We start from the raw sequence: 57,671 nt of genomic DNA, 5'->3' as shown, positions 1-57,671 counted from the left end.
CCATTATCTTTTTAGCAGCTTGAGATTCTTTCATATAACGGTAGTGAAAACCAATGCTTAAAACTTTATTTGCTGCCTTTGCAGCATCTACCATTGCTTGACATTCCGCTGCCGTCATTGCCATCGGCTTTTCACATAAAACATGAACTCCTGCTTCCAGTGCACGTACCGTTATTTCAGAATGAAATTTGTTAGGGGTACAAACAACAACAGCATCTACCTCAGACAACATGTCACGATAATCTGCAAAAGTATGTGGAATATCAAATTCTTTTGCCACGCTTTTAGCACGCTCCACATTCACATCACTTACCGCAACAATCGTTACTTCTTCCTCCAATTTACGAAATGCAGGGATATGACGGCCCACTGCAATACCGCCTACACCAATAACTCCTAGCCGCAATTTACTCATACATGCACCTCATTTCAAAAAAGGGGCTAACATGTAATTCCCCTTATATTCTTTATATACTAGATTCTACACCTATCTTTATTTAACCTTTGTTATTTTTCCAGTTTCACTAGATTCTAGTGCAGCAAGAATAACATTTAACGATTTCATTCCTTCATATCCGTTAATAGGTACATCGGTATCATTTACGAGACTAGAAATAAATGAATCTATTACATGGGAAGTATTTTGCCCACCATCCTCATTGGACTGAATTTTCCCCATATCCATTTTTTCGACTTCCCCATTCTTATGTTGAAGGATGAATGAATAATCCGGATCTTCCTCTAATCGTAAAATTCCGTTTTCACCATAGATCACTGTTGAATTATCCTCTTTTGCAACATAAGACCAGCTTGCAGCAAGTGTACCGACTATTCCGCTTTCTGTTTTTAAAATACAAACGGCATTATCATCTACGGTTGAGTTATCTTTTGCCGACGTTTCAACAAAGGCGGCAACTTCTACGATTTCTTCATTTAATATATACCGAAGCAAATCGGTCTTATGAACTCCAAGGTCACCCATTGCTCCAATAAATGCCTTTTCTTTTTTGAAGAACCAGCTACCAGCGCCGTCTACGCTCCATCCTTCGGGACCGCCATGACCGAATGCAGTTCGAAAGCTGTATACTTTTCCTAACTTGCCCGATTCAATGATTTCCCGCGCTTTTACGTGAGAACTTACAAATCGTTGATTATGGGCAATCATTAATTTTTTGCCATTTTTCTCCGCAGCTTCGATCATTGCCTTTGCTTCTTCGTCTGAGGTAGCCATTGGTTTCTCACAAAGTACATGCTTACCAGCGTTCAGTGCCGCAATGGAGATTGGCGCATGAAGATAGTTCGGTGTACAAACACTGACAGCATCTAATTCTTCGTTTGCTAATAGCTCCTCATACTTGGTATAGAATTTTGCACTATAATTCTTTGCTTTTTCCTTCGCTCTTTCTTCGACAATATCGCATACCGCTACAATCTCTACATTCTTATTAGATGCATATTCCGGAAGGTGACGGTGTGTTGCAATACTTCCGCAGCCGATAACACCAACTTTTATTTTTGCCATTGGGCATTCCTCCTTTATTGCTATGTAAAACATTTACTATATGGGAAAGCGGCTTTGATTTCCCGCTTCTATAAAATAGTTTTTCTATTAAAATTATATGTGGCTATTTTTTTGAGATTTCTTCTAAAGGCTTGGCATTTCCATATATAGGTCTTGCGTAATCCACGGGTGCCGCCCACTTAACTGCGTTCGTAATAACTTTTTGAATCTCTTCATTATGATAGGTTGGGTATGTTTCATGCCCAGGTCGGAAGTAAAAAATCTTACCGTTTCCACGTTTATACGTACATCCGCTACGGAACACCTCTCCGCCTTCAAACCAGCTCAAGAAAATAAGCTCATCTGGTGCAGGCACATCAAAATGCTCCCCGTACATTTCTTCTTTTTCAAGCTCGATGTATTGGTTTATACCAGCTACAATCGGATGACTTGGTTCTACTACCCAAAGTCGCTCGCGATCATCTGCTTCACGCCATTTTAAATCACAAGACGTTCCCATTAATTTCTTGAATACCTTGGAAAAATGACCCGAGTGCAGTACAATTAACCCCATTCCTCCCAAAACCTTTTCAACCACTTTATTTACTATTTCTTCTGAAACTTCATGATGCGCCATGTGCCCCCACCAAACAAGGACATCTGTATTCTCTAATACGTCATCGGTTAATCCATGTTCAGGTTCATCTAATGTAGCAGTTTTGACATCCAACCCTTCCTTTTCCAAAAAGGCAGAAATGGCTCCGTGAATTCCATTTGGATATATTTCAGCAACAACCTGATTTTTCTTCTCATGGCGATTTTCATTCCAAACTGTAACTTTTAACATAATGAAACACTCCTTCAATACTATTTAGAGGTAAAACCCTTTTTTCTGTGTTGTATAGCGGATGAAGGGTCCGGTCCCTTTTCCCTCCCAATAAATGTATGTGGGACGAGGAACCTGTCCCTTATTCCCATTTTTAATCTATGCAAGGAATAGGGGCGGTAATTATTAATTTTGTTTATCATTTTAAAAAAATGGAAAGAGTTCATTCTTTCCATTCCATTATCCTTATTTTTTCTTATAAGGAGCGCTTGACATTCTGTTGATTATTTTATGAGGAATAATAATTCGTTCTGGTGGTTTATTTTCATTTTCAATAGAATCTAACAAACAATCAGCAGCTTTATATCCTAATTGAAAAATATTAATATCAACGCTTGTTAATGGTGGAGTTGACAACTCGGCAAGCATTACATTATTAAAACTTACAACAGATACATCATCTGGCACAGACACTCCTTTTTCAGAAAGCGTTCCAAGAACTCCAAGAGCCATTAAATCATCCATGACCACAAATGCGGTAGGAGGTTCCTCTAATGCCATTAATGCTTCCACCGCACCGCTGCCGCCTTCTTTTAAGAACTCCTCGTGAAAAATATAATCCTCTCGAAACGGAATTTCGGCATTACGCAAAGCCTTTTCATAACCGAGTAATCTATCTGTCGTCATCACAAGGTTCAAACTACCACCAATAAATGCAATACGTTCATGTCCCAAATCAATTAAATGTTTGGTTAATTCTCCAGCAGCACGGTAATTATCATTATCCACATGGGAAATTTTATCTTCATACTTATATGGTTTTCCTACTACGGTAAACGGAAAATGAGATACATAAAGATATTCTACGATTTTGTCATCCATACTTGTTGATAGTAGAATAATCCCATCTACCCGTCTTCCCTGAACCATCTCTACTACTCCATCAAAAATCTCCTCTTCATTCATTCCAGTCGAGATATAAAGGGCAAAACCTTTTTCATGAGCCTTTGTACTAATCCCTCTAATGACCTCCGGGAAGAACGGATTTTGAAATGCTTTATTAGCGGAGCTCGGCATAACAAGACCTAAAGCCTGTGTAGAGCGGGCAGCTAGACTGCGGGCATTTATATTAGGATGATAACCTAAATAGTCCATGGCCTGCCTGACCTTTTTCTTTGTTGAGTCACTAATTCGCGGGTTATTTGCTATGACCCTTGATACTGTTGATGGAGCAACACCAGCTAATTTTGCTACATCCCTTATAGTAACTGTCATGCTACCCTCCCCTTTTCATCGTTAGTATTAGTATTCTATATAGATACTTGAAATGACGCAGTTCCCTTTTGCTCATCCAAATCCATTTCTACTGTCTCTCCATTAAATTTTAATTCCATTTTCTCTGTGAGGCCATGGAGGTGAAATACAAGCCTTCTCCAGCTTGATAGATAGCCGCTGTGTAAATCTTCCATATTAATTGTAATCATTTTATTTTGAAAATGACAGCGAAACTCCTTCAGTAAATAAGCACCATTTTCATATTCAAATGTTCTCCCATCATCCTCATATAACTGAAATAAACTGGTACCTTCATCTGATTTATAGAGATGGATTTCCATTTCCTCTAGTGTTTCGGAAGTATTTTTTATATCCTTTCCTAGTGAAAGGATGGTGCCTTCTTTTATAAATATCGGCAACGTGTCAAGGGATGCCTCTACCATCATATAGGTATTTCCTTCATAACACTTGTTTGTCCAGTAATCATACCAATTTCCTGCTGGCAAATAGACAACGCGATGGTAAGTGGTTGGCTTTAGAATTGGCGCTATCATCACATTCTCCCCAATTAAAAATTGGTCTGATAGATTGAATGTATTTTCATCATTTGGATATTCCATCAATAAAGGTCTCATAACAGGTATTCCTGTTTTGCTCGCTTTATAGAATAAGGTATACAAATACGGCAACCATTTGTACCTTAATTGAATGTACTTCTTCACCACATTGCCAATTTCCTCTCCAAATGCCCATGGTTCTTGGCGTACAGTATCCAATCCGCTATGATTACGAAAATATGGTGTAAAAGCACCGAGCTGTGTCCAACGGGCAAGCAATTCTCCCGTTGCATCATGAGCAAATCCACCTACATCTGGTCCCGTAAAAGCAACACCTGATATTCCAAGGTTCATACACATTGGCACCGCCATCGCCAAATGCTCCCAAAAACTGCGATTATCCCCGGTCCAAACTGCTCCATAACGCTGAACACCAGCATAACCTGCTCTAGTTAGCAGAAAAGGGCGATTCCCATTATTTTGCTTCTTCAATGCATGATAAGTTGCTTCTCCCATTAAAAGTCCATATACATTGTGCAGCTCTTTATGGGTTTTGGGATTCCCGTTATTTCCGTGCATTACTTTAACATCCATCGTTTTCGTTTCATTAAATACCGCAGGCTCATTCATATCATTCCATATGCCCTCTATCCCTAATTCTGTATAAAAACGATGTAGTTCTCCCCACCACTCTCTAGTATCAGCATTCGTGAAATCAGGGAAAGCGCTGTTTCCTGGCCATACATCTCCATAATAAATTGTGCCATCCATGTATTTACAGAAGTGATTCTCATAGATACCTTGCTGATAGGCATGATATTCCGGATCCTCTTTCACTCCCGGATCAACGATGGGGACAACTTGGATTCCAGCATTTTTCAAATCCGCTATGAGTTGCTTTGGATTTGGAAATCTTTCTTTATCAAAAGAAAACACACGATATCCATCCATATAGTGGATATCCAGATAGATTGCATCAACGGGAATTCCTTTTTCTATAAAGTTTCTCGCCAATTCACGAACCTCTTGCTCCGTTTCGTAGCTATAACGTGATTGATGATAACCAAGAGACCATTTTGGAGGTAATGGCATTCTTCCAGTTAAAGACGTATATTGTTCCAGTACATCCTTTGGTGAAGGGCCAGCCAAGACAAAATAATCGATTTGCCCCCCTTCTGCCCAAAAGGAATAGGTATCCTGTTCACTTTTCATATCAAAAACGGTTTTATACGTATTATCAAAGAAAATCCCATGCGCTTTCCCATTTCGAAGCGTCATGAAATATGGAATAGATTCGTATAAAGCATCAATTTCTGGGTTATGCGGGGCATATACGTCACTATTCCACATTGTCATTTTTTCTCCGCGTTTATCTAAAAAACTTGTTTTTTCACCAAATCCATAGAAATGGTCTTTTTCATGCATATCCTTGTAACAAATTACTTCCTTTTTTTCATTGAATCCCAATCCACGTTCACTTTCTCCAACTAAAACACGACCATCAGCTGAATGAACATTTATACGGAGTGGAAATTTTTGAATTACGAGTTCCAGTTCACTGTTTGAAATAATGAGTTGATCGTGAGTCTCCTTTAATGTATATGAGACTTCTCTTGGTTCTGTAATGACAGCAAAGCTGCTTTCCATAATCGGACTTTGAAAAGGATTCATCACAATTCGCACAATTGAATCTTGATAAAAAATAATATTGACATATCCTTGTTCACATTGAATCTGTATTAAACTTCCATTTTGCTTAAATCCTCTAAAATCGCCTATATCCTGATATGGTGTATCTTTTAATTGTTTCTTATTACCTGGATGAATCGCAAAACTGGTATCTTGCATGTTGTGTACCTCCTACTTGTAATAAAACCATTTTCAAAGAGGTGACCTATTGAAAATTCCTATCTATCATTAGCCTTTTGTTCCTCCAGCTGTTAGACCAGATATGAGATATTTTTGCAGTGATAAAAATAATATTGATATAGGAACTGCGATAAGGACAGCACCCGCTGCAAAGGTTGTGAATTCATTTCCAAATTGTTTTGCCACCAACTGATACAGTCCAACAGCAAGTGTGTATTTATCTTCTGTACGTAATAATACACCTGCAATAATAAAATCCGTAAATGGAGAAATGAAGCTAAATAAAGCTATAACCGCTAAGATTGGTTTTGCCAGTGGTAAAATAATCTGCCAAAAAATCCGAAAGTGTCCGGCACCATCCATTCTCGCTGATTCATCCAATTCTTTTGGAATCGTATCAAAATATCCTTTGGCCAACCATGTATTCATAGGAAGCAGTCCTCCAACATAAAACAGGATTAGACCAATATGTTTATCGATTAAATGTGTTTGTAACGCTAATACATAAATCGCAATTAGAGCAGCAAAGTTTGGAATCATTTGCAGAATTAAGAAGGTCATTAAACTGTACTTTCTTCCTTTAAAACGATATCTGGAAAAAGAGTATCCCATCAGGGCAATCATTAATACTGCTAACACCATCGTAAAGAAGCAAATCTTCAACGTATTCCAATACCATAAAAAATATTTGCTTTTATCTAAATCAAACAACTCTCTGTAGTGTGCAAATGTAGCATGCTTTGGAATAATGGATGATCCCGATAAACTGTCTCCTGGATTTAAAGAAGATCCAATAATCCACAATACCGGGTAGATAATGATAACAGCAACTATCGCCAAAATAATATAGGTTATTGTTAAACGAATGAACTTTTGTCTTTTCATACTCATTTACATCATATCCTCTTCTTGGAATGATTTCGTTCTCCTAAACTGCCAAATTGCAACACTTATAACAATGAAGGATAGAATTAGTGTAATGGCAGCTGCTTTCGCATATTGCTTTGTTTCCAGTGTTAAATTATAAATCCATGAAATTAAAATATCTGTGCCCCCAGCCGTCTGTCCAGGAACCGCTGGTCCACCGCCGTTAAATAGATAGATAATATTAAAGTTATTAAAATTAAAAGTGTATTGAGTAATCAGAATCGGAGCGATGGAAAACAAAATCATCGGCAGTGTAATTTTTTTGAATTGTTGCCAAACGGTTGCCCCATCAACGGTTGCAGCTTCATACAATTCACCTGGAATCGACTGCAGAACCCCTGTCACCATTGCAAAGATAAATGGAAACCCGAGCCAGGATTGAATCATAATTAAGGCTACTTTCGTCCAAAATGGGTTGGTTAGCCATGGAATTGGATCAATACCGAAAAATGCTAAAATATCATTGTTAATAGTTCCGAATGTATCATTAAACATTCCGGCAAATACTAGAATCGACACAAATGCAGGAACTGCCCATGGCAAAATTAAGATGGTTCTGAAAAGTTTCTTGAATTTTAAGTCCTTTTGATTCACAAGAACGGCAAGAAATATTCCAATCGCTATTTGACAAGTAGTAGCAACAAATGTCCAAATAACCGTCCAGGAAAAGACATCAATGAAGGTGGATCTCCAAATATCTAGCTTTACAATATCCACGAAATTTTTAAAGCCAACCCAATCGACTAGCTTTGCCGGCGGAGAATGATATAAATCATAATTAGTAAAAGCTAATAAAACAACAAACAAAATCGGAAAAATAACCACAAATATTAGTAGAAACATTCCTGGAGATAAAATTAAATATGGAAATCCTTTATCCACTACATTTCTATACTGCTGACGTAAGGTGGTTAATTCAATCCCCTGGTCCCTCTTTCTTCCGTTATAAAAAGCATCATAAAAATTGAAAGCATATAAACCTAATCCAAATACCACGACAATGACAGCAAGAATTCCTTCAATTAATAAGAAGATGGAATTATCTCTTGGTACCTCTACACCTAAGGTCACGATTCCCCATAATCCCATATTTAAAAGGTCCTTAAAAACGATAGTGAAGGAAAAAGCAAGAATGAATAAAATAATTCCTTTTATATATTGTCGATTATAAATCTGACCAAATCCCGGGATTATAGACAATGCTGCCGCAGATTTCTGATGTTTTGATTGACTTCCTTCCATATACAGACCCGCTCCCCTTTCTAATTAATATGTAAGTAATTCATCTCGAGGTTAATGCCAACCCCAAAATGAGCTTTCCATGCAAACCTCTTTTTGGGGTTAGCATTATAAAGGCTATTTCTTACTTCTTGCCACTTTATTCAAAGGTGGTAGATAAAAAACAACCTCTACTTGTGATAAACATTTAAACCCTTACACGTTTTTATTTATTGGAGCATAATTAAAAATTGGAAGCAGCACCTCTTTAACAGAGGCACCGCTTAAAAATCTAAAAGTAAGCTTATTTAGTGGATGCAATTTTTTCATTGATGGTTTTTACAGCATCATCCAGTGATTTTTTTGCATCCTGTTTGTTTGTCGCAATTAACTGCAAGGATTTAGCCATTGGATCCCACACCTGACCCATTTCAGGAATATTCGGCATTGGAACTCCACGTTCTGATTGAACTGCTACAGCGTTTGCACCTTCATTATCTTTAATAATTGGATCTTCCATTAAAGATTTAACTGGAGGTATTTCACCTGTTTTTTCATAACGAATTTTTGCATTTTCAGGATTTGCCAACCATTCTACTAATTTTGTAGCCCATTCTTTGTTTTTAGAAAAGGCAGAAACCTGCCAGCCTTTTACACCAACAAATGTTTTTGGATATTCACCGTTCGGCAATTTAGGCAGAGGAGCAACACCATAATCAATTTTTGCATTTTGCAAACCTTGGAATGCCCATGGACCATCCATTTCTGCTGCTACTTTTCCATCGTTCATAAGACCATCTTTTGCAGAACCGCCGCTATTTCCAACGATACCTTTAGGGAATAAACCTTCTTTATACCATTTGCCAATATACTCAGCACCTGTTAAGGCACCTTCATTATTTAATCCAATATCATTCGGATCTAATTTACCGTCATTATTTTTGAACACATACCCACCATTGCCTGCCATGATTGCATTAGCAAAATAGAAGTTATCCCACAGAGCTAAGAAGCCATACTTGCCGCCTTTTGTAAAATCCTTTGCAAAGGTATATAGTTCGTCAAAAGATTCAGGAGCTTTTTTCATGTATTTTTTGTTATAAATAAAAACAGGCGTTTCTGTTGCTTTTGGTAATCCGTATAATTTACCGTTATATGTTTCCGCTTGTATAGAAGAATCAGTATAAAGATCAAGAACAGATTGATCCACTTTAAGCGGTTCAAGGAGACCTTGTGTCGCTAATGCCCCAAGTTGATCGTGCGGAAGTGTTAAGACGTCCGGACCTGTTCCAGCTGGACCATCAAGTGGAAGCTGCTTTTGCATTTCATCAGCCATACCAAGTTCCTTGTATTCTACTTTAATACCATATTTTTCTTCGAAACTCTTAATAGCAGGCTCTAAAGCGACGCCTCTCTTTTTATCTTCCCAAACCAGTAACTTTTCAGGTTTCTTTGCATCCTCAGCCTTTTTGCCACCGTCTGAAGTGCTAGTGCTCGAATCCTTTGGCCCGCAACCCGCAAGCATCCCTGCGATCAACACAGGAGTCATGAATAAAGATAAAGCTTTCTTCAACTTGATTTCCCCCTTGTTTTTAAAAATCGAAAATCTATGAAACCGTTTGCACCACTATTATATATCCAGTGATTTAAAAAAAGCAACCGTTTGCACAAAAAATTTTTTTGTGATATTTTTACCTAAAATATAATTTGAATTTTCTAGATTGGGAGGTTTTCAGATGCAACTGGAAGCTATTTACCACCGTCCTAAAGGACATTTTGCTTACGCTTACGATGAAAAGACACTTCATATCCAATTGCGGGTAAAGAAAAATGACGTGGAAAAAGTTAGGATTCTATATGGTGATCCTTATCATTGGAATAAGGATGGCTGGATCTTCTCTTATAAAGAAATGAAATATAGCGGGAATGATGGCCTATTTGATTATTGGTTTGTGGAAGTCTCCCCCGAGTTCAGACGAATGCGATATGGCTTTGAATTGACAAATGAAAACGAAACAATAGTTTACACTGAAAAAGGCTTTTACCCAGAGGCCCCATATGATGATGTAGCATATTATTTCTGCTTTCCATTCTTACATCGAGGGGACATTTTTCGTGCACCAGAGTGGGTAAAAAATACTGTTTGGTATCAAATCTTTCCGGAAAGATTCGCGAATGGCAATCCGGCTATTAATCCTAAAGATACGCTGCCTTGGGGAAGTGCAGAGCCTTTAAGTAATAATTTCTTTGGTGGAGATTTCGAAGGGATTATTCAAAATATAAATTATTTAGTGGATCTTGGGATTACAGGTATATACTTTACTCCTATTTTTAAAGCCTATTCTAATCATAAATACGATACGATTGATTACATGGAGATTGATCCGCAGTTTGGAGATAAGGCAACCTTCAAGCGTTTGGTCGACGTTTGCCATCAACATGGCATAAAAGTTATGTTAGATGCTGTCTTTAATCATAGCGGTTTTTATTTTGCTCCATTTCAAGATGTATTGAAACACCAAGAAAAGTCGAGGTACAAAGATTGGTTTCATTTGAGGGAATTCCCCGTGAAAACGTCTCCTGTTCCAAACTATGATACCTTTGCCTTTACGGAACAGATGCCTAAGTTAAATACTGAAAATGAGGAAGTAAAAAAATACTTATTGGATGTTGCAAAATATTGGATAGAAGAATTTGATATTGACGGCTGGCGGCTTGACGTTGCAAATGAAGTAGACCATGCATTCTGGCGTGAATTTAGAAAAACGGTAAAAACAGTGAAACCTGATGCCTATATTCTCGGAGAAATTTGGCACGATTCGATGCCATGGCTTCAAGGTGACCAATTTGATGCAGTAATGAACTATCCTTTCACCCAAGGAGCCCTGGACTTCTTTGCGAGGGGAAAAATAAACGCCGAACAATTTAAAAATGTAATATCTACTGTCCTTTATTCCTATCCTAAGAATGTAAATGAAGTTGCATTTAATCTTCTTGGCAGTCACGATACACCAAGAATATTAACGATTGCAGATGGAAACAAGGATCGAATCAAACTACTATTCTTATTTCAGTTATCTTTCATTGGAACACCATGCATATACTATGGCGATGAAATTGGCATAACTGGCGGCCAAGATCCTGGATGCCGAAAATGTATGGTTTGGGAGGATGCAAAGCAAGACAAAGAGCTTTTACAATTTGTAAAAAAACTAATTGCTCTCCGAAAGCGATATCCTGCTTTTCAAAATGACGCGGAATTTCAGTTCGCAGAGGCCAATAAAATCCATAATTACCTTACCTATTATAAACAATCATCAGATGAAACAATTTTGTTTGCGATTAATAATAGCAGTGAAAATGTCAAATTTCCTCTCTCTATTAATATAAATGATGAAACCGTTGTCGATTTATGGAATGATGAAGTGGTTGAATTGGATAAGGAAGTTGAATTACCACCTTTCGGCTTTGCGATTTGGAAAATTAAATGACATTGTTTTTTTGAATGAGTATGCATACAAAGGGGATTCCTTAATGACTAAAGAGTCCTTATTCAAAAGTATTGTAGGAGAAATAATGGGTGAAATCATTTGGAATATCCTAACTTTCATTCCGAGAATGCTATTTCATTTTATTAAGCATATTGTTTAAGTTGAACCGGGTATATTGGTACCCGGTTTTTTTATTGGCACATGAAAAGGTCATCAGTCTTAAGTCTTATATAAAAATAAACCTATGAAAGGATTTAACATGCTATGAACGATGCTATAATCTGTTGGCAGGTGAGGAAATTATTGTTATTTAAGTGAACTAATGACGAAACAAAGAACAGAAATGGGAGGTAATGTACATTTTATGAAGTATTTAACGAAGTGGGCCTTTCGTAATAAGGCTGCCTTAATTGTCATGACCATTTTAACATTGGGCTTAGGAATCGGCAGTTACTTTGCTTTGCCCATGGAATTAATGCCTGAAGCTGATAATCCACAAGTAGCAGTTGCGACTATTGGGCAAGGGTATAATTCACAAACAATGACTCAAGAGGTTACCGAACCAATTGAAAATGCAGTAGCAACCGTCAAAGGCAAGACTGATGTCTTTTCTACAACAGGTGATGGTTATTCGCAAGTAACGGTCTCCTTTGATTCTAAAACAGATATGAAGGAAGCGAAAAAACATGTAGAAGATGCTATTAATAACTTGAAGCTTCCGGATACTGTTTCCAAACCAAATATCATCCAATACGATACCTCGATGATTCCTGTAGCGGAGCTTTCCATTGCATTCGATGAGAGCTCTAAAGAAGCAAATCTTCAAAAACTCGAGAAAGAGATTTTACCTAAGTTCGAGAGTGTAAATGGGGTAGGCAATGTAACCCTCTATGGAAAAGAAAATCCAGTAGTGGAAGTAAGATTGAATTTAAAAAAATTATCCGCTAAACAGCAATCTATCAATTCCATTATGAGTTTACTGCAAGGACAAAATCTTTCTGTATCTTTAGGTGATAAGAACATTGATGGGCAAATGAGTAATCTTAAAGTAGTCGGAAAGATTACAAGTCTTGATGAATTAGGAGACCTTGTTCTTCCTTCAACAATGCCCAATGCCCCGGCAGTTCACTTAAAAGATGTAGCTGATATCCAAAGGGAGAATGGTCAAGAGGGAATTTCCCGTGTTAATGGAAAAGATGCAATGGCTATCTCAATCACAAAAGAAAGCAATGCTAGTGCTGTAACTGTAGGTAAGGATATTAAAAAGGTAGCTGACGAAATAAATAAATCAGATGACGATGTGCATGCAGAAATTTTATTCTCCAGCTCCAATATGGTGATCGACTCCGTTAACAGTATGCTAAGAGAAGTTTTACTTGGGGCATTATTTGCAACAATCGTCATTGTATTATTCCTAAGGAATATTCGTTCTACATTGATTACTGTTGTATCGATTCCACTTTCGCTGGGACTTACCTTGCTATTACTTTGGCGCTCCGGTATCACGTTGAACATGCTTACATTAGGAGGAGTAGCAGTAGCAGTTGGGCGGCTAGTCGATGACAGTATTGTTGTTGTCGAGAATATTTTCCGGAAGACACAGAAGGAAGGCTTTTCAAAAGAGACTGTTATAAAGGCAACAGGTGAAGTAGCTAAGGCCATTACCTCCTCTACTCTAACGACCATAGCGGTATTTTTGCCTATGGGTCTCATTCAAAGCTCTTTAAAGGCATTCTTACTGCCATTTGCACTAACGGTTACTTATTCCCTTTTGGCATCTCTTTTAGTTGCCCTAACAGTAGTTCCGTTAATGTCATTTGGATTATTGAAGAAGTCGAAACTACCAGAACATAAAGCACCAAAGCGTTATATGAATATTCTAAAATGGAATCTTAATCATAAATGGATACCCGTTCTCTTTGCGATGATTATGTTTGTGGGCTCTATCACCCTTTATACCTTACTTCCAAAGGGATCCATTAGCGCAGATGATGCAACAATGGTTTCTGTGACAATGACCTACCCAAGTGACACGCCAATCTCAAAGGTTCAAGACAAAGGACTTGCTTTTGAAGATAAGCTCTTAAAGTTAAAAGGGTATCAATCTATCATCACACAGCAGGGAAATAGTGAGGAGCAAGCAAAATGGGGGCAAGTATCAAATCCTACGGAAACAACATTTACTGTTATCTTGAAGGATAATGCTAATGCCGATCATTTTATTAAAGATGTGAATGCAATGAAGAAGGATTTTCCGAACGCCGATATACAAGCATCTACTGCATCCTTCATGGGGTCAAGTCAAACTGCGATCACCTATGATCTTGAAGGGCCAGATAGGGAAAAACTCTTAGAGGCTTCTGATGAAATGGTAAAGCTAATAGATGGAACAAATGGTGTTAAGAAAGTTTCTTCTAATGCGGAAGAGAAAAAGCCAGTCTATCAATTAATTGTAGACCCGACAAAAGCCAATACGGGGCAAATTGCCATGCAATTAAACGGGCTATTAAACAAAACACCAATTGGCAATATGACAATAGACGGAAAAGAAACTTCTGTTGTAATGGATACAGACTTGAATCCGGCCACGAAAAATGATTTGGATAAAATTCAAATTGCAACTCAAACAGGAATGGTTCCCCTTTCTACTATTGCTAAAATAGAGAAAGTGACACAAAGCAGTACAGTGCTCCATAAGAATGGAAAGGAATATATTCGCATTAGTGCAGAAATTAATCCTAAAAAGCTTTCAGTTATTTCAGCGGATATAGATAAGCAACTGGATAAGCTAAAGTTACCCAAAAATGTGAAGTTGGTTAAAGGTGGTGCAGTTGAACAGCAGGCAAGTGATTTTGCCGACTTAGGGTTAGTTATGGTGATTTCAATCGGGTTAGTTTATTTAATTATGGTACTGACGTTTAGAACATTAAGGACGCCTATTGCTATTCTAATGACATTACCGCTTGCGTCCATCGGTGCAATTCTTGGGTTGGTGATTTCAAGAGTTTCTGTTGATCCTACTGCCCTTCTAGGCGCATTGATGTTAATCGGAATTGTTGTAACCAACGCTATCGTGTTAATAGACAAAATAAAACAAAACGAAGAACATATGTCCATCCGAGAGTCCATTGTAGAAGCGGCGGCAACAAGAACCCGTCCAATCATCATGACTGCGGTAGCAACCATATGTGCCATGCTGCCGTTACTGTTTACACATGCCGAAGCAGGCAGTCTCGTTTCAAAGGGATTAGCAGTTGTCGTTATTGGCGGTCTTGCCGTAGCAACAGTCTTGACCCTCTTTATTGTTCCTGTGTTCTATGAACTGCTCTATTTTAAAAAATCCAAAAAACAACGGAATGCAGCAAAAATAGAATCAACTCATAGTGCATAGTTATTGAAGGTGCTCCTCAAAAAAGTGAGGGGCTTTCTTCATTGATTAACAAATTCGGAGGACTTTTCCAGTAAAGTATATTTTACGGGTGGCTAATACTCACTGTGGACACACTCATTCTATGATAGTATTCTCTGCCCTCACTTTTTCATGATTTCATCCCATGATCGTTACCTTTCTTCACCCTTTTCCTCTACTTCGGGCTCATTCTGCCCATGATCATTACCTTTCTTCACCCTTTTCCTCTACTTCGGGCTCATTCTGCCCATCATCGTTACCTTTCTACGACCTTTTCCTCTACTTCGGGCACATTCATCCCATCATCGTTACCTTTCTACGACTTTTCCCTCCACTTCGGGCACATTCCGCCCATGATTGTTACCTTTCTTCACCCTTTTTCTCTACTTCGGGCACATTCATCCCATTATTGTTACCTTTCTTCACCCCTTTTCTCTACTTCGGGCACATTCTGCCCATCATCGTTACCTTTCTTCACCCTTTTCCTCTACTTCGAGCACATTCATCCCATTATTGTTACCTTTCTTCACCCTTTTTCTCTACTTCGGGCACATTCATCCCATTATTGTTACCTTTCTTCACCCCTTTTCTCTACTTCGGGCACATTCTGCCCATCATCGTTACCTTTCTTCACCCTTTTCCTCTACTTCGAGCACATTCATCCCATTATTGTTACCTTTCTTCACCCTTTTTCTCTACTTTGGGCACATTCTGCCCATCAGCGTTACCTTTCTTCACCCTTTTCCTCTACTTCGAGCACATTCATTCTATAATGGTGACCTTTGAACAATCTTTGGTCGTTTTCAAGAAGGAGCATTTTCAGGGCGATGTTATTTCTCCTGTATCAAACTATTAAAATAAAAAAGCGATTGGTTGCCCCAATCGCTCGATTCCTTACTTTTTCATACCAGTATAAATATGGATCGCATCTCGCAAAAATTCAGCTGCGCCAGGTTCTACTTTATCGTAATATGCAGTAAATCTTTCATCATCCAGGTACATTTGTGCTAAGCTTGCATGTGCTTCTTTGCTGTAGTTGGACCAGGTATAGCTCAACCATTTACGATGTAATTCTGCAGTTTTTTGCGCTAATTCGCTGGCAGGATCGCCTGTTGCCATTGCTCCTTTCAAGCTATCAAGAACTTCCTCACTCAATCTTTCCAAATCAGCATATTGTTCTTCTGTTAAACCCTTGATTTTTTGATTAGATTGATTAACCACCTCATCTCCGTATTTTGCTCTAATTTCCACTCCATATTTCTTTTCATTGTCTTCAATCAATTTTTGCTTAAATCCTTCAAACTTTTCCTTATCTGACATAATCATTCTCCCTTCCGATACAGCTATGGTTTTATTTACATTTTCAATTAATTGATCTAGTTGCGCTCGCTTTGCCAGAAGCTCTTCACGGTGTTCCTTCAATGCATGGGTGCGATCGAATGACGGATCGGTGATAATGCTTTTGATATTCTCCAAGCTGACTCCTAATTCTCTGTAAAATAGAATCTGCTGAAGACGATCCACTTCTGCGGGACCGTAAATCCGATATCCGGATGAATTCATTCTGGCCGGCTTCAGAATTCCAATTTCATCATAATATCGTAAAGTTCTTGTACTAACTCCCGCCATTTTTGCTAGTTTTTGCACTGTGTACTCCACGTGTTATCCCTCCTGACATCATCAATATACACCTTTACGTAACGTTAATGTAAATAGGTATTTTAAAAAAAATATACCTTTTCATTTTAATTAAAAATTCTAAATAGTATAGAATTATATTATCCATAAAAGTAAGTATTAGGAGGAATCATATTGATGCACAATATGAATGAAGTAGAGCTACATCACCAATATAAGGATGAGATTTTTCAAATTTTAAAGAATGAACCATATGCACAGTTTTTGGGGATTGAACTGAAAGATATGGGCGAAGGGATGGCGGTTGCGGAGCTCGATGTAGCGGATCATATGGTAAATACGCACGGAACCGTACATGGAGCAATAATTTTTGCGATTGCAGATTTTGTATTCGCGGTTGCCTGCAACTCTTATGGAAAAACAGCAGTTGGTCTTTCCACTACTGTTAACTTTATGGCACCTGGTAAAAAAGGGGCACGATTAAAAGCTACGGCAACAGAAGAAAGGCGAAACCACAGAACTGCTTGGTATAATATTAAAATTGAAAGTGATGGAGAATTGATTGCTACGATGGAGGCATTAGCATATCGAAAAGATCAATATTTTATACAAGTTAATAAGAACAATATCTAAAGCTGGAGATTGTCTCCGGCTTTTTTATATAACAATTTCCTCCAAAAAAAATGTGTAATGCCAGCAAAATAGTGCATTGGTCCTTAAATAAAATTGACTAATACGAAATAGTAGCTTAATATAATAGTTTGTATGTATGCCATACGTGGTTCGAAACCATCCCACGATAAAAAACTAAGGAGAGAATTTTATATGAAAATAAAAACACTTGTAGGGAACGGAATTGTCGCAGCTTTGTACATTGCTGTTTCGTTCTTCATTCAGCCATTCGGATTTACGAATATCCAATTTCGTGTTTCCGAAATGTTTAATCATTTAGTTGTTTTTAATAAGAAATACGTCTATGGTATTTTATTGGGTGTTTTTCTTACAAATCTATTTTTTTCACCGATGCGTGCGTATGATCTTGTATTCGGCTTTGGCCAATCGATCATTTCCTTACTGATAACCATTCTTGTTAGTCGATTTATAGAAAATATGTGGGCTCGCATGATTGTGAATACGATAGTATTTACAATTACGATGTTCCTAATTGCGCTGGAGCTACACCTCGCGTTCCACTTGCCATTCTTATTTACTTGGCTTACAACAGCTATTGGAGAATTCGTTGTAATGGCAATCGGTGCACCAATTATGTATCTACTAAACCAACGCATACACTTCGAAAAACGAGTTTAAGATATGGTGCCAGGCACCACAAATGGACGATTGTCCTCCATATAAAGACAAAAAAATCGGTAGCTCATGGCTACCGATTTTTTTTACATATTTTGAGTTGCTGGTGAAACGTCCAAGCTTTTCTTTCTTCCAAATAGCAATGTATATACAATCAATAAAGCTACTAAACAAACAATCGAAAATCCATAGATAAAATGATATCCCGTGTAAGATGCTAATAATCCTAGCCCTGTGGATCCAATCGCCATTCCCAAGTCCATAGAGGAGAAGTACATGGCATTTGCCGTTCCTTGCTTATCCTTTGCCACGATGCTGACCGCTATCGCTTGTAAGGTAGGTGTTACGGTTCCATACGCGATCCCATAGAATAGTCCTGCTAATATCAACATCCAAGAATTATGTGTAATGGCTAATAAAAATAATCCGATAATGCCGGATATAGTGGAAGGATAAATAATTAATTTATGTCCAAATGTATCAAACAAGCGTCCCGATATTGGACGAGCAACCACCATTACAATCGCCATTACTAAGAAAAATAATGAAACCGACCCACTAATATTCTCTTCCTTGCCAAGCTCCCTTAAAAAGCTGATAACGCCCCCTAATGTAATGGTAAAAAAGGCGGTTAAAATACACGGTACAAAGGCGGTCTTATCAAATGCGTATTTTTTGAATGATCCTTTTTCCATCTTTTTAGGAGCTGCTGTAGGTTGCGGCTTCTTAATAGTAAAGCTGAGAATCAAAGTAATAACTGCTAATAAAGCAGAGATAATCAATAATAGATTAAAAGAAAAATATTGAAGAACCGCAAGTCCAAGCATTGGTCCCATACTTGTTCCAACACTAGTTGCTAGACCGTAATACCCGATCCCTTCCCCAAGCTTCTTTTTCGGGATAATATTTGTTGCCATGGTAGCAAGAACAGTAGACATTATTCCAAAACCAATACCGTGAAAAATTCGTAAAAGAATTAAAAACGGTATCGATTCTTGTCCGTAACTTAATCCTACGGTAATAGCAACAAATGCAAAGGATAGAACACTCAACAGTTTAATATTAACTTGATGTATTAAATATCCAATTAACGGTCGTGTAAAAATTGCGGCCAACATGAAGACTGTGGTCATAAGACCCCCTTCAGTCGGATTGTTTTTTACTTCCGTAATAAAAGCAGGATATCCCGCTGTAAGTAATTGCAGACTAAGGAAAAATAAAAAAGCCATCATTACAATGGCGACAAACTGTTTTGTCCACAGCCGCGATGATGAATCATTCATTCCAAAATTCCTTCTTTCTAGTTGTTTTCTTTCTCTAGCAGTGCATCGATATTCCTTTCAAGTGATAGAAGTACTTCTTGATAAAGCGCAAGAGATTTTTCATCAATACCTTGAATGATGTCAGAAAAAATATCTTCTAAAAATGGCCCCACTTCCTTCGTAAGTTCCGTTCCTTTTTCCGTAATTGCAATAAGATATGAGCGTCTATCCGCTGGATTTGCAATTCTTTTCACAAAATCGTGCTTTTCCAGTAAATCTAGGATTTTCGTTAATGTTGCTTGATCCTTATCTGCCAACTCTGACAGTTCCTTTTGTGAGATTCGATCTGACTCGCTTAATGTCCTTAATACACTCCATTGTTCAGTTGTAATCTGGAAAGGTTTTAAATAGACATTTAAAATTCGACTAATCTTTTTACTTGTACGAACAGAAGCAGAACCAATCGATTTGTCTTTTGACATCACCATAGAGAAAATCTCCTTTTCGAGCATATAGTTTATTATATACCAACAAATTATCAGTGTAAATATAATTTGTATACAAATTAATTATAACAATACCTCGATAGATTCACCATTTTCCTATCATTCCATCCCTCTTCTCCGTATAGAAATATATCCCTTGAGTCATTATAGGTTTATGAAAAACCAGAAAAAGAAAGGGCTGCTGGAATTGAATCGAAAACATCGCAAGAAAGCAACTTCATCTGGCTTTTCTTCATGGAAGTCTTCCTTAGGTGCTGCATTAAAACAAGCATTTGAAGTTAAAAAGACACCTTTTCCATGGACTAAGGCTGTTAGTGCAGGAATCTGTACAGGATTACCCGCGATGATTGGACTAATGCTCGGAAATTTACATTTCGGACTTATTGCTGGAATTGGCAGTTTTACATATCTTTATATGTTTAATGAACCCTATGCTACAAGAGCAAAGAAACTTGGTTCCGTTATGATTGGAATGTCTCTTTCGGTTGGAATTGGGTCACTTCTTGCCCCATCGCCAATCGCATCCGCTATTATGGTTGGCATCATTGGGTTTATTGCTACCTTTGTCTTTGGGGCATTGAAAATTCCTGGTCCTGCTGCCATTTTCTTTGTTTTAGGCTTTACCATGACTACTGCAATGCCATTGGATCCAACACAAGCTCCACTTAGAGCAGCCCTAGTATTATCTGGCGGAGCAATCGCATGGATCATTGGAATGTTGCCAAGAATCCTGCATCCCCATGGTCCTGAAACAACTGCTGTTATAAAAGTTTATCATGAGCTTGCCAATTTTATCGATGCCGTTGGAACGGATAGCTATGACGTTGCAAGACATAAAATTGTATTGGCCCTAAAGACAGCCGAAGATACCTTAGCAGAAGGATATATTTCATGGAAAGTTTCGAATCAATATAAAAGATTAATACTATTAAATGATCATGCAAATAACATTTTTTTATCCATTTTAGAACATACAGATGAAAATAGCACTAGACTTCCAAAAGAGTTAAGCGATTCCGTAAGACTTCTTACGGCGTATATGGAGCAAAAAAATACCAAAACTATCTCTCAGATTCAGCTGCCTGATTATATAGACGAAACCACGATGTTCTTATTTTCAAAAGTCTATGATGCAGATGCAATATTGAATGAACCAGTAACTAAAATAAATCATGAAGTTAAACGAACTACATTAACATTACAAACTCTTCTGGGAGGAGCTTTTGACAAAAATTCAATGGTCTTTCATTCATCCCTTCGTTATGGAATCGTTCTAGTGGTTGCAGCACTAATAGCCTATTATGCTCCTTTTAACCGGTCTTATTGGATTCCTCTTTCCTGTGCTGCTGTCATGTCTGGATCCACTATCATATCGACCTTTCATCGTGCTATACAAAGGTCTTTCGGAACCATAATTGGCATCTTAATCGCGTCTTTTGTGCTTTCCACTCATCCTCAGGGCATCGTGATCGTCTTCTTAAGCATGATCTTAACCTTTTTAACAGAGTTATTTATCGTTCGCAATTATGCAATAGCAGCATTCTTTATCACACCCAATGCTTTATTAATGGCTGAGAGCTCAACTTCTCTGCATAATGTGTCTTATTTTGCAACAGTAAGAGTAATTGATATCATCATTGGATGTATGATTGGTTTATTGGGAGCGATAATAATTGGAAGGAGACGTGCTTCTATGCTTCTTCCACATATCATGGCGAAAACAATTCGCAGCCAAGAGCAATTTTTTATGATCTTGTTTTCAGAATGGCGTAGCAGTGCTAAGCATTTAATAGTTCACGCACAAAACAAAATGCACACGAATCTTACCAACTTAAAAGTTGTGTATACAACTGCACTAGGTGAACTTCCTAATAATAAAACAACCTTGGAGTATCAATGGCCTTCGATATTTTCAATCGAACAATTAGGATATCTTCTTGATGCCTGCTTTAAGCTCGAAAAGCGTCCTATTCTGGATGATAAGGTGCTCTCGCAATATTTACTTGTATTTGAAATGATGGCTAAATCCACTGAACTTTCAAGACCTCTCCCTAAGAAAGATGTTCCTGATATCCCAGGTCTTGCAAAGGTGCCAAAGGAAATTCGAGATCTTCAAAATGCACTTCAAATCAATGAAAAGGCATCAACTTCGTGAAGGGAAATCATTTTTTCATCCTTAGGACATATCATCGAAATGGAGGATAAAAATGAAATATGTAATTGCCATTATAGGCTTGTTGGTCGTTTTAGGACTGGCCTTACTCGTTAGCAACAACAGAAAAAAGGTGGATTATCGCCCAATTATACTAATGCTTGTCATTCAAATTATTTTAGCTACACTCCTACTGAATACGGAGTTTGGTTTAATTTTCATTAAGTGGATCTCGAATATTTTTGTGAAGCTGCTTGATTATGCTGAGGAAGGTGTTTCCTTTGTATTTGGTGGAATTGCAAATAAAGGAGAATCTCCCTTCTTCTTAAATGTGTTGCTGCCAATTGTCTTTATTTCCGTTTTAATTGGGATATTTCAATACTTGCGGATTCTGCCTCTTATCATGAAAGGGGTTGGATTCGTGCTAAGCAAAATAAATGGAATGGGCAAACTGGAATCTTATAATGCCGTAGCCTCTCTAATGGTGGGGCAATCGGAAGTGTTTATTACAGTAAAGAAACAACTTAATCATTTGCCTGCTCACAGATTGTATACTCTTTGCGCTTCAGCGATGTCAACGGTGTCTATGTCCATCGTAGGAGCTTATATGACGATGATTCAGCCTAAGTATGTTGTGACCGCGCTTATTCTCAATTTATTTGGAGGGTTTATCATTTCGTCTATTATCAATCCTTATAGGGTTGACAGCAAGGAAGATATTTTGGAGATTCAAGAAGAAAAGCAAAGCTTTTTCGAGATGCTTGGCGAATATATTCTAGATGGATTTAAAGTTGCAATAATTGTTGGGGCTATGTTAATTGGTTTTGTTGCACTAATGGCAGCCATTAATAATATATTTGATTTAATATTCGGCATCTCCTTCCAGCAAATCCTGGGTTATATTTTCTCACCATTTGCCTTTTTAATGGGGATTCCTGGATCAGAGATGGTAAAAGCCGGCGGTATAATGGCTACCAAGCTAGTTACGAATGAATTTGTTGCGATGATGAATTTAACTAAAATACAAGCAAGCTTTAGTCCGAGATCCTTGGGGATTATTTCCGTCTTTCTTGTGTCGTTCGCGAACTTCTCTTCCATCGGAATTATTGCAGGAGCAGTGAAAGGGTTAAATGAGAGACAGGGAAATACTGTTGCACGATTTGGTTTAAAATTATTGTACGGTGCTACTTTAGTTAGTGTATTGTCGGCTATTATTGTCAGTTTTGTGTTGTAATCATCAGAAAAACACCTGTCATTCCTCAACAATGACAGGTTTTTTCAAGTTTATACGTCCGTATGAGATGCATTAAATTTTCTTTACGATGAATGGATTATCATCTATCTGTTTTCTTGTAGGGTAATCATTCTCCATTTTTCTATATCCAACGGGTCTGGTCATCAAAACACCCTCACCTTCTGTAAAAGAATAAAGTCCGCTCTTAATTTTCTCTGTTACAGTCCTAGGCTTTTAAGAAAAACATCTAGGAATGGGGTTTCTCAAACATGTAGGGCCAATCATTTACACATTCATATCCTCATTGTGGTTCCACTTTTCGATTGTTAAAATTCCGCACAATCCACTTATTATTTTCATTATATCCACTTGGTGAAATTTAACAAAACCAATTTATAAATTATAAGTGAGAATTACATTCCAAAATTTTGTAACTATTTCCTTGTCCCTTCGTCTATTATGAAAAGAGATTCAATGCAGAAGGAAGGGATATATTTCATGCGAATTTGTAAAACTGTTCTTTTAATAAGCTTGTCCATTTTTTTGCTCGTTGCCTGCAGCAGCAATAATGAATCATCCAAAAGTGGCAGTAAATCATCCTCCTACGATATAGGAAGCAATGGGAAAGAAACAGAACAATCCACCATAAATCCAAGCACCAAGACAAAACAAGACTCCGAAAAAAATCTTAGCGTGCAATCAAGGAAAGTAATTTACAATGCGAGTCTCCAAATGGAAGTGAAACATTTGCCGGATGTTCAGGATAAAATCAGGGATCTTACCGGTCAAATGGGAGGCTATATTGTCGATCAAAAAATGAATGAGGAAACAAAGGAGAGACAAGAAGGCTATTTAACAGTCAGAATTCCGCAAGAGCAGTTTCAAGCGTTTCTACGCAAGGTAAAGCCATTGGGGGCGAAAGTGGAAAATCAATCGATCAGTGGACAGGATGTCACCGAGGAGTATGTAGATCTGCAATCCCGGCTAAAATCGAAGAAAGTAACCGAGAAAAGACTAACGCAATTTATGAATGAAGCAAAAGATACGAAAACACTATTGGAAATTTCAAATGAGCTGTCCAAAGTTCAGGAGGAAATGGAAATGCTCGAAGGTAAAATTAAATATCTCAATAATCAGGTTGACTATTCTACCGTAGCCATCAATCTATACGAAGATAAAGTGGTTGTACCAGAGCTTGAGAAAAATCAATTGAATACCTGGGAAAAAACCAAGAAACAGTTTATGAGTAGCATCAATTTCCTTGCTTCCTTCCTGTCATGGCTGATTATTTTTATCATTGGAAATCTCCCGGTTATTGCTCTTTTAATATTAATTGGATTCATTATCTATTTCATATGGAGACATCGAAACAAGCAATCCAATAATAATACGATAGAAAAATAAAATGATAGTTCATAAAAAGCCTTGGCCGGCTATCGGCAAAGGCTTTTTTCCTTCTAAAAATTATTTCACCATATATACCCGCTCCGGTCTTCCTACCGTACCATAAGCCAAATCTGCTTCAATCTTTTCCTCCGCAATTAGATGCTCTAAATAGCGCCTTGCCGTTGTTCTGCTAACCCCCATCTCCTTTGCTACAAATTCTGCCGTTACACCGTTTTTCACTATTTTTAAAATCCCTAGCACTTTGACCAGTGTCAGGGGATCAATACCTTTTGGTAATAATGACTTATCTGTAGCACGACCATCTATTTCCTTTCGCAATAAGGCATCTACCTGTTCCTGCGTAACGATTAATTGATCCTTTCCCAATTCTGCAAGCCTTGTATAATACTCTTTATACCGAATAAGTGCTTTCTTGAACCTTTCGAAAATAACCGGCTTTATTATATAATCAAATACACCTATACTAATTGCCTCTTGAACTTTATTAATTTCCTTTGCGGCGGTAATCATAATAACATCCATATGTTTTGGTTGCAGCTTTGCTTCTTTTAATAGATCTAAACCATTCATATCAGGAAAATAAACATCTAACAAAATTAAGTCCGGCTGCAATAGTTCCATATAACTTTTTGCCTCAATATAACTGGCTGCAATCCCAACTGTTTGAAACCCCTCCACCTGTTCTATAAAACGTTTCTGTATTTCTGCAATTCGCAAGTCATCTTCTACAATTAGAACTTCAATATCCCTTTTATCACTCAATCCAAATCCCCCTATTTTTTTGGAATCGCCACAGTGAAATGGGTACCCTCTCCCATTTTTGTTGAAAAAGTAATTGTGCCTCCTAGCAGATCAACCGTTTGTTGCACCAATGAAAGCCCAATGCCAGCATTAGTTCCCCCTTTTTTTGTTGAAAATCCTTTCTGAAAAATTCTTTCTGCCACCTGAGGGTCGATTCCAGACCCATTATCTTCCACTTCTATAATGAGTTCTTTACCAAGGTCGGTTAAAAATAATATCACCCGTTTCTCGGCTTTAATGTCCTCTCTTACAGCATCGAAAGCATTATTTACAAGGTTACCAATAATCGTTACTAAAGAGTCCCTGCTTATGTCACTAGGTATATCTTTAAAACTACTATATTCGTCTAATGTAAATTCAATCTTTAATTCACTAGCCAAACTGAATTTTCCCAAGATAAAGCCTGCTAGAATTGGGTCTGGAATTTCTTTCATAAGGAAATGTATAAACCCTTGTGTCACATCTACTTCCTTTGAAATAAAATCAATGGCTTCTTTATAAGAACCAAGCTGTATTAGTCCCAGCAATGTGTAAAGCCGATTGGAATATTCATGGGTTTGTGCCCGTAAGCCTTCTGCATATGCCTTTACATGAGATAGCTCTTGAAGAAGATTTGTAAGATCATTCTTATTTCGGAAGCTTGCCACCGCCCCAGTAACCTTTCCATTCTTATCAATTATAGGTACACGATTGACAAGATATACTTCACCGAGTACCATTAATTCCTGATCATATTCTGCCTTTCCCGCTTTCACTACCTCTTGAAGGCGCGTATTCTCGATTACTTCATCAATCTTTTTTCCACGCAGTATCATATTAAGAGGTATCTTAAGAATACTGTGCGCTGTTTCATTTACAACTGTAATACACCCATCTTTGTCCACCGCAATAATTGCTTCATGAATAGATTCTAAAATAGCATGTTTTTCTTGATACAAGCTGGCAATCTCCTTCGGTTCCAAACCAAGGATGGCTTTTTTAATATGGAAGGAAATAAGCGCTGCAGATAATAAACCACCTAATAGGACGAGAATTGTAATAAAAAGAACTTTTTTCTGAAGGTTTACCACCTCTTCCTCAATATCTGTTTGAAGATAGCCCACAGATACGACTCCAATCACCTTCCCGTTATCAAAGATTGGCGCTTTTCCCCTTAAAGAAGGACCAAGCGTTCCGGTAGATTCAGAGATAATGGCTTTACCACTTAATGGTGCTGCATTGTCGCCGCCAACCATCCTATGCCCAATTCTCTTTGGATTAGGATGGGAATACCGGACTTCATCACGATTTCCAACTACAATGAACTCTGCATCTACTTGCCTGCGAATTTTCTCCACGATTGGCTGAATAATTTTGGATGGCTCTTTAGTGTAAAATGCCTCCTTAATGTCCGGCATATAAGAAATTGCTTCAGCCACTGCCAATGCCTTTGTTCCTTTTTCATGCTTTAAATTAGCTTCAATCATATCTCGAAAGGTGTATTCAAATATTCCAACAATCACAAAGATTAAAATACATATACCTGCCATTAATTTCGTATGTAAGCGCAACCAAATACACCTCTATTGAATGAAGTTGCTTATGTATCGGTGATGCATAGACTTCGAAATATTCACAACAATAATACTATTATTATACAAAAAATCTCCTTTGAAAGGAGATTCATCATCAAAGTCTATTAACCTTCAACATTAATAACAACTTTCCTTCCCTTCGCTTTCAATAAAACCGGTATCACCAGCCACAGAACCGTTACAATTAAAAACGCAAGGGAAATAGGTCGTGTAAAGAATATCGTATAATCACCGTTTGAAATGGTAAGTGCCCTGCGCATATTATTTTCTATCATTGGTCCTAGGACAAGTCCCAAAACAAGGGGGGCAATCGGATAATCGTTTTTACTTAGAAAATAACCCAAAACTCCGCATCCCAATAACAGCAATAAGTCATTTGTAGATACTTGAACTGCATATACACCGAAAATAGAGATTGCTATAATTAATGGAATTAAATATTTTTTCGGTGTCTCAATGATTTTGGCAAATACTTTTACAAGTGGAAGATTTAAGATTAATAGCATAAGGTTACCGATAAACATACTGGCAATCAACCCCCAAGCAACCTGCGGATGATCTTCGAATAATAATGGACCAGGTTGAACATTATACATCATTAACGCTCCCATTAGAATAGCCGTTGTACCGGAACCGGGAATTCCCAATGTTAGTAAAGGTATCATCGCACCGCCTGATGCCGCGTTATTGGCGGTCTCAGGCGCAGCAACCCCGGCGATGGTTCCAGTTCCAAACTTAGATGGGTTTTTTGAAATTCTTTTTTCTAAAAGATAAGAGAAAAAGGAAGCTAGTGTTGCTCCTGCACCAGGTAAAATGCCGACGAAAAATCCTAAGATCGATCCGCGAGCAATTGGTCCGGCTGATTCTTTCATTTCCTCTTTGGAAGGAATCATATTATTAATTTTCGCAATTCCTCCCTCCTCCTCTTCTTTTTCAAGAATTGTTTTAAATACCTCTCCAAGTGCAAATAAACCTACGGCAATAGTTAAAAATTCAATTCCTTGATACAGCCATGGAATATTAAAAGTGAAGCGGGCAATACCAGAAACACTATCAATTCCGATAGTTCCCAGCAATAAACCACAAACCGTCATAATTAGCGCTTTTGTTACGGATTTACCTGCCAGTCCACTTACAGCGGCAAGTCCTAATAGCATAAGGGAAAAGTATTCGGCAGGTCCAAACTTAAGGGCGACATTTGACAAAGGTTCAGCCAATGCAATTAATGCAATCAGTGTTACAATCCCTCCGACAAAAGAACCAATTGCCGCAATAGAGAGCGCACTTCCTGCTCTGCCTTTCTTCGCCATTTGATAGCCATCCAATGTAGTTACTACCGAAGAGGATTCACCGGGTGTATTTAATAAAATGGATGTGGTTGATCCGCCATACATCGCACCATAATACACTCCTGCAAGTAATATAATCGCACTCGTTGCAGCTGTTTCCGGCGGAAGTCCCCCTGTTATGGATGCTGTCACAGGAATAAGCAATGCCACACCGCTCATTGGCCCAATTCCTGGCAAGACGCCAACAGCGGTCCCTATTAGTACCCCAACAAATGCAAATAGAAGGTTATACCAGATGAATGCTGTTCCAAATCCATGTATTAAATATTCAATTGTACTCACGTTGCTTTACTCCTCCTTTCTTATGAAAACCAAACTGGCCACCCCGGCAATGTTCCTTTCAGTATTTCAACAAAAAGAAAATACACAAGACCAGAAAACGCGGCTGAGATGATTAGGGACGAAATCCATTTAGTACGCTCCATCGTTTGAAAGCACACAAATAAAAATAGAAAGGTTGTAATGACATATCCAATGGTTTCAAGCGTTAAAATATACAGGAATGTGGCGACAAAGATAATCAAAAATGGCTTATATTGCAGCTTCTCCTTTTTTGATCCATGACCCTTGACAGAGAAGGTTTCATAAAATAAACGAATACTTAAAACAGCTAGAATAATGCCAAGAAAAAACGGAAAAATATCAGGGCCGACTTTACTTCCGTATGAAGAGCTTGCCAGTTGCTTACTTCCAACTATAAAAAAGATGCCTACCGCTAAAAATAAAACAGCAGCAACACGGTCAAATTTAATGCTCATTTTCAGATACCTCCTTCAAAAAATAATGATGACTGACATTAGGAGGGAGCTCGTCCGCTAAACTCCCTATGTTTAATATGCCAGTCATTTTTCTTACTTTTCCATACCAAGTGCTTCTAATAACTGCTGAATTTGTTGTTCTTGCTCTTCTAAAAACTTCTTGAAGTCGTCGCCATTTTTATATTGCATTTCCCATCCTTGTGTTTCGACTTCATTTTTCCATTCTGGCGTTTCTACCAGCTTGCCGATTGTTTTTTCCCAATAGTCCTTCGCTTCAGCTGACATTTTTTCCGGTCCAAAAATACCGCGCCAAATCGTAAATTCGGCATCAATGCCTTGTTCTTTTGCAGTTGGAATATCTTTAAATTCACCTGACAAACGCTCAGGTGCTGTAACAGCCAGGATACGTACCTTACCTGCTTTTAAAAATTCCTTCACACTAGAAGCATCTGTACCGATTACATCTGAATTGCCGCCAAGGAGTGCCGTAATCGCTTCCCCACCGCCATCATAAGAAACATACTTAATTTTAGTTGGGTCTACCCCGTATTTAAATGCTGGAAGAATCGCAACTAGATGATCCATCGAACCTGGTGCAGAGCCACCGGCAAAAGTTAACTTGGTTGGGTTCTTTTTTACTTCCTCAAGTACCGATTTTAAATCCGTAAATGTTGAATCATTTTTTACAACAATCACTCCATAGTCCTTTGTCAGCTGTGCCAATGGAGTGGTATTTTTCACTCCGTATGGACTGTTGCCTTCTTTTTTCAAATTGTTAATAATAATCGGCGGTGAACTGACAAATAACATATCATTATTTTGTGCCTCTTTTGTTGCATATTCCGCCATGAAAACCGCGCCGCCGCCGCCGGGCTTATTCTCCACCGTCAGCGGTACTTTAACAAGCTTTGTCTCACTTAATACTTTTGTAAAAGAGCGTGCCGTCATATCCCAGCCTCCCCCTGCTCCAGATGGCGCTACAACAGTAATGGCTTTTTTCGGATAGCCTGTATTTTTCGTAGCAGACCCTGATGTATCTTTACTGCTGCATGCACCCAAGCCTAACGCCAAAGCCCCCGCACACAATATTGCTGATAACCTTTTGACTGTAACCATATAAATCCCCCTTTTTGAAAACGTTTACTAAATTTTATAATAAAAAAAGTAATTTCATCGATTAGTCATTTAATGTGTATTAAAAACGATAACGCTATTCTGTTCATAAAGTTCACGGGTTTTGTTAACAAGTAAAAAACCTATTCTTGAGGAAGAATAGGTTCATAATACTTTACTTAAAAATGCCTTTGTTCTCTCGTGTTTCGGATTATCGAACAATTCGGAAGGAGTATTTTCCTCCACAATATAACCGCCGTCCATGAATAATACTCTGTCTCCCACTTCGCGGGCAAAGCCCATTTCATGCGTCACAATGACCATAGTCATTCCCTCTTTAGCAAGCTGCTTCATAACCTCCAGTACCTCCCCAACCATTTCCGGATCGAGTGCAGATGTAGGTTCATCAAACAACATGATTTTCGGTTCCATGGCTAAAGCGCGAGCAATTGCCACCCGTTGTTTCTGTCCTCCAGAAAGAGAATCAGGATATGCATCTGCTTTATCCGCCAAGCCCACTTTTTTCAATAAATCAAGCCCCTTTTGCCGTGCTTTCTCCTTATCCCACTTTCGTACATGAATGGGAGCCATCATGATATTTTCCATCACACTTTTATGTGGGAAGAGATTAAATTGCTGGAACACCATCCCCACTTCCGTCCGAATATCATTAATATTCACTTTTGGGTCCGTTATATCGGTTCCTTCAATGTATACATGCCCATCTGTAATTGTCTCAAGTAAATTAAGACATCTCAAAAAGGTGGACTTTCCTGATCCGGAGGGTCCAATCACGACAACCACTTCCTGCGACCTAACATCAACATTAATTTCTTTTAAAACTTCATTATCTCCAAATGATTTTTTAAGATTCGTTACTTTAATCATTCTGTACTCACCTTTCTTTCAATAAAATTCAAAATATATGTGAGGGTGAGCGTTAGAATGAAGTAGATGAGCGCGACTGTCAAATAAGGTTCCCAGGCACGATAATACTCCCCTTGCATTGCTTTTCCCCAATACATTAGCTCTGGCGCTGCAATAAAAGCTCCTAGTGATGAATCTTTTACTAAGACAACAAATTCATTACCAAGCGGAGGAATCATCCTTTTTACAGCTTGAGGTAGAATAACAAGCTTCATTGCTTGCCCATGGGTCATCCCTAAGGATCTTGCAGCTTCCATCTGTCCGCGGTCAATCGATTGAATTCCAGCCCTGAATATTTCCGATATATAAGCCGCGGCATTGATAGATAACGCTGTTATAATCGCTAAGAAGGCATTTGTCTTGCCTGTTATAGTTGGAATTACAGCAAAATGAACAAGTAATATCTGAACTACAAGAGGGGTTCCACGAAAGAAATTAATATACCAAATAAATGGAGTGCGGATCACTCGGCTTTTTGCCATTTTTCCGATACTGATAAAAAGACCGATAATGGTACCAAAAATAATACTTATAATAGATATCTCGATAGTAACAAGTGTTCCTCGTAAAAAGTAAGGCATATAACTTTTAATTAGTTCAAAGCTAAAATCCATGGTCCATCCCCTTTTCTTTCGGCTTGGTTTTGAAGTAATGAAAATAAAAATTGCGTAACCTCTTCCCCCTGTTACGCAATTCTTGTATGCTTAAAATTGTTTTTTTAGTACATCGATATTTGGCTCTGTGCCGAAATTATCTTTGTAAATTTTGGTATAAGTTCCATCGTCGATTATTTTCTTTATGGCATTATCAATATTAGCTTTTAACTTGCTGCCCTTTGGTAACATAATCCCATAGAATTCAGATGGGAATGAAGTGTCTGTAATCACTTTCAAATTTTTGTTTGGATTGTTTTTGGCGTATTCCTCAACGACGGCATTATCTGCTACCACTGCATCTGCACCGCCTTTTGTCAGTTCCATAATTGCCAGTACATTGCTTTCAAATTTCTTAATATGCTGCGGGTCCTTGCCGAGAATCTTTTCGGCAATTTCTTGTCCGGTTGTACCGTTTTGAACCGCTACTGTTTTTCCTTTTAAATCTGCACCGCTTTGAATTGGACTGTCATTCGGTACAAGAATTTTATTAATAGATTCAAAGTATGGAATGGAAAAATCATATGTCTTTATCCGTTTTTCATTGATGGTAATCGAAGATATCGCTGCATCAGCCGTTTTGCCGGGAATCTCTACAAATATCGGGTCCCATCCAATGTTCACTAATTCGTAGTCATACCCTGCAGCCTTCATCACTGCATCTAGTATATCTACGTCAAATCCAACAATCTTATCCCCATCCAATGATTCCATCGGTGCGTAGTTGGCATCAGTTACAATTCTTAATTTTTTATGACTATTGTCCCCTGATCCAGAAGCAGGCTTTTCGTTAGTGCCTGAAGTTGTTTTCTCACTTGTCCCACATGCCGAAACAAGCAATAATAAGCCAATCGTGAGTGAAGAAAGCAACACTTTTAGTACTTTATTCTTCATAAATTTCCCCCTAGTAATCTTTTCCTATATGTTATCTATATTGAACAAACAAATAGATTAGAAGGAGGAATGTTCCAAATAATTCTTTTAGTTTCTATTAGATATGCTATCATTCGACATGACATGATTAGATGCGCCTCGTCGATAATACTCCTCCATCACATGGTTAGGAACCATACTACCGCCTGTTGCCCACACAATATGGGTTGCTTTTTCCATGTTTTTATGAAGATGCTGATTTACTAAAAACTTTTTCCCTTCTGATTGGAGAATAAGCTGAATTGGACCTAAAAATCCGGCTAGAGCAGAAGGTTCAAGAAAAATATTCTCCTGGTCCGCAAGCTCTCGTAGAAGTGTGTAGAGCTTTTGGTCTTGGACGGTATAACAGCCGCTCAACATATGGCCAATTGTTTTTCCTACGAATCGTGACGGTCTCCCCACTGCCAATCCATCGGCGTCTGTTCGATTATCAAGCCCAAAGTCGAAAACAGATACTTTATCCTGAAGTCCCGTCATTTGTCCTATTAGAAAACATGGAGAGTGGGTTGGCTCCGCGAAAAAACAATGAACATGTTCACCAAATTCCTTTTTTAATCCAAAAGTGATTCCACCCGGTCCCCCGCCAACTCCGCATGGGAGATAGATAAATAACGGATGTTCTTTATCCACGGGAATATTCAAATTCTGGAGCTGTTTTTTCAAACGAGAAGCTATAACGGCATATCCTAAGAATAGGTCCTGTGAATTCTCATCGTCGATAAAATAACAGGTAGGATCTGCCTCCGCTTGTTTCCTCCCCTCTTCCACCGCTTTACTGTAATCAGATGGATACTCAATTACATGTACTCCTTTACTTCGTAAAAGCTCTTTTTTCCATTGTTTCGCGTCAAGTGACATATGAACGGTAACCTGGAAGCCTAATTGGGCGCTCATGATTCCAATACTTAATCCCAGATTGCCGGTTGATCCCACCGCAATTTTATAGGAAGAAAAAAACTGTCGAAATTCTGACGAGGCAAATTTGATATACGAATCAGTAGTTTTCAAAAGTCCATGATTTAGTGCGAGCTCTTCCGCGTGTTTTAAAACTTCGTAAATCCCACCACGAGCTTTGATAGAGCCTGAGATTGGCAAAGCATGGTCGCATTTTAAAAGGAGCGTACCCGGAATATTTAGATGATAGTTCTGTTCCAACGATTCTTTCATTTTATTTATTTCCACAAGTGGTGATTCAATGATTCCTTTTGATGAAGCTGTTTCGGGGAAAACAGTTTCGATATATGGTGCAAAGCGCTGAAGCCGTTGGTTAGCTTTTAAAATATCATGATTGGTGAGAGTAGATTTATCGTTTTTTGCATCATAATCAGGATTTATCCATAAAATTTCTTCCATTTTGATTAGGTCTTGTAGTAATGGATATTCTTCTATCCAATTTTGAATGGTTTTTCCTGCTATTTGTTTAGTTGTCAACGTTGGGACCTCCTTCTGTTTTACATTTATCTTTATTATATTAGAGGAAACCTTCGAGAAAATGATAAAAAAATTGGAACAATGGAACAATCCGAAAAGTTGATTGACGGACCCTTTTACTAACCAAACAAAAAAACAGCTTGCCTCCAGTTTTGGAAACAGCTGTTTAAAGAATTGGTGTTATACATGAAAAATACTATCTAATACAGAAAAAGGTGTTTCGTACAGATATCCAAATTCACTACCAGTATAGTAAAAGTGTGGATTTTCAAGATCCTGTGCAATTGTTTGTTGTTTTTCTATCTCTTTGGACAGTCTTTCGATAGGATCTGCCGACACAAGATGTATCCCCATTTTCGACTTTTTGTATTTTACCGATATAGATGCAATTTGTTCTCTTTCTTTCATAATAAAGATATCATTTTCGTCATTTGCAAATGCAGAAAATTCAAGTGAACTGTAGGCTACTCGAATAGTTCCCTGATTTTTCTTTACTACAAATCCTCTTTCTCTAAAATAATCTTCAAAGGCATCCAAGAATTCCTGAACTTTTCGTTTTAGCTCGGGATTGATTTTTTCTTCCATTATCTTTTGATTCGTTTCTTTTAAATTTGCTAATTCGGTTTGTAGCTCTTCAAGTTTGCTCATTTTGATAGCTCCTTAAGACTTAATCTACTTTGTACAACTACCACTGAAATGAATCCCACTAATTCAAATTGGATATAACTCCTATGGGGTATTTCGGGGGATATGAGGTGTAAAGTCTAAAAATACTATAGCAAACTTGAGTTTCGATCACAACCGAATCCAGTCCCAAAGCGTTTAGATTTATACTAGATTATGAATTAACTAAAATGCTCTTTTATCCACAATTATACGTGATCTATTCATTTTTATTCTGGGTTTGTTCTTCCTTTTGATTCAGCATATATAATGCAAGTGGTTTATCAGAGCCAGTCATTAATTTATAGACATAAGCAGAGGTTATCTTATAGCCGCTTTCTATTTTTTCAGCTAAATAATTGGTCCGTTCAAATAAAATGGACCGTATGTGATTGATTTGTCTTAAGATTTTTTCTGTTATTGCCTCTTGATTATCCAATCGGGTTAATACTTCATTTTGCAACTCTTCATGTTCGGAAAATTGTTCGGAGATTTGCTGTTGCTGTTCCATCTGTTCATTCATCTTTACAGTAAGTTCCTGATTAGTTATTTCATATTGTTGCAGTCTTTTCATCATTTCTTGATTGGACTGATGTAAGCTTTGAATTTGATCCATCATATCTTGTTTTAACTGGCCTTGATTTTCCAAAATGCATTGCAGCTTATTGCTTTCTTCATCTAATTTTATTAACCGATTCATTACATGACTTGCCAATTCTTTTTGCTGCTGATGATTTTCATGTAATTCCTTGAACTGAGTGATTAAATCCTGCCACTGATTCATGTGGTTTGCTTCTTGCTGCAAATGGAAATCCTTTAAATCATAAAAAGAATGACGCAATGATTCGTATGCCTCTTTTTGTCCAGAGATTATTTCCGTTAGGTAATCTGTTTTGGCAAAATGTTGATTATGCTCTTGAAGGCTGCTAGGATTATGAAAAACCTCCGGGTGATCATCCTTATTAATAAACAATCCCACTTAGGTCACACCTCCCTTACCATAGGATTGTTATATGTTATGCGTCTGAAGGAAGATACGGGACAATAATACCAAGAGGCGTATGTTAATTAAAATAAGAAAGGAAACCGAAAAACCGCACACCATTAGTATGGCCGCGGCTCCCTCGATTTTCATTCCATACCCTTTCGACTGTCCTTCTGCGGAGGACAATTTGCCAGTTTGTCCATTTGTGGTGCCAGGCACCAATTGCTTTTTTTGTGTCCATTATGATCCCTTCCCTCAGGTTTTCAGTAACAATTCATAGATCAAAAAAATGATTTGATGGTTGATTAATATGGACGAATCTGTGAATTTCACTCGTTTGTAACCCTTATCCGAAAAATCCTTTGTAACTTTTTATAAACTAAACCGTATGTAATAGAAGAAAGTGGATTTTGAAAAAATGTGGAGGGAAATATGAATCATACCTATCTTCTTATAATAAATGTGTTTGCTAGTCTTTTTATCTTGTATATTATATTCCAATTCATTCGCGTTCGTAGTGCAATGAAGAAATGTGAACCTGTACATAAGAAGATATTTAGGGTAAAAGGGACAGGAAAATGGTGGAAGACTAGAATATTTACTGCAGTATTAATACTTTTTTTTGCCTTAGTTATTATCTCACTTCTAAGTTATAATTTAACCAGCCTGGTTTGGCTGTACACCAGTACCCTGGTCGGATATACGATGTTTCCTTCCATATTTCGATATGGAAAAATAGGGAGAAAAGGAGTTTCAGTAGCGGATTCATTTATTCCATGGGAGAAAGTAGAAAGTTGTGCATATAAACAGCTGCCTACCACCCATTTTTTCTATCCAAATGGTGAATTAACGCTGACAACCAGATTCCAACAGCAATATATCATAATAGTTAATAATAATGAGGAAAAGCCAATTTTTGAATTACTTACAAAATATAAGCTTGCTTCATCGATTACAACTCAAAAATAACAAAGGGAGGTTCCCAACCGGATAACCTCCCTTCCTCCATATTATTGAGCTGTATAGCCCCCATCTACTAACAAGCTTGTACCATTTACAAACGATGAGTCATCACTTGCTAAAAATAGAACTGCTTTTGCAATCTCTTCTGGCTTTCCAAGTCTTCCTTGTGGATGAAGGTTTGCCAGATATTCCTTCGTTCTAGGATCTACTTTAGAAAGTAACGGCGTATCAATATAACCAGGGCATACAGCATTGATACGAATACCTTCTTTGGCATATGCGGTACATAGGTTTTGCGTTAATAGTTTCACACCGCCTTTTGCAGCAGAATATGCAGTAGGGTTCGGGAGTGAAACATGGCTATGAATGGAACCAGCGTTCACAATTACACCGCCATTGCCTTGTTTTAAAAATTGTTCAATCGCATATTTATCCGATAAAAATACACCTGACAAGTTAATATCAATAGTCCGTTTCCACTTGTCATAAGTTAATTCATGTGCTGGTGCATCATCAGCAACTCCCGCATTTGCATATAATATATCAAGCTTTCCATAATGGTTAACTGTTTCCGCTACCATATGTTTCACATCTTCTTCACTTGTAACATCTGTTTTAATAAATAAAGTGTCAAAGCCTTTGTCATTCAATTCTTTGGATAATTGCTTGCCACGTTCAGAAAAATCTGCGATAACCACTTTCGCCCCTTCTTCCGCAAATAGACGAACAGATGCCTCACCTATTCCACTTGCGCCCCCTGTTACAATTGCAACTTTATTTTCTAGTTTCATCATGTATCGCTCCTTTTAGTTCTTATTTTTCCAAAAACACTATTATCTAGCTGTCGCACCGCCATCAATGACAAATTCTGCCCCAGTTGTAAAAGCTGATTCATCCGATGCAAGAAATAAAACGGTATTTGCCACATCATTCACAGTACCAAGTCTTCCAAGTGGGAATAAATCATGACCTAATTTTTCTTTTGAATCCCCAGTTATTTCCGATGCATAATCAGCCATTCCTGTATCAATATATCCAGGATGAATGGAATTAACTCTAACCCCAAAAGATGCATATTCCATTGCTGCATCTTTTGTCATAATACGGACCGCACCTTTACTTGCACCGTATAAAACATGACCTGGAGCTCCTGATAATCCTGCAATAGAGGATGCGTTTATGACAGAGCCGTTATTTTGTTTTACCATTAATGGCATTATGTGCTTCATGCCTAGAAATACTCCCGTTACATTGATGGACATTAGACGATTCCATTCTTCAAGTTCAATCTCCGCAACTGGTTTAATAATATAAATGCCAGCATTATTGAAGAGGATATCGACTTTTCCAAAAGCCTTGATGGTGTCATCTGCAACCTTTTTCCAATCGTCTTCCTTACTGACGTCATGGCGAATAAATAGAGCCTCTCCGCCATTTACTTGAATGTCTTTTACTGTTTGATTACCAGATTCCTGATTTATATCCGTTATGACAACCTTTGCCCCTTCCTTAGCAAATAATAAAGCGGTTTCTTTCCCAATACCTGTGCCCCCACCAGTAATAATGGCAACTTTATTTTCAAGCCTCATTTTTATCACGATTCCTTTCTGTAACTTTTCAGCACCTCAAGTAACCATCGATTTAAAATAGTGCTGCCGTAGATACTAGAGAAACGCAGAATCAATATACTCTCTTTTATCTATATCTTCATTGTACTCCCCCCATTTTTGATTACTATCCTACAAAAAGCTGTATAATAACAGGGAAGATATCCTTCATTTATAGGGTTAATTTGTTCCAAGGAGAAGAATTATTATGAATCGCTTCTACGAAGAAGTAACTTTTGAACAATTTATCATTTTTATTAGGAGTCATCAGAAGCAGATTGAAGAAAATATGAATATTTATTTAAATCTGGAATCTTACTTTTCTGAACAGGATAGAAAAATTACAGGGATTATCATGGAATCCTTTTTTAAGCTATTAGTTAGTCTGGATTTGAAAATGATAAAGGATGAATACAAAAGGTCACTCGCCACATGGATGCACACACAAATTTCAACCATGAACGCAAAACATTTCAATTTGTTCTTAGTAACGTTCGAAAAGGCTTTTATAACTTTAATTGCAAATGTGAAACAAAATAGCTTTTCTATTTTAATGTTTCTATTATCCATCTATTCGCATCTCATTTTCACCTATAATAAAATGGTAGATGAAACCGAGGATTTGAGGACTTCTCCTGATTTAATAGAAGTAGATAGATTGAAACAACTGGATAAATTAAACAAGCTTTTGATTAGTTGTTCAGGAGAGAAAGATCTCCCTTTTATTCTGAAACAATGTGAAGAAATTTTTCATTATAAAAGATGTGTATTTTACGCATACATACCTTGGTCTCAGCAATTTTATGGTGTTATAGGTGCAGAACTTCCTAAAGTACAAAGTATGAAGGGTCATATTGGAGCTAATATGACAGCTGTTTTCCATACAAAAAAGCCGATTTTTTTAAAGGATCCTCATACCTTTGTAAAAGAAGAACATATTAAATTATTTAATCTTTCTTCTGTTATTTTTGTACCGATAGTCCATCACAATCAAGTGTACGGCTGGCTAACTTTTGATCAAATGGGAGTGGAATTCAATTGTTCTAAAGGAGAACTTATGCTACTCGATCAAGTTGGGAAAAGAATCGGTTTATATTTATCCAGAAGTAATGATGACAGTATAAGGGAGCCTAAGGTTCACTTAACAGAAAGGGAAGCTATGATACTTGATTTGCTTGCAGAGGGTTATGACAATAAAAAAATGGGTGAGCTGCTTCACTTAAGTGAACATACAATACGTGATTATGTAGGAAGCTTAATGACAAAGCTGCAAGCGAAGAATCGAACCCAGGTCGTTGCTTCTGCATTTAGACTGGGCTTATTAATATAAGAAAATCATTTGAAAACACAGTGTGAGTTCGTTTGAGAGGTATAAATCATATAAAAAGCTGCAATTTTTGTTTAGTTATATAAAGCTATTGAGTTTTGTTTTAAAATATACGAGCTTTGCTAAATTTTATAGTAGTAAGGCTCCTTAAAGTTGATTTCTATTCATATGTTTACATGCAAAAATGGATAATATGTTTAATCTTATTCAACTAAGGCCCCATTTATTAAAGTGTATTCCTTTCATATTCTAGCATTTTCAAATAATTAATATACCAAAAAAGGCAGTCCTTGTAAGGATTGCCTTTTAGTTTATATTCAATCTTATTAAAAAGTTAGTTTTCCTGAACGGATATCATTAGTCATGCCCTCATAAGGAGCTTGAGATATAACTTTTTCATTAATGACTCCTTCATTTTTGAAAAAAGTGATATCAGCAAATTCAGGGACAACGTATTTAGGATAAGTCTCATATTTTAAACGAGATTCTTCCATTACATTAATAAAGTCATTTTGGTAACAAACTGTAATTTCTGGATGTTCATGAACCCATTTAGGGAAGAAGATAACTCCATGCATACGTTTATCATTTGGCATAAAATTGAGCGAAACATCAGTACCAGTAGGTTCAGTCCATGAAACCTTAAATACTCCATCAGCAATTTTAACAATATCTACCTTTTGATCGCGAACCCAACGTCCGCCTACCATTCCACTATGGATACGATAATCGATTGTATCTTCATTCTTTATATACATTTCATATTCCCAACCATTTTCATACGTATAAATAAAATGACTTCCTAAAAATTCGTTAAGTTCTTTCATAAATCGGTCACTCCTTAAAAATTATTCAACATTAAACATGTAAATATTTACATGTATTAATTTACATGTTTTAGTATAGACTTGTGATATAATTATGTCAAGATGCTATAAACGGAGGTTATATGGTGAGTCGCAGAATATTAAAATACGCAATTTTAGGGTTATTAAGTAAAGAGGACATGAGTGGATATGATATTACGTCCGAATTCAAAAAAGCAATTGGACAGTTCTGGAGTGCAAAGCATAGCCAAATCTATGTTGAGTTAAAAAAATTATTAGATGAAGATTCGATTTCTCAATATATAGAGATGGCAGGAGTAAAACTTGAAAAAAAAATGTACAGCCTTACAACAAAAGGAAAAGAAGAACTTCAGAATTGGTTGCTGGAATTGGACGAAAATGTGGAAACGGAAAAGGATATCTTTGCATTACGGTTATATTTTTTAAAAGATATCCCCGCGGAAGAAATCCCGGCGTTATTTAATAACCAATTAAAACTTAGAACCGAAAAATTAGCCTTTCTAAAAGAACAGTTCTCTTTTTATTTTGGAGTAGAGAAGAATCCCCTAAATTTAGATGCTGAAGAATTAGGTCACTACTTTGTTCTGTCAAAAGCCATTTCACGCGAAGAAAATTACATTTGTTGGTTAAATAAAAGTTTAGAGATTATAAAAAACAAGAATGCCGATAATTCTTTAAGATAAGACTTATCGGCAAATGCAATTTCATAAATACATTTTCTAAATAATATAATTTTTCACCAATAAAGAATGCTGTTCTTTTGTTGCAATTTACATTTTTTAATCTTGAGATAAATAAATCCAATTTTTCTCATCAAATTCTTTAATAATATAATTCGAACCTATATTTTGTAAAATCTTATTGAAAAACTCTATATCATCATTATTATTATCATATAAATCTTCTTGTATATATTCGTTAATAATGAAATTCGTCAAATTTGTATTATTCACGAAATCCGAAAAGTACGATCTCAAATTAATTGAATCTTCTTTTGCTAAAGCTTCATCATTGATTAATGAAATTCTAATAACATTTAATATCTCATTAATGTCTTCTTCATCCATATAACATAAAGGATCTAGCTTCCTATTTTCTTCTGTAAAAGGCTTTCTAGTATCCTCAATTATTGCATAAGCTAAAATATTTCCATTCTTTAATACATGAAAAATTTCTAAATCGCGCAGTTTTAAAATTCTAGCAAGTGATATCATCGTTTCCTCCTATTTTTCTTGAAATTCAATACCTATACGAATAAGAAAATTAAAAGTTACATTTTCCAAATTACACCTGACTTATGGTGAGTTTTAATAAATCGAAAGGATCCCAATAGTCAATTACTTCTTTAACAATACAAAATTTATGCAAAGCAATCCCTCCGTTTTTAGGTAATATTTAAAGTTTATTCACCGTCCGTAACCTGCCCCGTTATTTTAATAAGAAAAATGGGACCGCCGCAGCCATCCTGTTATTGTACAATAGCACCCGGTAGTTTAAGAAGGTTATGTTAAAGTTTTACTCCCTTAAGAATATTATCAAATACAAATCCTTTTGACCAAGTACCAACAAGAAAATAAGTATCATCTTTGCTAAATTCTGCAAAACAGGCGTATTTAAATTCTTCAATTTGGATTGGGGTTAAATCTTCAAATCCTAATATAAAGACCCTATCATTTGAAGTGAGAACAATGTAATTTCCATCATTTGATGAAGCAATATGGACAAAATACTCATCGGTACTTTGAATTCCATTTTCGATTAAATTTGATTTTTTTAAGACGTTTTTTAATTCAGCGTCCATAATTGTTAATTCATAGTCCTTATGAACAAAAATATAAACTTGATGAACGGGTTCAAAATACACCAAATCCCAATTCTGTAATTCCAATAAACTTTCAAATGAATAAGAAGGTTCGGTTAAAGGATTTTTGACCTTAACTAATTTTTGTCTTGAATAATGATTTCCATTAATCTCTTTAAGATAATACAAAGTAAACAGGTAGGTATTATCATTGGTTACAGACTGATTAAATTTAATATGACTGCCTTCAAGTTCAGTTAATACTTGATATATTCCAGTTTCAAAGTTAAGTGTACAAACCTGTTTCTTATCATTAATTTTAAGAACATCAAGAATAGTAAATGGATTATCAAGTAGTGCAAAGTTCCCTTCCTCTATTTGGAAAAACTTTCCAGATTTAATCGTCTTAATGAGTTGAAAATCCTTTGTGTTGTAAACACAAAATGTTCCTACAGTATTTTTTATGTACAGCATATCATCATTTTGTGAAAAGTGAAGATGGCTTGGATTGTTTGGTTTTTTCAATTCAATAACTTTTTCCCAAGTTTTTGTATCAAATATCACGGTTTTTCCTCCCATAAGATGACACAATAATTTCTTGTCATTCGATAACACTATTTCATAAGATGTTTTTAAATTCTTTATTAGGTTCATTTGAAACATAAAATGCCACCTCCAGTTAGTTTCAATTTAAGTTTACTTTAACTGGTGCCCTGATTGAAGGAACCTGCCCCTTTAGCTGAATACAAAAAGCTGCAATTATAGAGGAACTACATTACTTGCTTTCAAACACTTGTGGGGGAAATGAAATCTCCATCCAATTGGTAATCAATACAGAACCCCTTAATTGTGTCATAAGAATCTAATCAATCCATATTTTCTATTTCATCTTCCTCGCTATATGTATAAAAAATTGCAGAAATTCCATCTCTCATTGCTTCATCGAAGCATTCTAGCAATTCATCATCTTCTTCAGCCTCACCTATATACATATCTCGACTAGTTATAAATTGATCCTCAACGTTTATTACTTCCCAACCTTGATTACTGAGGTAGTTTTTAGCTCTATTCAAAGCTAATTTCATATTTATAGATTTAACCCAACAGTTTACAATTGCACCCACACATTTTTCTTTTTCTGGATTATCTATATCAGGAATGAATTGCCTCTAACTGAATTAAATAAATGGTCATAGTGCCCCCCCAAAGTTTGTCATTTGCTTATCCTAAACTCAATTTAATCAAAATTCAATAAAAAATAATTACAATATTTCTTCTTTAACTAAACTGCCTAGTTAGTCAAATAAGAAAAGGCCACCAAATTGGCAGCTGGAGCATTTCTTCACAATTGTCTTTAATTTAAGTCTATGTTTTAGAATAGTGTTGAAAATATATATATTTTTAGGAACCATTTTTTCTACTATTCTTTTTAGACATCTACCCAATCTTTCAAAGCCAAGTAGCGCTCTAATTCCGCCGTTTACAATTCTTCCACAATACTATGTTCAATTCCGTCACCCGGATATTCTGCATTATCGTACTTTAGGGAACTATCCAGATAGATTGCCACGTTAGGCTTGACCAAAGACGGGTAAACATCACCTAATCTTTTTCCATCCTCTTATTAATCACTGAAAATCATTTTGGCTTTTGTTGATATCTAGCTTTATATTTTTTTGTCTACCTTGACATTTTTTTCGGAATAGATACAACTAATGTTCTATCCATTTGTACTAAGCGCCAACAAGCGTTTTAGGTTGTCATTAATAAATTTATTATCGACACTGTTGATTCCGCGACCTGCAAAATGGCCCCAGATCGACTGGATAGGATTAAAAACAGCATTAGGTATAATCTCTGCCTCATATTTGTTGTCGTCTGCAGTACAGAATAAATCCGTACTCCCTGGCATGACGCAAGCAAGCGCTTTAATGCTTTTGAGTGCCTGATCAAAATCTCCGTTATATATGGGGTTGACACTAATATCTGCAAATTGTCCTGTCCATAACATGGCCAGGACATTGTGCGGATCCATCTTCATAAAGCTATCTTCCCAGACGCCAGTCACAAAAGCTTCTAATGAATCATATCCCATATCACGATAAAGTTCTTCTCTGTAATATGCCTGTGATAAGCCCCATCCTGCATAGACACGACCAACAGCGCGCATGTCAACAGAAGTCAATTGATTTAGTTTACTTGAATCGAAGCCAACTGCGGCCATGAGCGCAGCTTTCATCCCGTCTAGGACCACATACGTTTGGGGCCAAGTCTTTGCACCTCCGCAGAAAGGTGCAATTCGTTCCACCATCTCAGGGTAACTTGCCCTCCATTGAAATGATTGAATGCCTCCCATTGACCATCCAACTACAAGTGCAATCTTTTGAATGCCGAATTTTTCGGTCACCAGCCGATATTGTAATTTAACGTTGTCATAGATGGTTATCTGTGGAAAATTAGCACGGTCAAATGGAGGCGGCGTATTACTAGGAGACGAAGATAATCCGTTTCCCAATAGATTTGGAACGATAATGAAATATTTCTGCGGATCAAATGCCATACCGTTTCCAATCAACCATTCATTCTGAACATGCTGGTCGCCAAAAGCAGTTGGATAGACAATCACGTTGTCTTTCTCTTCATTCAATTTCCCATAAGTCTTATAAGCAAGAAAAGCACTCGGTAGCGTCACTCCAGATTGTAAGGTAACGTCACCTAAATCAAAAATTTCATAATCCATTGTATTGTCGCTCCCTTCAAAATAAAACACAAACATTTAGAATGTATTTCTTGTTGTTAGTATAAACCTGTGATAACCTCAAAAAAAGTGAATAAAATTCAAAGTAGTTTTCAATAATATTGAAAGTAAATGGGGGTAGTATGATGGAATTACGCCAACTGAATACTTTCCGCACGGTTGCCTATACACTAAATTTCAGTCGAGCCGCGGAAGTTTTGAATTACGTTCCCTCCAACGTCACGATGCAAATAAAAGCATTGGAGGATGAGCTTGATGTTCGGCTCTTTGACCGATTGGGCAAACAACTTGTGCTCACAACTGCGGGTAAGCGCTTTTTAACTCATGTCCAAAGTGTTCTAGACAAATTGGACGAAGCTCGCAGTTCCGTACATGATAATGAAAATCTAAGTGGCACCCTAACGATAAGCGCTAACGAAGTTCTTTGCGCCTATCGACTTCCAGCTGTCTTCCGTCTATTTCGTTCACGCTATCCAGGAGTTCGTCTCATCTTTCGCTCTGTTCCAAATCAGGAACTCAAGCAAACGCTCTTTGAGGGAACCACGGATGTCGTCTTTATGCTGGACGAAACCATTCTCTCGACGGGACTTACAGTGGAACCATTACTAGAAGAAACTTTCCGCTTTTTCGTCGCTCCAGACCATCCACTCTTGAAACTAACTGCACTTCAGCTGGAAGATTTTCAGGGGGAAGTGTTCCTGGTTAATGAAAAAGGTTGTACCTATCGAACTATGTTTGACCGGTCATTTGAGAAAAAGGGTATTGATGATATTACATATTTAGAGTTTCAAAATGCCGAAGCCATCAAGCAATGTGCAATTACTGGAATCGGTATTGCTTTTCTTCCGGAAATAACCGTGGAAGCCGAAGTTGAACGGGGGGAACTTGTTGCTCTTCCGTGGCAAATTCCGGACTTGCACGTCTATACACATATATCATGGCATAAAGACAAGTGGCTTTCACCAATCATATTATCTTTCATAGAAGTAGCAAGAGAGGTTATAGTTATAGAGGAGGAGAATAAAACCGTCTAGCCTATTCAGCGATATTCTCCTATCTAATTGGTACTTTCTATCAGGAAATTTTAACTTTCATACAGTACTAAGGCAGCTTGGTGTGATAACTAAGGTGCTTTACTTTTACACCTATATAAATAATAAGTTTTTTTGCGTTTTATTATGAGGATTTTAACAACCGTACAACTAGGGTCTCGTGAAGAGTTCACCTAAACTATACTGCCCCTTTGATTGAATCAGAAAAAGCCACCAAATTGGCAGCTGTTTCGTTAACTCTTTTCCCCTTCATTAAATAGGTCTGCTTCGCTTGATATACCTTCATTTGCTGTTTACTTTACGTATCTTATAAATGATTTTTTACACTTTGTTTTAAGTAATCGTACTGTTTCTGATTTGTATCTAAGAATGCTTCCTCTCTATTTGACGGAATATCCATATACTCAATATCTTCATTGAACTGAGAAGCCGTAAAATCACAACGCTTACCGCTGATTTCATTATAAAAATGCCATCCTTCAGATAACATTGTCTTTTTTATCTCACCACCCAGTATGTCGTTAACTACCAATGCAGTCACACCACACTGTCCTCTTGCTGGATTAACTATAGACCATTTTGAACTTGAGTTAATTGACCAAGAGTTTAATAATGCCTTTTCTATGTCTTCTATTAATGATGATTTACTCATTCAAAGATTCTCCTTTATAGAGTTACGAACTTTAACACAAGCAAAAATTGCCTGAAATGACAGCCGGGTATTCCACTTTAATTTTAGTCGTCCCATTATATCATTAGATACCTTTTAAACCTTTAGTTGAGTGAGTTCTATACATTGTATTAGCTAGAATTGTAAATTTTTCACCTAGATTTAGAGAAACTGTATTATTATTTTATATATTAATAGACCGTTCATCTTCTAAAACATAAAACAGTTCATCACAATCTTTGTGCTTATGCCAATGATATTCCCCATTTATTACAGCTATTCGTAGGTCATGGTCATTTACTTTGCTTACAATAAAATTTGTATACTCACTTTTATATCGAGTTATGATAAAGCTACCTACCACTTCACATATTTATCAAAAAGCTCATCGTTAAATTGATCTGCCCCATCTACATTCGAGCTTCTAAATACTGGAGATTGAAAACCTTTTTTTACTAATTGCTGCAGGGTTTCGACAATGAGTGCTTGGGCTAGAAAACATCCAATTGCATCTGATGTTGCTCCAGAATAAATATCAGTACCTGGAATATGGAATCCTGCATCGCCAATAGCAGCACCATTATCGAGTACAACATCCGAAAGTTCATATAATTTTTTTCCACTCTTGTGTCTTGAGGTAACATCTTTGGAATGTTTCATGCTTGTCATGGCAATGATCTTTGTACCATTATTACGAGACTCTATGGCCATCTCTACCGGAACGATATTTCTCCCTGAATTTGAAACAATCATAATTACATCCTTGTCGGTCACTTGGTGCAAATTTAGATATGATTTACCTAGCCCTTCGATTCTCTCTAGGTAAGTACTTTTATTTGGACGTTCATGCAGCATCAGTTCAGGCGGTAAGATCGCTGTTACGAATGCTAGCCCCCCTGCCCGATTGTAGATTTCTTCAGCAATCATATGGGAATGCCCTGAACCAAATACATAAAATCTTCCTCCATTCATAATAGCCGTAGATATAAGGTTTGCCCCATCAATAATCGCTTTTTTTTGCGTATCTTGAACTTCGAACAGTATATTATTAAAAAACCTGCAGTAATCGTTAAATAGTGATGTCATTGTTATTCCCCCTTTAAATAAAGATAGTTAAATTTATTCATAAAAACTTTTAGACTCTTTTTATAGTTTGTTCTCTGACCGTGAAACAATAATTTCGATTTACCAGCCATAACGGTGAGGGCCCCATTTTTTTTCAATAGTGGTTTGTTCGGCATATAGTAAAGTCTTTGAAGGTACATCTTTCTCCACTATAACTCCAGATCCAATGATGCTATTACTGCCTACCTTTATCCCTGGCATATATAGGCTCAAAATACCTGTACGAGTAAAATCACCAAAGTAAACGGCATTTCCATATTCTTCGGGAATTTCTTTACGTTCATTCACAATTTGAGTTTGGAGCTGGTCATCAAAACGGGTAATCCCTACAGTGACTCCAGCTGCTATATCTGTAGATTCACCAATAATTCCGAAAACTTCACCAAAATGAATGAAACTAACGTTATCAAAAGTAACTCCCTTGAATTCTGCACAATGACCAATCCGATTTTTATGTCCAATTACACTGTCTGATCCAATCCGACAAAAATTTTCTATCCGACAATGGGAACCAATTACTACATTTCCTTCAATCACGACACCGTTATCTAGTGTAGTATAGTCACCAATTATGGCATTTCCTTTGATCGTTACATATTTACCTATCTTTACATGCTTTCCTAGCTTTACATATCCCTGAATATCGGCTGTCGAATGGATTTCACTCGTCTCATGAATTTCATTTTTTTCAAGTACTTTTGTCATTTCGGATAAAGCAAGATGATTCGCCTGCAAAAGATGCCATGGTTTATCTATATCAATCGCTCCGTTCGATATCGGATAAGATAAAACTTTGTATCCTTCTTCCACTAACCATTGCAAGCATTGCTCTAACTCAACTTCTTGCTGTGGCATAACTCCAGTAGGCACACTTTTCATGAAGCCTGGATTATGGTTCAGCATTCTTTTTAGCGCATTAGTTTTTAAAGCAAAAGCCCCCATTACTCTTTCCTGTACATAATGTGGACGAGGGTGTCCAAAAATATTTTTAACCCGTTGATTCTCTCCTATAGAGATCCCAAACCAATCCTGTGCGTGCTCGCTTCCAATTGGTTTTGATAAGATAAGAGCATCCAAAGTATCTGATTGCAATTCATAAGCATTAATAAAACTTCTTAATCGTTCCCGGGTAATAAATAGGTCTCCAAAAAAAACAAAAAGGTTGGGATCATGAACATCGTGCACAACCCTTTCTAAAGAGTCTGCGGTCCCTTCTGTAGCTGAAAGTTCAATTAATTCAATCCCTTCTATTTCACAGAGAAGGGATTTGATCCTACGACCCAAGTAACTTGTGGTAACAATAATTCGTTCAAACGATAAACTCTTAAGATGATTTACTAAATGGACAATGTTTCCTTGGTTTGCTATTGGTAAAGCCGCCTTTGGCCAATATTCATTATATGGCCACATTTTTTTACCTTTTCCCGCCGCTAGTATAATGGCTGTTTTCACAGTAATCACTCCAATTTTATTTAATAAATCGTTCATACACTAAAATAACCAATTATAACGACCAATTCATCATATTAATACCACCCTTCATAATTGGTATTTATCAATTTACTTTAAATAGTATGAGTTTTTGGTTATAATGTCAATAGAGTGATTGAAAATGTGGAGGAATGAAATGAGTTCAAAAAAAATACCTTTATATAAACAACTTAAACAGATAATAATCAAAAAGATTGAAAGGGGGGAGTTAAAACCTGGTGATGTGTTACCCCCTGAACGGGAGCTTGCAGAATTGTTTGAAATGAGTCGTGTAACTGTTAGGCAAGCAATTTCAGAACTTGTTAATGAGTATGTTCTCGTTCGGAGGCATGGAAGCGGAACTTATGTAGCGGAAAATAAAATTCCTCATGGAAAAAAATTAAAAAGTTTTAGTGAGGATATGAGTTTAAGAGGAATGATGCCTGGGTCTAAGATTTGTGAGAAAAATATCATTACAAACCCCTCGGCGAATATGGCTGCTGAATTAAGATCAGAGGGGAACTTGCTCATATTAAAACGTCTACGATTAGCAGATCTTGAGCCCCTTGCGATTGAAACAAGTATGCTGCCAATTAATCGGTTCCCCGGAATTGAAGATAGGGATTTTCAGAACGAATCACTTTATCAAATTTTGGAAGATGAATATAATATAAAAATTATAAAGGCTCAGCAAAAAATAGAAGTAGGAATGCCAACCCCACAGGAGTCAGAATTACTTCAGATAAATTACACGACACCGGTTTTTCGTTTAAGACAGGTAACTTTCGATCAAAATGATACTATTATTGAAATTGCTCATTCTGTTTATAGGGGAGATAGATATAATATCGAGACGGAAATTTATCGTTAATTACGGATCAATTATTGATCCGCTTTTTATTTTAAAAAAAAAGGAGATTTATGGAATTTTCGGATATCTATAAAGTTTCAATAAATTGATATATACCTTCAACTACATTGGTATTTACCAAAAAAATAAAAAATCTGAGGTGATTTCTTATATCAAATAAAAAAAATGCAATTAGTCTTCATGGTGCGATTGCCATGTCAATTGCATTAACGGCACCAGCTGCCAGAAAGCTATCGATAAATAATCATCTGTAGAACTCGCGTTAGAAGAATGATGGAACAAGCTAATTCCTTTTTGTTCTTCAAACTCTTCAAATATTTGATTTTCAACTATTCCCTTACATAATTGTAAACTAATCTTCTCCTTTACTTTCAAAAAGAAAAAAAGCATCCTTATTAAAGGAATGCATCCGTTATTTCTACAAGAAGAATTCATTTTTCAAATCAAACTCACGTTTTTTTGAGTATTTCAATTTGGTAAATATCAAAATCTTGATTTGGAGGGTTATTTCAGCCTCTGAGGACTTTTTTCTTTGAAGGATTTTTAATCCTTCAAATTTTATCATTGTTTCCATTTTGATTCTTTCTTTTATTTGCGGCACTTCTCGAACTCGAATACTTTCGAGTTTGGGAGATTAGCACAGTACTTTGGCAAAGGTTCGATTAAATTTTGTCGTCAAGTACTACATTCTTTCTATTTTTTCATAGGATTATTGACTTTTTGATTGACCGATTCTTGATAGAGATCAGCGTAGGTTTTTGAATCTTCAATCAGCGCATCACAGAAAGCAGCAACGTCTGTTCCTGTGACTTCAAGCACACCTTTCCCAGCAGCTGCACCTTCTTCAAAGAAGCTGAGAATTTCCGTAAGCAGTCCGATACCTTCGTTTAGCTCAACAGGACCGACTTTGAAAAGATATTTTTGGATCTCTTTATAGACGATTTGGTAATCTTTTGGAAGTTCCTTGATACGCGAAATATGGGCTCTCCATTCTTTTTTGCCTTCGATGATTTTTTTGATACTCATTTCAATCCTCCTAATTTTCTTGCTACGTTCTTGTTGAGTTGGTCACGCCATTTATCTCTATAAGTCTTTGCGCCTTCGTTACCAACAAGAGCTGCACAGAAGCCTTTTATATCATCTCCTAGTACTTCTTCAACGCTCTGTCCGTCTGCTGATGTTACTTCTAAAAGTTCAAGAGCACTGTCAAGAATCGGCATCAGATTACGACCGGTGAAATCTCCATGAATCCAGAGATTACTTATAATTTCTTTCCAAGCAGTTTGATATTCAGCTGGCAAGACTTTTGCTCGTGCTTCAAAACCTTTCATTTCTTTAGTCATATCGCTGCCGGTGATTTTCTCTAAAAATTTCATTGTAGACTCCTCCTTTAAGATAATAAGCTATTCAGCAAAGTTCTACTATTGAATCACATCGTTGAGTTTATAGCATTGCTTTTCAACCTTCGATTTTGCATCATTGCTGAGAGCACGATCCGCATCGTGATGGTGTAAACTATTTCCTCCACAATGTCGCTAAAGCCCAGTGCTCGCAGCTGCTGCGTGATTTCATACCATATGTTTCACCACGGCTGATGATCTCAAAATATACACCCTCAAGTACCACTTTCAGGATTTTTGTAATATTTTCCTCCATTTGCATTTCACTTATATTTTCAGTACTCTGTAACACAAGTATTCTGTATTACTTAATACAGGTATATAGTAACGCAGAATAGTGTCACATGTCAACAATAGAATTTTCCACCAAAAACCCTTGGAGCCGCCAGGAATATGAATAAGACGCAATTCCCACGGATTTGAAAAACCAATTATAAAAATTGTTAAAATTTACAACAAATAGTATAATGTCAACAAAATATAGGAAATTACGAAAATTTTAACCAATACAATCATAAATACAAGTAATTGAATGAAAAGCTAAGGAGGAACAAGAATGTTTATTTCTGTATTATTCATTTTCCTTATAGTCATTGGACTGCTATACACCTATAGTCAGGTGCAATTTAAAAAATCAGAAGAAGCCTTTCCGCCAGACGGGAAATTTATAACCGTAGGTAATTATAAATTACATTACATATCTGAAGGAACCGGGCAGCCTGTTGTGTTTCTTCATGGAGGAATGCTTTCAAGCCGGGATTTTACAGATTTAGTTCAGTTAGCATCTAAACAAGGGTATCATGCAATTGCTTTTGACAGACCGGGATATGGATATAGTAATAGACCAAACAAGGTAGAAATCACTCCAATCTCCCAAGCAAGCCTTATTCATAAAGCATTAAAAGAAATTGGTGTTGACCAACCTATTATTCTAGTTGGACATTCGTGGAGTGGTACCATGACTCTATCATATGCTTTACAATTTCCCAATGAGGTAGCTGGAATTGTAACATTAGCAGGAGCTATGTATAAAGAAGGGTATCCAGCAGAACATGGTGATGCATTATCTAAAATGGTCACAACACCAATTTTAGGAAATATCATTTTAAATACCCTATTAAAAACGCCATTAGCTAAAGGGATGGCAACTTCGATGGTGAGAGAGACATTTGCACCTGAACCTGTACCGGAGGGGTATATGGAAGCAGTATATGCATTAGGGTTTCGTCCAGGTCACTTTAAAGCGAATCGTGAAGATGTTCTTGCCTTTCCAGAAACCTCGAAAATTTTAAGTGAAAGATATAAGGAAATAAAAGTTCCCATCGTTATAGTAGTTGGAGAGAAGGATCCATTCAGTACAATTGAGCAAGCCGAACGATTAAAGAAAGATATTCCCCATGCTATATATAAGCGTATCCCTAATATTGGTCACATGATCCCTCATCTTCATCCAAAAGTAGTTATAGAGAGTATAAATAATATTTCTAATATTAATCATTTGGATCAAAAATAACAGTATATGTTTCTACCATTTTTCTCTTGGGTTTATTTCATGCATGAAACAACCTCCCTGTTTCATGTACAATAATAGTCATAATAATCGGCAATGCAACGATGCCAAAAGTCTTGCAGGAAGGTACGTAATCAAAACAAGACGCCGAGAACTTACGGCTAAAAGATCAACAAGTGAAACGTAGGAGTTAATCCAATATTCTCAATAATAGATACCATAATTTATAGGATGCAACGAAATTTATTTCTATAAATAATTTGGTTTTGTTCAATTCAATAAGTAACTATATCTATTTGAAGGTAATTAAAAAATTAGACCGAATAAAAGATATTCTTTTATTGGGGACCTATTATTATCCAAATAATATTGATTTTGATCATTTATCTGTACAAAACCTAAATTATTTAGAAAAATTCACAAAAAAGACTGCAACATAAAAAGGCATTTCTATAGCAGGAATAAGTATAATAAACAGTTTTTCCTTTGAAAAATTATTAAACAAACTAATCAGTTAAAACATATAGCTGGAGAATTAGACGATTATACACTTAATAAATTTAATAATGAATTCACAAAGGATGAAACTATAAGTAATCTTGAAAAATTAGCAACAATATTAAAAAATATATGTTTAAATAAAACAGAATTTATATTGCTATGGGAAGGTATTTAAAAAATAATTGAACTAGTCTAAATAAAATCAAATAGATTTGCGAATGGAGAATATTTAATAATGTTCTCCATTCGCAAATTCAGAGGTAAAAGTCATTTCCAAAACTACCACTATTTTTTCTCTTGTACAGTTGCAATCTCTTTTTGTAGGTCCTGAATGTGTTTCTTCGAATAATCAATGTCGTCTGATTGTTTTTCCAAACGATTTAGTCGTCCATCCTGATCGTCTTTATCTTGTTTTCGCAGCGGGTACAGTTAATATGTTTTATCTCCATATACTGTAATAATCCTGTAAAATATTATCCAAGTACTTTGAACCAAAAAATAAATAACAAAGGAATAATAGCTGTTATACCCATTTTTATAGTGAAAGATCCCTATGCTTACACAAAATAACTCGATCCCGATACTCACAAACACCCAAACCAAGACGTACAATAGAGAAAAACGGGTTCTTATGTTGAATAAGTCGTACAGATAAAAGAAAAGATAGCTGAACGGTGCGTACATCACATGTGAAAAAAAATCCATCAGTTCAAAAGAAGTACTATCATTTATAGCATAATAACTAACTGGTATCACAGCTAAAGTGTGATCAAAAAGGAAACCAAAAAACACGCCGCACAAGAGGTAATTACAGGTTGTCTTTTTTGTAAAACGTTTTGGCAGTATTAACACTACTATAGTTCCAATAAAGAGTGAAATGACGATAAACGAATCGTTCATATTAAAATTATGAATTATATTCATGAATTTTTGAATTCTCCTTTTTCAAGGCCAAGAAACCACAGGAGTATCCACCATACTAAAACAATAAATGCCACATACATAACAACGGCAAAGAATTCATTCCACCTTTGGAAAGTAATGAGATCCGCCCATATACATATCCGATCTACCACGCATAAGAATAATACAATTGTCGCCGATAATCCCCAGCGCCATATCGCTTTCAAATGCGAATTGAGAATGCACACAGACAAGATAATCGCAAAAGGGATTATAATAAAGCGGTCAATATACATGGCAAAAGCTCCTTCTACACTTCGAGTGAGTGGAACCCAGTGCAAATTAACATCAAGTATAGTGAATAGCGTAATAGTAATTATTCCAATAAGAAAGTACAAAAAAACTATGTCAGAAAGAGTTAAACCCTTAGGAACAATAGCAAATACAATCAAAACTAACCAAGCTAATAAGGCTAGAACAGCGATGGACATGTTGGTCACCCTTTGCTAGAAAAGTAATGGATACCCGTATTATTCCCAATAGCTAAATTTACCATTCTAAAGGAACTTTCAAGGAGCAACTCAATTCGTTCTTCACACACACACTTGTCCCCTTTAACAGTTTTTTATAACATGAACACAGACTCTTGAGCCAAAAACTTTAGCATAATTTCAATGCAAAAACCGAATGATAAATGGATCCTACGGACAGTCAAAGTCGCCAATGCCTGTTTGCCATTTCTCTAGAGAAACTTGGTTACGATTGTGGACTTCGAGCACTCTCTCTTTGTATTGGTTCAATCCAGACAAATCTTACATGTTATTTGATCAACGAAGATTTCAGTGGCTGAAGCAAAGAGAAATCATTGTGATTCCTAAGTCGGTTTGTATAGAACGGATCATGGAAAACTTTAATATTTTTGACTTTGAATTAGACAAAAAAGATATGGATAAAATCGGAAGGATGGATACATTTAAGAGCCTATTCTTATCACATAACGATCCGGAAATCTTAAAAGAGTTTGGTACCTTAAAGTTCGATATCTAAATCTTAAGCAAAATTCAAAAAGAGTGTTGGGGAGATAGATCAATTTATTAATCCTAAAAAATTTGTAGCTTTCGTAGGGGGTAACCTAGTGTTTTAATCTGGTAAGTTTTCATACACCAAAAATCGAATTACAAAAAGAGAGTCCTGCAGGCTCCGTCACGCCTTGTAAAAGGCTGTTCGTTGTGCCATACGTGACAGCAAAACAAGCGATGAAGTCATGCCTCGAAATAAAAAAATTACGAGATTTTATAATATGAAACGTAAAGAAGCACCTCTTAAAATAGCAGTCGTTGCTTGTGTCAATAAGCCCTTACACTGGATCTTTGCCATTTTAAACAATAAAACAACTTTCTAAGATATAAATTAGAATCTAAAATCTAACTAGATGGAATAAAGCTTCCAAAATCAGAATAACGGGAGGTTATTTGGCATGCACATTTTTAGTATAGTATGAGATATTTAAGTTTTATTGAAAAATATTAATAAACTACTAACTGGTTTAGTGACATAAGAAAAAAGCTGCGAAGAACGAAGCACCTCTCAGATTTTTAAGGTAAATCTATGAAGATAGTTCTATTTTATAAAAGACCGTCGAGGAAGGAACGACGGTCTTTAAATTTTTATACATTTAATGTATATTGATATGTCTTTCCATCAGGAACCTCGACAGTCACCACGATTTTGCTTTGGTTTTGCCTAATTCCTAATGCAAAATTAATACTCATACCCCAGGATTTAGAAGGAGCTATCATTGTATTAATACCAGCATTCTCAAGTGTCTGCTGTGAGTACGATGCAAACAGGGTATTATTTTGATATACATCAACCTTTAGAACCGTCACGCTCTCCTGAGATTCCAAGTTATACATAGAAATACCCAAGGCTTTATATAAACCATTCATCACAATGGAACTTGATTGATATAGATATAAATTTGGTCGATCCGACACTGTAATGGTTTTAGATGTACTTACTCCATCCACTGTAGCTGTAATGGTGACGGTTCCTTCATTATTAGTAGTCAATAGCCCATTTCCATCAACCGTAGCAACGTTATCGTCGGAACTAGTCCAGGACACCTGTTTCACTGTCGCATTAGTAGGCAAGATTTTAGCGATTAGTTGAATAGATTGCCCCGTTTTAACTGTGGCAGGACCAGAAATTGATACACTCTCTACATCAATCCTTTTAACAGTAACAACCCGCTCAACTTGCACTTCATTACCTGCAGCGTCTACCACCGTATAAATCACCTTATATTGTCCCTCTGTACTAGTGTCTACACTACCGCTTACTAGAATGTTAGAAGTTAGATCTCCATCATTGTTGTCCGTAGCCGTTATACCGCTCAACACATCAAAAAATGTATTTAACCCTACTGTTACATTGTTTGCACCTAAAATTACTGGATTCACATTATCTACCACTGTTACTTTTCGGCTAGCCGTGCTCTGATTACCTGAAGTGTCCGTTACAGTATATATTAGAGTGTACGTTCCGGCTTTATTGACATTTACAAAACCGGACACTTTAATCTTAGGAGTAAGATTTCCATCATTATTATCAGTAGCTGTGATTCCATCTAAAGGATTAAATGATTCTCCAAAATTAAGAGTAGAGTCTTGAACTCCAGATAGAACAGGAGCTACCGTATCAACCACTTTTACTATCCTTTTAACGGTAGTTTTATTTCCGGCAGCATCTTTAACTGAATAGGTTAAAGAATAAGAACCTGCTTTATTTACATTAACACTACCCGAAACTTTAATATTAGAAGTAAGATTCCCATCGTAATTATCAGAAGCGGTCACTCCAGTTAGAGGATTAAATGAAGTTCCTAGATTAATATGAATCTCTTTTACCCCAGATAAAACAGGAGCTACCGTATCTACTACTACTACTGTACGTTTAGCTATAGTCGTATTTCCTGCACGATCCGTAACGGAATAGGTTAAAGTATAAGTTCCCACTTTCTTCACATTCACAGAACCAGAAACTTTAATCTTAGAAGTCAGTCTTCCATCTTTGTTATCAGTTGCCGAGATGCCCGT

Annotated in this window: 51 protein-coding genes, 2 pseudogenes and 1 riboswitch (2 of these 54 only partly in view); of the genes and pseudogenes, 15 read left to right on the top strand and 38 right to left on the bottom strand. The window is 36.8% G+C overall.

Going from position 1 to position 57,671, the window contains the following annotated elements:
* From CWO92_RS09735 to CWO92_RS09700, 8 genes are all read right to left on the bottom strand, one after another.
* On the bottom strand, positions 1-415 hold the beginning of the coding sequence (locus CWO92_RS09735) for a Gfo/Idh/MocA family protein (RefSeq protein ID WP_101354007.1). It extends 623 nt beyond the left edge of the window; only the first 415 of its 1,038 coding nucleotides appear in the window; it begins with the start codon at positions 413-415; the stop codon falls past the left edge of the window.
* A gap of 78 nt (positions 416-493) precedes the next feature.
* The gene (locus CWO92_RS09730) at positions 494-1,522 is read right to left on the bottom strand and encodes a Gfo/Idh/MocA family protein (RefSeq protein WP_101354006.1); all 1,029 of its coding nucleotides are present in this window, start codon (positions 1,520-1,522) and stop codon (positions 494-496) included.
* A gap of 103 nt (positions 1,523-1,625) precedes the next feature.
* Positions 1,626-2,348, bottom strand: coding sequence for a ThuA domain-containing protein (locus CWO92_RS09725; protein WP_101354005.1), 723 nt, complete (start codon positions 2,346-2,348; stop codon positions 1,626-1,628).
* A gap of 225 nt (positions 2,349-2,573) precedes the next feature.
* Complete coding sequence (locus CWO92_RS09720) at positions 2,574-3,602, bottom strand: LacI family DNA-binding transcriptional regulator (RefSeq protein WP_101354004.1); 1,029 nt, start codon at positions 3,600-3,602, stop codon at positions 2,574-2,576.
* A 35-nt stretch (positions 3,603-3,637) separates the two neighbouring features.
* Complete coding sequence (locus tag CWO92_RS09715; RefSeq protein ID WP_101354003.1) at positions 3,638-6,007, bottom strand: glycoside hydrolase family 31 protein; 2,370 nt, start codon at positions 6,005-6,007, stop codon at positions 3,638-3,640.
* Positions 6,008-6,076: 69 nt separating this feature from the next.
* Positions 6,077-6,919 (bottom strand): sugar ABC transporter permease, encoded by an 843-nt coding sequence (locus CWO92_RS09710; protein ID WP_101354002.1) that lies wholly within the window; start codon positions 6,917-6,919, stop codon positions 6,077-6,079.
* Complete coding sequence (locus tag CWO92_RS09705) at positions 6,920-8,197, bottom strand: sugar ABC transporter permease (RefSeq protein ID WP_101354001.1); 1,278 nt, start codon at positions 8,195-8,197, stop codon at positions 6,920-6,922.
* A gap of 280 nt (positions 8,198-8,477) precedes the next feature.
* A complete protein-coding gene (locus CWO92_RS09700) occupies positions 8,478-9,746 on the bottom strand; it encodes an extracellular solute-binding protein (protein ID WP_101354000.1) in 1,269 nt (422 codons plus the stop codon).
* Positions 9,747-9,909: 163 nt separating this feature from the next.
* Between CWO92_RS09700 and CWO92_RS09695 the strand changes: the two genes are divergently transcribed.
* Positions 9,910-11,664: an alpha-glycosidase gene (locus tag CWO92_RS09695; RefSeq protein ID WP_101353999.1), complete on the top strand. Its 1,755-nt coding sequence runs from the start codon at positions 9,910-9,912 to the stop codon at positions 11,662-11,664.
* 364 nt (positions 11,665-12,028) lie between these two features.
* On the top strand, positions 12,029-15,055 hold the full coding sequence (locus tag CWO92_RS09685) for an efflux RND transporter permease subunit (RefSeq protein WP_101354029.1): 3,027 nt from the start codon (positions 12,029-12,031) through the stop codon (positions 15,053-15,055).
* Between the two features lie 912 nt (positions 15,056-15,967).
* Here the strand turns inward: CWO92_RS09685 and CWO92_RS09680 are convergent.
* On the bottom strand, positions 15,968-16,732 hold the full coding sequence (locus tag CWO92_RS09680; protein ID WP_101353997.1) for a MerR family transcriptional regulator: 765 nt from the start codon (positions 16,730-16,732) through the stop codon (positions 15,968-15,970).
* Positions 16,733-16,888: 156 nt separating this feature from the next.
* Between CWO92_RS09680 and CWO92_RS09675 the strand changes: the two genes are divergently transcribed.
* Positions 16,889-17,344: a PaaI family thioesterase gene (locus CWO92_RS09675; protein ID WP_101353996.1), complete on the top strand. Its 456-nt coding sequence runs from the start codon at positions 16,889-16,891 to the stop codon at positions 17,342-17,344.
* Between the two features lie 139 nt (positions 17,345-17,483).
* Positions 17,484-17,528, top strand: a riboswitch (PreQ1 riboswitch).
* An 8-nt stretch (positions 17,529-17,536) separates the two neighbouring features.
* On the top strand, positions 17,537-18,022 hold the full coding sequence (locus tag CWO92_RS09670; RefSeq protein ID WP_101353995.1) for a QueT transporter family protein: 486 nt from the start codon (positions 17,537-17,539) through the stop codon (positions 18,020-18,022).
* Between the two features lie 83 nt (positions 18,023-18,105).
* On the opposite strand, the gene CWO92_RS09665 is transcribed toward CWO92_RS09670, so the two are convergent.
* Positions 18,106-19,302: an MFS transporter gene (locus CWO92_RS09665; protein WP_101353994.1), complete on the bottom strand. Its 1,197-nt coding sequence runs from the start codon at positions 19,300-19,302 to the stop codon at positions 18,106-18,108.
* Between the two features lie 17 nt (positions 19,303-19,319).
* Positions 19,320-19,769 (bottom strand): MarR family winged helix-turn-helix transcriptional regulator, encoded by a 450-nt coding sequence (locus CWO92_RS09660; RefSeq protein ID WP_101353993.1) that lies wholly within the window; start codon positions 19,767-19,769, stop codon positions 19,320-19,322.
* A 172-nt stretch (positions 19,770-19,941) separates the two neighbouring features.
* Between CWO92_RS09660 and CWO92_RS09655 the strand changes: the two genes are divergently transcribed.
* The 3 genes from CWO92_RS09655 (at position 19,942) to CWO92_RS09645 (ending at position 24,577) form a co-directional block, all read left to right on the top strand.
* Positions 19,942-21,942, top strand: coding sequence for an FUSC family protein (locus tag CWO92_RS09655; protein WP_101353992.1), 2,001 nt, complete (start codon positions 19,942-19,944; stop codon positions 21,940-21,942).
* Between the two features lie 52 nt (positions 21,943-21,994).
* A complete protein-coding gene (locus tag CWO92_RS09650) occupies positions 21,995-23,173 on the top strand; it encodes a NupC/NupG family nucleoside CNT transporter (RefSeq protein ID WP_101353991.1) in 1,179 nt (392 codons plus the stop codon).
* Positions 23,174-23,671: 498 nt separating this feature from the next.
* On the top strand, positions 23,672-24,577 hold the full coding sequence (locus CWO92_RS09645) for a DUF4349 domain-containing protein (protein ID WP_165786650.1): 906 nt from the start codon (positions 23,672-23,674) through the stop codon (positions 24,575-24,577).
* 60 nt (positions 24,578-24,637) lie between these two features.
* On the opposite strand, the gene CWO92_RS09640 is transcribed toward CWO92_RS09645, so the two are convergent.
* From CWO92_RS09640 to CWO92_RS25350, 12 genes are all read right to left on the bottom strand, one after another.
* Positions 24,638-25,342 carry a response regulator gene (locus CWO92_RS09640; RefSeq protein WP_101353989.1) on the bottom strand — a complete coding sequence of 235 codons (705 nt, stop codon included), beginning with the start codon at positions 25,340-25,342 and terminating at the stop codon, positions 24,638-24,640.
* Between the two features lie 11 nt (positions 25,343-25,353).
* Positions 25,354-26,931 (bottom strand): ATP-binding protein, encoded by a 1,578-nt coding sequence (locus CWO92_RS09635; RefSeq protein WP_101353988.1) that lies wholly within the window; start codon positions 26,929-26,931, stop codon positions 25,354-25,356.
* Between the two features lie 128 nt (positions 26,932-27,059).
* The gene (locus CWO92_RS09630) at positions 27,060-28,586 is read right to left on the bottom strand and encodes a tripartite tricarboxylate transporter permease (protein ID WP_101353987.1); all 1,527 of its coding nucleotides are present in this window, start codon (positions 28,584-28,586) and stop codon (positions 27,060-27,062) included.
* A 20-nt stretch (positions 28,587-28,606) separates the two neighbouring features.
* Positions 28,607-29,062 (bottom strand): tripartite tricarboxylate transporter TctB family protein, encoded by a 456-nt coding sequence (locus tag CWO92_RS09625; RefSeq protein ID WP_101353986.1) that lies wholly within the window; start codon positions 29,060-29,062, stop codon positions 28,607-28,609.
* A gap of 93 nt (positions 29,063-29,155) precedes the next feature.
* Complete coding sequence (locus CWO92_RS09620) at positions 29,156-30,178, bottom strand: tripartite tricarboxylate transporter substrate binding protein (RefSeq protein ID WP_101353985.1); 1,023 nt, start codon at positions 30,176-30,178, stop codon at positions 29,156-29,158.
* Between the two features lie 162 nt (positions 30,179-30,340).
* Complete coding sequence (locus CWO92_RS09615; RefSeq protein ID WP_101353984.1) at positions 30,341-31,063, bottom strand: amino acid ABC transporter ATP-binding protein; 723 nt, start codon at positions 31,061-31,063, stop codon at positions 30,341-30,343.
* Positions 31,060-31,716 carry an amino acid ABC transporter permease gene (locus tag CWO92_RS09610; protein ID WP_101353983.1) on the bottom strand — a complete coding sequence of 219 codons (657 nt, stop codon included), beginning with the start codon at positions 31,714-31,716 and terminating at the stop codon, positions 31,060-31,062. Before CWO92_RS09610 ends, CWO92_RS09615 begins: the two co-directional genes overlap by 4 nt.
* Before the next feature lie 90 nt (positions 31,717-31,806).
* Positions 31,807-32,649 carry a basic amino acid ABC transporter substrate-binding protein gene (locus tag CWO92_RS09605; RefSeq protein ID WP_101353982.1) on the bottom strand — a complete coding sequence of 281 codons (843 nt, stop codon included), beginning with the start codon at positions 32,647-32,649 and terminating at the stop codon, positions 31,807-31,809.
* Positions 32,650-32,736: 87 nt separating this feature from the next.
* The gene (gene dsdA, locus CWO92_RS09600; RefSeq protein ID WP_235851591.1) at positions 32,737-34,041 is read right to left on the bottom strand and encodes a D-serine ammonia-lyase; all 1,305 of its coding nucleotides are present in this window, start codon (positions 34,039-34,041) and stop codon (positions 32,737-32,739) included.
* A gap of 258 nt (positions 34,042-34,299) precedes the next feature.
* Positions 34,300-34,767: a hypothetical protein gene (locus tag CWO92_RS09595; protein WP_101353981.1), complete on the bottom strand. Its 468-nt coding sequence runs from the start codon at positions 34,765-34,767 to the stop codon at positions 34,300-34,302.
* A 235-nt stretch (positions 34,768-35,002) separates the two neighbouring features.
* On the bottom strand, positions 35,003-35,761 hold the full coding sequence (locus CWO92_RS09590) for a hypothetical protein (RefSeq protein ID WP_101353980.1): 759 nt from the start codon (positions 35,759-35,761) through the stop codon (positions 35,003-35,005).
* Positions 35,762-35,846: 85 nt separating this feature from the next.
* Positions 35,847-36,008 carry a hypothetical protein gene (locus CWO92_RS25350; RefSeq protein WP_165786649.1) on the bottom strand — a complete coding sequence of 54 codons (162 nt, stop codon included), beginning with the start codon at positions 36,006-36,008 and terminating at the stop codon, positions 35,847-35,849.
* Between the two features lie 191 nt (positions 36,009-36,199).
* Between CWO92_RS25350 and CWO92_RS09585 the strand changes: the two genes are divergently transcribed.
* Entirely contained in the window at positions 36,200-36,736 is a 537-nt protein-coding gene (locus tag CWO92_RS09585) for a DUF5673 domain-containing protein (protein ID WP_101353979.1), read from the top strand.
* A 41-nt stretch (positions 36,737-36,777) separates the two neighbouring features.
* Here the strand turns inward: CWO92_RS09585 and CWO92_RS09580 are convergent, their stop codons facing one another.
* Together CWO92_RS09580 and CWO92_RS09575 are read right to left on the bottom strand one after the other, a co-directional pair.
* A complete protein-coding gene (locus tag CWO92_RS09580) occupies positions 36,778-37,521 on the bottom strand; it encodes an SDR family NAD(P)-dependent oxidoreductase (RefSeq protein WP_101353978.1) in 744 nt (247 codons plus the stop codon).
* 42 nt (positions 37,522-37,563) lie between these two features.
* Entirely contained in the window at positions 37,564-38,319 is a 756-nt protein-coding gene (locus CWO92_RS09575; RefSeq protein WP_101353977.1) for an SDR family NAD(P)-dependent oxidoreductase, read from the bottom strand.
* Positions 38,320-38,545: 226 nt separating this feature from the next.
* Here CWO92_RS09575 and CWO92_RS09570 point away from each other — a divergent pair, with 226 nt between their 5' ends.
* Entirely contained in the window at positions 38,546-39,667 is a 1,122-nt protein-coding gene (locus CWO92_RS09570) for a LuxR C-terminal-related transcriptional regulator (RefSeq protein ID WP_101353976.1), read from the top strand.
* 323 nt (positions 39,668-39,990) lie between these two features.
* On the opposite strand, the gene padC is transcribed toward CWO92_RS09570, so the two are convergent.
* Positions 39,991-40,491, bottom strand: coding sequence for a phenolic acid decarboxylase (gene padC, locus CWO92_RS09565; protein WP_101353975.1), 501 nt, complete (start codon positions 40,489-40,491; stop codon positions 39,991-39,993).
* Positions 40,492-40,616: 125 nt separating this feature from the next.
* On the opposite strand from padC, the gene CWO92_RS09560 reads away from it, so the two are divergent.
* Positions 40,617-41,195: a PadR family transcriptional regulator gene (locus tag CWO92_RS09560; RefSeq protein WP_101353974.1), complete on the top strand. Its 579-nt coding sequence runs from the start codon at positions 40,617-40,619 to the stop codon at positions 41,193-41,195.
* Between the two features lie 96 nt (positions 41,196-41,291).
* Here CWO92_RS09560 and CWO92_RS09555 read toward each other — a convergent pair whose 3' ends face one another.
* The 4 genes from CWO92_RS09555 to CWO92_RS09540 form a co-directional block, all read right to left on the bottom strand.
* Positions 41,292-41,726 (bottom strand): terpene synthase, encoded by a 435-nt coding sequence (locus CWO92_RS09555; protein ID WP_101353973.1) that lies wholly within the window; start codon positions 41,724-41,726, stop codon positions 41,292-41,294.
* A gap of 293 nt (positions 41,727-42,019) precedes the next feature.
* The gene (locus CWO92_RS09550; RefSeq protein ID WP_101353972.1) at positions 42,020-42,976 is read right to left on the bottom strand and encodes a YncE family protein; all 957 of its coding nucleotides are present in this window, start codon (positions 42,974-42,976) and stop codon (positions 42,020-42,022) included.
* A gap of 203 nt (positions 42,977-43,179) precedes the next feature.
* Complete coding sequence (locus tag CWO92_RS09545; RefSeq protein ID WP_233269801.1) at positions 43,180-43,437, bottom strand: hypothetical protein; 258 nt, start codon at positions 43,435-43,437, stop codon at positions 43,180-43,182.
* A 596-nt stretch (positions 43,438-44,033) separates the two neighbouring features.
* Entirely contained in the window at positions 44,034-45,053 is a 1,020-nt protein-coding gene (locus tag CWO92_RS09540; RefSeq protein WP_101353971.1) for an alpha/beta fold hydrolase, read from the bottom strand.
* 143 nt (positions 45,054-45,196) lie between these two features.
* Here CWO92_RS09540 and CWO92_RS09535 point away from each other — a divergent pair, with 143 nt between their 5' ends.
* Positions 45,197-46,105, top strand: coding sequence for a LysR family transcriptional regulator (locus CWO92_RS09535; RefSeq protein WP_101353970.1), 909 nt, complete (start codon positions 45,197-45,199; stop codon positions 46,103-46,105).
* A 325-nt stretch (positions 46,106-46,430) separates the two neighbouring features.
* On the opposite strand, the gene CWO92_RS09530 is transcribed toward CWO92_RS09535, so the two are convergent.
* From CWO92_RS09530 to CWO92_RS09515, 3 genes are all read right to left on the bottom strand, one after another.
* Positions 46,431-46,775, bottom strand: a complete 345-nt coding sequence (locus CWO92_RS09530) for a YunG family protein (RefSeq protein ID WP_101353969.1) — start codon at positions 46,773-46,775, stop codon at positions 46,431-46,433.
* A 375-nt stretch (positions 46,776-47,150) separates the two neighbouring features.
* Positions 47,151-47,879 carry an SIS domain-containing protein gene (locus tag CWO92_RS09520; protein ID WP_101353967.1) on the bottom strand — a complete coding sequence of 243 codons (729 nt, stop codon included), beginning with the start codon at positions 47,877-47,879 and terminating at the stop codon, positions 47,151-47,153.
* 99 nt (positions 47,880-47,978) lie between these two features.
* Positions 47,979-49,370 (bottom strand): nucleotidyltransferase family protein, encoded by a 1,392-nt coding sequence (locus CWO92_RS09515; protein ID WP_165786647.1) that lies wholly within the window; start codon positions 49,368-49,370, stop codon positions 47,979-47,981.
* A gap of 175 nt (positions 49,371-49,545) precedes the next feature.
* Here CWO92_RS09515 and CWO92_RS09510 point away from each other — a divergent pair, with 175 nt between their 5' ends.
* Complete coding sequence (locus tag CWO92_RS09510; RefSeq protein WP_158175845.1) at positions 49,546-50,259, top strand: GntR family transcriptional regulator; 714 nt, start codon at positions 49,546-49,548, stop codon at positions 50,257-50,259.
* Positions 50,260-50,952: 693 nt separating this feature from the next.
* On the opposite strand, the gene CWO92_RS09500 is transcribed toward CWO92_RS09510, so the two are convergent.
* From CWO92_RS09500 to CWO92_RS26020, 3 genes and pseudogenes are all read right to left on the bottom strand, one after another.
* The gene (locus CWO92_RS09500; RefSeq protein ID WP_101353963.1) at positions 50,953-51,285 is read right to left on the bottom strand and encodes a DUF1048 domain-containing protein; all 333 of its coding nucleotides are present in this window, start codon (positions 51,283-51,285) and stop codon (positions 50,953-50,955) included.
* Positions 51,282-51,635, bottom strand: coding sequence for a DUF1048 domain-containing protein (locus CWO92_RS09495; RefSeq protein ID WP_101353962.1), 354 nt, complete (start codon positions 51,633-51,635; stop codon positions 51,282-51,284). Before CWO92_RS09495 ends, CWO92_RS09500 begins: the two co-directional genes overlap by 4 nt.
* Positions 51,636-51,751: 116 nt before the next feature.
* Positions 51,752-51,915: pseudogene (locus tag CWO92_RS26020) on the bottom strand (PadR family transcriptional regulator); the annotation flags it as partial.
* A 300-nt stretch (positions 51,916-52,215) separates the two neighbouring features.
* Here CWO92_RS26020 and CWO92_RS09485 point away from each other — a divergent pair.
* Positions 52,216-53,172: an alpha/beta fold hydrolase gene (locus CWO92_RS09485; RefSeq protein WP_101353961.1), complete on the top strand. Its 957-nt coding sequence runs from the start codon at positions 52,216-52,218 to the stop codon at positions 53,170-53,172.
* A 1,418-nt stretch (positions 53,173-54,590) separates the two neighbouring features.
* Here the strand turns inward: CWO92_RS09485 and CWO92_RS09475 are convergent.
* Entirely contained in the window at positions 54,591-55,064 is a 474-nt protein-coding gene (locus CWO92_RS09475; protein WP_101353959.1) for a hypothetical protein, read from the bottom strand.
* Between the two features lie 295 nt (positions 55,065-55,359).
* On the opposite strand from CWO92_RS09475, the gene CWO92_RS25345 reads away from it, so the two are divergent.
* Entirely contained in the window at positions 55,360-55,620 is a 261-nt protein-coding gene (locus CWO92_RS25345; RefSeq protein WP_158175824.1) for a hypothetical protein, read from the top strand.
* Between the two features lie 25 nt (positions 55,621-55,645).
* Positions 55,646-55,975, top strand: a pseudogene (locus CWO92_RS26015) (transposase); the annotation flags it as partial.
* Positions 55,976-56,240: 265 nt separating this feature from the next.
* On the opposite strand, the gene CWO92_RS09465 reads toward CWO92_RS26015, so the two are convergent.
* Positions 56,241-57,671, bottom strand: partial view of an immunoglobulin-like domain-containing protein gene (locus CWO92_RS09465; RefSeq protein ID WP_101353957.1) — the 3' portion only. It continues 630 nt past the right edge of the window; only the last 1,431 of its 2,061 coding nucleotides appear in the window; the start codon falls outside the window, past its right edge; the stop codon is at positions 56,241-56,243.

The sequence above is a fragment of the Heyndrickxia camelliae genome (assembly GCF_002844575.1).
In the GTDB taxonomy this organism is placed as follows: Bacteria; Bacillota; Bacilli; order Bacillales; family Bacillaceae_C; genus Margalitia; species Margalitia camelliae.
This window is presented reverse-complemented; position numbering and strand designations above follow the sequence as displayed.

Bases quoted from the DNA above. Each gene is read 5' to 3' on its own strand.
- CWO92_RS09730 (WP_101354006.1), bottom strand. From the start codon at position 1,522: ATGGCAAAAATAAAAGTTGGTGTTATCGGCTGCGGAAGTATTGCAACA.
- CWO92_RS09725 (WP_101354005.1), bottom strand. From the start codon at position 2,348: ATGTTAAAAGTTACAGTTTGGAATGAAAATCGCCATGAGAAGAAAAAT.
- CWO92_RS09720 (WP_101354004.1), bottom strand. From the start codon at position 3,602: ATGACAGTTACTATAAGGGATGTAGCAAAATTAGCTGGTGTTGCTCCA.
- CWO92_RS09715 (WP_101354003.1), bottom strand. From the start codon at position 6,007: ATGCAAGATACCAGTTTTGCGATTCATCCAGGTAATAAGAAACAATTA.
- CWO92_RS09710 (WP_101354002.1), bottom strand. From the start codon at position 6,919: ATGAGTATGAAAAGACAAAAGTTCATTCGTTTAACAATAACCTATATT.
- CWO92_RS09705 (WP_101354001.1), bottom strand. From the start codon at position 8,197: ATGGAAGGAAGTCAATCAAAACATCAGAAATCTGCGGCAGCATTGTCT.
- CWO92_RS09695 (WP_101353999.1), top strand. From the start codon at position 9,910: ATGCAACTGGAAGCTATTTACCACCGTCCTAAAGGACATTTTGCTTAC.
- CWO92_RS09685 (WP_101354029.1), top strand. From the start codon at position 12,029: ATGAAGTATTTAACGAAGTGGGCCTTTCGTAATAAGGCTGCCTTAATT.
- CWO92_RS09675 (WP_101353996.1), top strand. From the start codon at position 16,889: ATGCACAATATGAATGAAGTAGAGCTACATCACCAATATAAGGATGAG.
- CWO92_RS09670 (WP_101353995.1), top strand. From the start codon at position 17,537: ATGAAAATAAAAACACTTGTAGGGAACGGAATTGTCGCAGCTTTGTAC.
- CWO92_RS09665 (WP_101353994.1), bottom strand. From the start codon at position 19,302: ATGAATGATTCATCATCGCGGCTGTGGACAAAACAGTTTGTCGCCATT.
- CWO92_RS09660 (WP_101353993.1), bottom strand. From the start codon at position 19,769: ATGGTGATGTCAAAAGACAAATCGATTGGTTCTGCTTCTGTTCGTACA.
- CWO92_RS09655 (WP_101353992.1), top strand. From the start codon at position 19,942: ATGAAAAACCAGAAAAAGAAAGGGCTGCTGGAATTGAATCGAAAACAT.
- CWO92_RS09650 (WP_101353991.1), top strand. From the start codon at position 21,995: ATGAAATATGTAATTGCCATTATAGGCTTGTTGGTCGTTTTAGGACTG.
- CWO92_RS09645 (WP_165786650.1), top strand. From the start codon at position 23,672: ATGCGAATTTGTAAAACTGTTCTTTTAATAAGCTTGTCCATTTTTTTG.
- CWO92_RS09625 (WP_101353986.1), bottom strand. From the start codon at position 29,062: ATGAGCATTAAATTTGACCGTGTTGCTGCTGTTTTATTTTTAGCGGTA.
- CWO92_RS09620 (WP_101353985.1), bottom strand. From the start codon at position 30,178: ATGGTTACAGTCAAAAGGTTATCAGCAATATTGTGTGCGGGGGCTTTG.
- CWO92_RS09615 (WP_101353984.1), bottom strand. From the start codon at position 31,063: ATGATTAAAGTAACGAATCTTAAAAAATCATTTGGAGATAATGAAGTT.
- CWO92_RS09610 (WP_101353983.1), bottom strand. From the start codon at position 31,716: ATGGATTTTAGCTTTGAACTAATTAAAAGTTATATGCCTTACTTTTTA.
- CWO92_RS09605 (WP_101353982.1), bottom strand. From the start codon at position 32,649: ATGAAGAATAAAGTACTAAAAGTGTTGCTTTCTTCACTCACGATTGGC.
- dsdA (WP_235851591.1), bottom strand. From the start codon at position 34,041: ATGGAAGAAATTTTATGGATAAATCCTGATTATGATGCAAAAAACGAT.
- CWO92_RS09595 (WP_101353981.1), bottom strand. From the start codon at position 34,767: ATGAGCAAACTTGAAGAGCTACAAACCGAATTAGCAAATTTAAAAGAA.
- CWO92_RS25350 (WP_165786649.1), bottom strand. From the start codon at position 36,008: ATGGACACAAAAAAAGCAATTGGTGCCTGGCACCACAAATGGACAAAC.
- CWO92_RS09585 (WP_101353979.1), top strand. From the start codon at position 36,200: ATGAATCATACCTATCTTCTTATAATAAATGTGTTTGCTAGTCTTTTT.
- CWO92_RS09580 (WP_101353978.1), bottom strand. From the start codon at position 37,521: ATGAAACTAGAAAATAAAGTTGCAATTGTAACAGGGGGCGCAAGTGGA.
- CWO92_RS09575 (WP_101353977.1), bottom strand. From the start codon at position 38,319: ATGAGGCTTGAAAATAAAGTTGCCATTATTACTGGTGGGGGCACAGGT.
- CWO92_RS09570 (WP_101353976.1), top strand. From the start codon at position 38,546: ATGAATCGCTTCTACGAAGAAGTAACTTTTGAACAATTTATCATTTTT.
- padC (WP_101353975.1), bottom strand. From the start codon at position 40,491: ATGAAAGAACTTAACGAATTTTTAGGAAGTCATTTTATTTATACGTAT.
- CWO92_RS09555 (WP_101353973.1), bottom strand. From the start codon at position 41,726: ATGATATCACTTGCTAGAATTTTAAAACTGCGCGATTTAGAAATTTTT.
- CWO92_RS09550 (WP_101353972.1), bottom strand. From the start codon at position 42,976: ATGTTTCAAATGAACCTAATAAAGAATTTAAAAACATCTTATGAAATA.
- CWO92_RS09540 (WP_101353971.1), bottom strand. From the start codon at position 45,053: ATGGATTATGAAATTTTTGATTTAGGTGACGTTACCTTACAATCTGGA.
- CWO92_RS09535 (WP_101353970.1), top strand. From the start codon at position 45,197: ATGGAATTACGCCAACTGAATACTTTCCGCACGGTTGCCTATACACTA.
- CWO92_RS09530 (WP_101353969.1), bottom strand. From the start codon at position 46,775: ATGAGTAAATCATCATTAATAGAAGACATAGAAAAGGCATTATTAAAC.
- CWO92_RS09520 (WP_101353967.1), bottom strand. From the start codon at position 47,879: ATGACATCACTATTTAACGATTACTGCAGGTTTTTTAATAATATACTG.
- CWO92_RS09510 (WP_158175845.1), top strand. From the start codon at position 49,546: ATGAGTTCAAAAAAAATACCTTTATATAAACAACTTAAACAGATAATA.
- CWO92_RS09500 (WP_101353963.1), bottom strand. From the start codon at position 51,285: ATGAGTATCAAAAAAATCATCGAAGGCAAAAAAGAATGGAGAGCCCAT.
- CWO92_RS09495 (WP_101353962.1), bottom strand. From the start codon at position 51,635: ATGAAATTTTTAGAGAAAATCACCGGCAGCGATATGACTAAAGAAATG.
- CWO92_RS09485 (WP_101353961.1), top strand. From the start codon at position 52,216: ATGTTTATTTCTGTATTATTCATTTTCCTTATAGTCATTGGACTGCTA.
- CWO92_RS09475 (WP_101353959.1), bottom strand. From the start codon at position 55,064: ATGTCCATCGCTGTTCTAGCCTTATTAGCTTGGTTAGTTTTGATTGTA.